This is a genomic window from Pleurocapsa minor HA4230-MV1, assembly GCA_019359095.1.
GTDB lineage: Bacteria > Cyanobacteriota > Cyanobacteriia > Cyanobacteriales > Xenococcaceae > Waterburya > Waterburya minor.
In genome coordinates, this window is record JAHHHZ010000024.1 from 230686 (window position 1) to 288356 (window position 57671).

Below are 57671 nucleotides of genomic sequence, written 5' to 3' on the forward strand. Positions count from 1 at the left end.
CCCTTTGTCTCTAGCGGTATAGTTAGCGAAGGTTCTAGGGGTAGCTGCTTCGGTATAGATGATGTTTTCGGCAGAGAGATCAAAATAGGAATTTAAACGGGCGATCGCCTCATCGGTATATTGTTGTTTAATCTGCTCATAGTTTCCATCTTTCCACCATAGATCTACATCAGTAAAAGAAGAGGCAATCAAAGTTGCTTGTCCGTCGGGCGCGCGTCCATCTCCAGGCTTGCTTACAGAGACAAACAAAGAGTTATTTTCGCCAATTACTTCATCTTGGTTATAAAGAAACTGAAGATGGGGTGAACAGTCTTGAGGGATTGCCTCTCGTTTGACTCCCAAATAAATTACAAATGCCCCTGATGGTTGGGGTAGCTTTTCCACGCGACGCTGGTAGTTATGCAGAATTCGATCGTTAGTCAACCTGACTAAATCCTGTGCCGTAACGTTTGCTACTACTTCATCCGCCGATTCTGTCCAGGTTTCTCCTTTTTGGTTCTGTACCGTAACTCCTGTAACTTTTCCCGACTTAGTATGAATCTGCTTAACGGTATGTCGCATTAAAAGTTTACCACCGTATTTCTCTAAACCAGCTACCAGGCGATCGCTCAATACCTGCATACTGCCTTCGAGATGAAATAGTCCTTGGGGTGCTTGGGAAACGGCTAAGGCTGTGGCGGCATAAAGTAAGGCTGTCTCTTCTGTTCCCACTTGGGAATATAGTTTTAGCTGTAGATCTAGAAAGGTTTTTAAGCGTTTATTGTCAGCCAAACCATAAAGCTTTAAAGCATCAGCTACAGTCATTAAGGCAAAAGGCAGGGTAATTAAGGTATCTGGTCTAACTGCCGAGATTAACTGCCATATATCCCAGACACTGCGAGGGGGAAGCACGGGATCTCGCCCCTGAAAACGCCAGCTTGCCTCAAATAACCGATTTAATAGATGCCAAAAAGGCTCACTTCCAGGAAATTGCCTTTGTCTTTCCTGTTGCCATTGTTCCGCATCACGCCAAACACTAATTGGCTCAGTCTCTCCAGGTAAGAAAACCGCACAGGCAGGATCGCAATAGCTAGCTGTTGGCGGGTCAATTTCTAACTCCTCAAAAATACGGTGATGAATACCTCCAGGCTCTAACCCCGCTACCTGAGTCGCTCCCACATCAAAGGTAAAACCACGACGTTTGAAAGTCGAAGCACATCCCCCTGGCACAATTGCCCGATCGAAAACTGTCACCTGATAACCACGTTTAGCCAATAATGCTCCTGCCGTTAAACCACCTATTCCAGCACCAACAACTATGACACGAGATTTTTGTCGATCTTTTGGAGCGATCGCCAAGGTAGGAAGCAGTTCATTCGTCATAAAATAAATTTCATATTTCCTTTTAATTAATTATTGGCTTTAATCAGTTCATAAAACAAGATCCTCGTGGCTTTAAACAGAATTCTAATTAAGCTATCTTTACCTTTAACGGTTTTTCTCAGTTCTTGATAGCGATCGCTTAATTGTTTACCAATGTCGTTGCCGATTAAATTCCCTTTACGAGATACCAGACAATAAGCCCAAGCGTAAAGGTGAGATCTAACCATCGAGTTACCGTGAAACTTGCGCTCAAAGCTTCCCCCTGACATGGAATAGCTAAAAGATAAGCCTAAACAAGCTTGGAACTTTCTTAAAGAGCGATCGCGCTTTTGGCGTTTACCTTTGCTAGTTTCATATTCAATCCACGATTGACCATCTACTAAAAATTTATCGATTGGATAGAGATTAATCAACAAAATTGCCCTGCAAGAAGTGGCAAACTTAAAGCGATCAAACACTTGGTTATAAACATCAAACTGAGGTAGTGCAATTAAATTGTCAAGTTCTTCTAAATGCTTGCTATATCTAAGTTCTAAGTCAATAATTGTCTGAGAATGATGGCGCGTATAAGTGCTTATTTGTATGCCTAATTCTGGTGCAATAGAAAGCTTGTACTTATTGTCATATCTAAAATTGGAGTGGTTAAAAGCTAACCAATAAATAATTGGCGTATAACCTTTTGTTGTCGATCGCGTCATGGTGTGACGTGCGATTTCAGGGAATTCATAGCTTAATCTCTGACGTAATTGTGAAACTAAGTTGGTTCTTAGTTTTTGGAGCTGTTCTTTTTGATTAAATAACCCTCTAATTCTCATGATAGTTAGATCGTGGTTTAAATTGATAAACCGCTTTTGCCCGTGAATATTGACAAACTGTGGATCGAAATAACAAGCTGTCAGACACAAAGCATCTTCCTCATCACGTTTGTTAGTAAATCCATAATGGGAGCGTTGACCAGACAAGTCTGTATGCCCGATCCAATAAATGAGAATGTCATATTTTTGTGCGACCATTACCCAAAATTGACTGTACCAATAGCCCGTTGGTTCTAAAACTATACCCGTTGGCTTGAGGGATAGTAATTTCTCTACGCCCAATCTAGAACAATCGACTTTGTGGAATTGTTTGGTATTTTTTAGCTGTTTATAGCGCTGCTGAATGTTATCAGGAAATTCAGATATACAGCACAAAACAGCCGATCCGCGACCGACATCAAGCCCGATTATTCGATTCATGTATTATGGAAGTTAGATAAAAAATAAAAATCTCGGATGGCTTGTGAAACTCCCAAAGGTAAATTACCTTTTTCCTTTTATAAGCACTTTGTTCGAGATTTTTTAATGGGAATTTTGGCTTAGGAAATATGAAAGCACTGAGTTTAACTACTGGCTTATTTCTTAACGAAAGCCAATACATCCCATACAGGATAGGTTGGAATTACCCCGCGACTATAGTGATTACTAAAGTTTCGATCGCTGTTCCAAAGCGATACTCATCAGGCGGTTAACTTCATTTTTGACTAAAACAATTGCTTGCTCGATATCATCTTCTGTACCCACAAAAGTATTATCTGAATCGGCTACCTGAATAAAATAGCGATGTGTACCGTTACTTAAAGTGAGTGAACCACAGACTGTAAAAGGACTATCGGCAATGCGAGCGCCGATCTGATATTTTGGTTCATTCATCAACAAAACTATCTTCCGAATTCATCATGTTGTTTATATATTCTATTTTTTGAGATGAGCTTAAAACTACGCCATATTTTTGCTTCATCTGTTGATCTTTATATGCCCAAAATGTTTCAATGCCATAAGTATCAATAAATGAGCGCATTAACCAGTATGCACTACGGGTATTTGTGGCAGTAACAAACGCCATCCAATCAGTAAGGCTTTCTGGTGGTATATTTTGAGATCTCAACTTATGTAAATCGTAAATAATTTCACTCATGGTTTAAAAAGGTGGTTGGTCAGATTCAATACCCAAAGCTTGTTCTACTTTAGATTTTAGTGATGCGATCGCCACTGCTTCATCATCATTCTCATCTAGTTCTACCGATAGCTCAAGGCGTTCTGATTCATAGTTACCCAAGTTTTTTACTCGCTGGTAAGTTATTGTCTTAAATTTCATTTAACTCCATAGCTTTGTCGCTAGCAATCATAAGAGACAATTAAAGGCATCAAGTGTTTCAAAATTCCCGTTCTGAGGACGCTTGGTGTTTTTTGTTGTCTCAATACATGAAGTCTACCTCATCTAGTTTCAAAAAACAAGATGTTGACTTCATGAAGTTTACTTCATATTATGAAAGATAATTCCAAAAAGGAAAAAACACCCGTGAGAGTATTTAGAGAAGAGCTAGGACTAACCCGTGTTGAGCTTGGTAGGCGTATAGGGCTATCTGAAAGAAGTCTTGCTGATATAGAACTAGGTAACTCTACTCCAAAGCTTGAAACGGTTGTTGCGCTTGCTCGTGAATGCAAAAAGTCTCTGAAGGTAATGATCAAAGCATTAGGAATTGATGTATCTGGTATTCCTGACGATGACTAAAAACAGAGGCTCGTAAAATTCAAGCCTACGAGCCTCTGTTAACCAATTCAATGTTGATTAAATAATAACAATGACGTGGAATAAAAAAAACGATCAATTTGCCCTAGCCTGTGGGTTAACAAGACAATCAACGTTGCTAATGCTCCGTTGGATACTAAGAAGAGCCAAGCCTAACGAAGTAGGTGAAATCGAAATTGACTTAAGGATATTTAACGCTTGGGTAGCTAAAAATCGCGGTAGACCATTTGACCCCAAAACAATCCGTGAAGCGATCGCTCAACTAGACGAAAAAAGTCAAGGACTAGTTTTAATCACAAAATCTTACACTCCGTGGATTAAGAAAATTCTCGTCCGACCGCTAGAAAATGTGTTGCAGAATAATGCCCAAGAACAGGGAAAATACCCCAAGCTGAAAACGTCCAAGCCTGTGTATAGCGATGCTTCAAAAGAAAAGCTCAATAGACTACTACAACATAATATATCTAAGCTTGCTGACCTATTGAGTAAGATCGGTCTTATCTATAACCACTGTTCCTTAAAGCGTATTTGGGCAATTGCTGGACAAAAATTTGATGAAATAGAGCGCGGTATTGAGCTAATGCTCTATCAAAACAGCATTAAACCTGGATCGATAACTAATCCTCAAGCATGGTTAATCAGTTGTTTAAAGAATAGATGGTTTGAATCATTCGATTTAAACTACTCGCCAGATTTACCAAAATTTGAAAGCGTAAAAGAAATATCGCGCTTTGTCAGAGAAGTATTTCAAGGTGATAAATTATGTCCCGAATAAGTAGCAAAGTACCTGAACGTTATTTGGCAACAGCTAAAAAGCAAGCTATTAAGAGGATAAATCAAGGTGAGTATGTAAGCGCCTATGCTTACTTTGAATTTGCATTGTTTGAACATGAAGCGTTCAAGCATCATCTTCCACTAACAAAAGCGATGCTGATAGCCAAAGAACTACAATCTGGATTAACCCTAGACAAAAACGTTTTAATCGAACATATCAAAAAAGATTTTTAACTAGTATTGGACTAGCAGACTTGTCTGCTAGTCCCCAATTGGAGCAAGCATATGTCAGAGCAATTGTGTCTCTTTAAGACTGATAGCGACAGCAATCCTGTGTCGCTATCAAATACTGATAGCGACATACAAACCAAGAAACAACAAGCGATCCAAAAATATCTAGACCGCGCGGTAGATAAAGAAACAACGGCTTGTGTGAGTAAATATTCTCCTGGTAAACGAAAAACAGAATACTATCGTTTGTCCTACCGCGTGGGATTAAAAATGAAACACATCCACATCAAAGGAGGTAGTACCATCGCCGAGCTGGCAAATTACCGAGCCAATGTTTTACAGGCAATGATTGACCGTGGTGCAGAATTATCAGAGGTACTAGCAGCGGTCGCGACTTTTAATAGTGGTGGCTAATCGATAGTGAATGATTTTGCGACTACTATTATTTGAGATTGTTAATCTGATTAATTTTTCCTCTAAGTAGCCGAGCTTAACCAAGTGTCGGCAATGAGTATGAATTACATTGACGTGTTGGTCTATCAGCTTAGACAAAGCTACAGCACTAATCCAATCTGGATTTAACGCAAAATAGTCTTTAATTTGCTCGCGGTTAAAGATGCCTATTTCTTGCGCGGTCATTTTATCCATAGCTAAATACTCAGCGTGGCGATCGCTCGCTTGCATTCACGCGGATCGTTATCGAGATAATGTCTCACGGTCTGAATGTTCATGCCCATGGTTTCAGCAATAGTGACAATTTCAATCCCTGACTTTCTCAAGCTATTAATCACCCAACGGCGCGAAGAATGAGTTGAGTAACCAGATAAACCAAGTTCATCAAAAATAGCTCTCCAATACTTATCAACCGCGCGTAAACTGATATGCCCGATCTCACTATCTGAGGGAAATAAATAACCTACCTGTGACGCTGGCGTATAAGCTTCAAGATAAAACTTCAAATCTGGATGAACTGCTACTTGACGGGTAGCAGCCAATCCATGTTTTGTGGCTTTTCTCGTAGTCGCTGCAAAGGTAATAGTATCAAGTACTTGACCATTTTTATCATACACATCACTCGCTTTTAACTGGACAATCGCGCCCATGCGTTCGCCCGTAAACAGCGAGATTTCAAAAATCAACCTTTGAGTCGGAGATTTGAGACGCGATCGCATTTGACGAATAATTTGCGGTGTCCAGATAGCCGCTTGACCTTTGCCGTGATTTTTCATCTTTAAAAAGAGGTACTGGAATTGTATTCAGATATCTACAATTCCAGTACTAGCAACCAATTAAAAGTAAATATAAGTGGCTCAATAGTACCTGTAGCAATGCTTATCGACATCAGTAAAGGTACTTGTTCTATGTAGAAGCAGTACTAATTATTAATAGTTGAAATGGGCATAGTAGGAAAAATTAACTAATTTTCTACTTATGGCAGATTTAACCCTAGCTCAAAGATTTGGTTCAAGCGTTGCTTTAAATGCGACTACTAAAGTTCTCTCAATTGATTTAAATAACCTTACTACCATCACTATCGCTGGCGTTAACTACGGTCTAAATATTTCAGCTTTGACCGATGCCAATAAAAATGATTACGCTTCAAAAATCTTGTGGTCATTACTGCTTCTATCTCAAGCTAATCAACCCGCCGATAACAATGATGAGACGGTCAAGCTTTATATGACGAACCAAGGCAAGCGCAACATTACCCGCAATAGCGTAAACCAATTTGGCTATCAGCTATTGACGACCGCCTATCAAAACGATTCATTAGGCGTAACTTTAGATCCTGATAATATCTCCTAATGGGTAACTGGCACTGTGTATCTTCAAGTTGTGCTGAGGTGGTTTATCAACAGTATGAACCGCCTAGAATTCGCTGGCGCTACCCAGGAGAAGTTTGGAAAGAAATAATCGGTACTGATTATTTGATTAAAAAACAAAATTGGTATGGTGGTCAAAATCCAAATATTCAATATCAACTTAAGTATGGCCAAGCGATTACTAGTAGCTCTGGATTTTTTGGATGGAGTATTTATTACTCAAATCAATCAACATTAATAACTCCGCCTATCTCTAATGTAAGATTAAATATTGCGGGTAACCTAACTGAAGTATTAGAACATTGGGCGTTTAGATCTATAGGCTCTGGAAATCCTCCACCAGATGGCAATAGGAATCGCTCTTATTCTGTAGATGTTGTTGACGCATCAAATGAATGGAAAAGATGGCTTACCATTACTAGCTCTAGCGGATTGAAAGTGTACGGTTTTGAACCTGCCAACGGTTCAATAGAAGAAAATGCTGGTAGTAACAACTGTACTTTTACAGTTTATAAAAACGACACAATAGTCTATCAAGAAACTCGCGAATTCTGTCCTGAAGTTGAAAAAATACCTTGCAAACTTAGTGATGTTAGGCATTCAATCAAGATTGAAAAACTACCTTTTCTAGAAAAAGTTGAGGTAGTTCCTTATCAATACAGCGTTTACCGCGCTCCTGGTATTCCTGCACCAATAGTTCAAGCCGATCAAATTCCTGCTGAATGCCTAAATATCTACAACAACGCTATTTATGTTATTCCACCGTCTGGACAAGGTATATATCCTAACGCTACACCGTTTGATAGCTTTATTGCTCAAATCTGTTCATACCCTGGTTGCCCTGCTCCTGAATACACCGTAATTTGTGATTGTCAGTGTCAATCTTGTCCTGATGGCACTTGTCCGATTGAATGTGACGATCATATCTGTTGCTACAACGACTATGGTGTAAGCGTTGCCCAGATTCCTCAAGCTGATTATTGCGGAGGGAATTCATGAATTGTGATAACCTTTGCACCGCTGCTAAATGCGAAGAACTTGAAAATCGTCTTAATGCTTTAGAAATTGCGCTAGAACTATTACAGGCATCGTTTGAAGCACATACAAATCAAGATATTCCCGAAGCGCATAACTATGAAGAGCCTGAAGTGACGGTTAGTCTAGCTGCTAGCGAAGATCGAGATTTAAAAGTCTTTGTAGCGGTTGGCTCAAAAAATGACAGCGAGACAATTAAACTACCAGAACCTGAAGTGACAGTTAGTTTAGCTGCTAGCGAAGATCGAGATTTAAAAGTCTTTGTAGCGGTTGGCTCAAAAAATGACAGCGAGACAATTAAACTACCAGAACCTGAAGTGACAGTTAGTTTAGCTGCTAGCGAAGATCGAGATTTAAAAGTCTTTGTAGCGGTTGGCTCAAAAAATGACAGCGAAACAATTAAATTGCCTACTCAACCAATAGATTTTGATCCAGTCATTCCTTTTATATTAAATCGTCTCAAGTTAGAAATTAGACCTGAAATTGAAGCAGAAATTAAAGCAGAAATTGAAATAGCAATCGATCAAAAATACCGCCCTTCTAACTTGAGACTTGATGGCAGTTTCCAGTCAGAGATGTTGATTTTAACTGTAGCTGATGGCGAAAGTCAAGATACGGCAACTATTTCAATTCCTTTAGATGAACGTGACGGAATTGACGGACGTGACGGAATTGACGGAATTAACGGAGTTGATGGACGCGACGGAGTTGACGGAATTGATGGAATTAACGGAGTTGATGGACGCGACGGAGTTGACGGAGTTGATGGAATTGACGGAATTGACGGAGTTGATGGACGTGATGGAATTGACGGACGAGATGGAATTGATGGACGCGACGGAATTGATGGTGCTGACGGACGAGATGGACGCGACGGAATTGATGGTGTTGACGGACGAGATGGACGCGACGGAATTGATGGTGGTGGAGGTATTGAGTATGACGGCTGTGGCATCGAACTAAGTTACAAAGACTCAGAGTTAACCGCATTACTTACCGTCGGACAATGTACTAGCAGCTCAAAAACTAAAATCATGGAATTTTCGCCGATTCAAGTAGAACGAATAACCTGTGTTAATGGCGTTGCCGAATCAGAATTTGTTGGCGTGGCAGTCATTAAAGGCACTGAAGCAGCCGAATTTGAGGCTTATACAGCACGTGCAGCAATTGCTCGAGCGCAGTGTGAATTAGAACCTGTAGCTGCTGTACCTGAATGGTGGCAGCTACGGCCTGAAGGGCATCGACCACAATTAATTGTGCATTTTGGCGAAAAAAAACCAGATGACAAAATAGGCAAGGCAATGTATGCCCTAACTATTCCTCATTGGTACGGATCGAAAGATGACGCTAAAAAGATTAAATTTGAGTGGCGTAAAGGTTCAGTCGAAGGAATATTAACCCTCAAAGACAACAGCAAAGTCATTGTTAATGCTGTCTCCAAGTCAGAATGTGAAAGAATTCTAGGCATTGCCAAAAAAAGAATATCAGCGGCAATGTTAGTCGATAGCTTTACCAAAATTGGCGATCGCAAAGGACAACCTTTCAAACAAATTACAGTTAAGCCAAAAGTTGCTCGTTATTTTCCGACGGGAACTAAGTCGATGTTACCTGAATGGGTGGTACAGCTTGATTAGCCATAACATTAAATCCAAATACGATTACGATCTTGATGAATACTTTGTAAAGTATGCAGTACCATTGACTGAAGCAATCGACAAGCTTAATTATTCGCGTTCGACTTTAATTCGCAAAATTAGAATGCATCGCTTACACGGCTTTAAATGTAAGGGTAAATGGTATGTAATAATTTTCCCAACCAAATAGTTAAGAGTGCCATAACGTCAGTGCCTTAAGCCCCAACCGTCGAAAGCGTTTACAGTTGGTTAATACAGCAGTTAGAAAAGTGTGACGACTTAATCAACATATCTAACAATCAATATGACTGTTTTTACCCCTGGCACTGGCACGATCCAAGCCAGTACATATGAAGCTGCTGCTTTAGTAGCTGCTCAAATGCTTCAAGACCTTGAAGGCACTGATGTTAATAACATTGCAGTTAACTACTTTACTGGTGATAACGTGGTGCAAATTCAATGGGCTGCACCAATCGCCACAAGTTTAGTAGCTGGCAAACTGGAAATTGCTTCTGTTGACTATATAACTTATGGCGGGTTCGTATCAGGAAACAGTCTTAGTGCGACTGGATTACCTGCTGCTCTATTAGAGATTTTTCAAAACTTGCAAGAATTAGAAAAAGTTCAACAAGATCCAGAAAATCCTGATGTTTTAAACAGAGTCCAAATTTCTATCGATCTTGACGCTCTTACGGCAACTGTTAACGCTGAATTACCCATTAGTTTTACTGCTAGCAATGGCGCGGTACAAATTTCTGCTGTTGCTTATTTAGCAGATCGAGTAGTACAGGAGGGATAATAACATGGCTATTGTAAAATCTGTCGGCGATCCTTTGGGTAAAGATAATGAACCTGGATCTGACGCTAATGTAGACGTTAAAGAATACGTCAAATATATTGTTGAATCGACTAAGCATTGGTTTTATGCACCAAAAAATAAATACAAGGATATTGCTAAATCTTTGGGATTGAAAGAAGTCGATCCTAATTCCGCAAAAGGCGAAGAATCAACTAAGTTAGCTAACGGATATGGTTACATTCGTCTAAAAGCAAGGTTGAAAAATGGTGCAACCATGTCTTTAATTTGCGATCCTGAAAAAGTTGGCTCAGCTATAACTACTGCTAAAAGCGCAGGTGCAGCATCTAAAAAGATTTATGGTGTTGCTGTCTGGTGTGAGAGGCAATTTTTACAAGATCACTCCTTTTGAAGTGACTACCAATCAAGGTGCGGTGCGGGGTGATTTTGGTGTTCATTTGGATGCTAATGCTCCAGGTTAACTTGGTTGTATTGTCATGGATTGGCACAATTTTAAAGATTTTGAAGCGCAAATTTGGACTCTTAGAGACAAGGAAAAAGTTCAACAAATACCCTTACATGCCTTTTATAGCTAATGTTGAAAAATTATAACGTGCCAGATCTAGCTTGGAAATTTACCAGTTTTGGTTTTATGTTGTTTTTGGCTGGAGCTGGCTGGTCTATTTCCCAAGCTAAAGTTTATGAGCTGCAACTAGCTAATTACAAGCTGGCAGTAGGATTAGCGATCAACGATGTAGCCGCAGCGTCAACAGCGTTAAAAGATGCTGCTAAATCTTTGCCTCCCAAGCAACAAAAAAAGATTCAGGCTCTTACTGATGAGGCTAATGAAAAACTAGAAATTGTGGCTGATGAGTTAGACCCATTATTAATTGAGTAACAAGCATTATCTTGGGGTTTCTTAACACTTAATTATATTTTAAGGACAAAAATGCTCTGTTGCTTTGCAATTTGGCAATTATCTAAGGATCTGCACAAAAAAAACGCCTTCTCAAGCGCCTTAAATCTGATTGAGATAATTTGGTTTTATTGCAAGACACCTGCCAAAATATTTTTAATACCTTCGCCGCCTTGACTTTGAGTAAAAGACAAAATGATGGGAATAAATTTAGTCGCCATGCCAGGATTTAAACCAAGTTGACTAAACCCAGCAGCCAAACCAGCCATGTTAGCTAACTGTCCGCCACCACTGTCACCCCCCATCATGCCAGCCAAGCCACCAATTGCTCCTGCAATACCTGCTCCACCAGCAGGAGCTTCGCCAATTAAATTACCAATGCCAGGAAGAGCATTAGCTACTTGAGCAAAATCACCAGCTCCTAGCTGTTCTTGTGCCATTTTAAAAATGAGTCCAGCACCACCTTTAGCTTGACTCTCATCAACGCCTAGACCTTGGGTTAATTGTTGAATTAATTCCATATTTCATCTAATTTAAACTTTTCTCTCGTAATCATGCCAGAGAGTCCAGAAAATTTAAAGAAAGAAATGCTTAAAAAAACCGTATAAATTAAAACATTTTGATAAATCAAATGAATTGTGTTACAAATTCATAACCACTAGATAAAGTTGTGATTAAGTTTAAATTTGTTAAACTTGCCTTATCAGAAAATTTTCATCTATTTGGTTAGATTGACTCTGTAACCAAGAGCATAATGTATCATTTGCTTCAGTAACTATTTCGATTTAAGTTTTCTTAGGGAGAAAAATATGAAAGTTAAATATTTAGGAACTTTATTTGCTGCTTCTGTTTTGAGTTTGGGTCTCCTCACCTCTTGTGCGACTCCTGAAGGTGGTCAAACTGGTGGAGACGCACCAGCAGATTCTACCGCACCAGCAGATCCTGCTGCACCAGCGGATCCTGCCGCACCAGCAGAAGGTACTGGTCAATAGAAGCTAAATTTAATCAATTGTCAATATCGATTTGAGGAGCTAGAGCAGCATTTTGTTCAACTCCTCATTTTTTTTGCGTGGAGATATAGCAATACTAGACAATGTTAGGTCGTTTTTGTACTACTACCTACTAACCACTACCATCGATCGATAATCTAGAAGGATAGTCACCCCCTGAATGAATCTTGATGGTAATGATGCCATGATCGATCTGACGAGATTCATGAGGTAATTTGCCATCGCCTGAATTGAGAGGATAAGCTGGAAAACAAGCTCCACTGAGACTAAGACGTAAGCGATCGCCTGCTGGAATATACATACAGGTTGGTTGTAGGGGGATTTTGAGTGAGTCGATCTGAGAATTTGGCGCAACTACTCGAATATAGCCCTGAGTAAAGTTAAATACTGCTCCATTTGGATTTACTGTAGATAAGACGGCACAGATGTCAAAGCTAGGATTATTAGTCGTGTAGTAGATTTCTAAGGTTATTGTTCCTGTTAGATGTAAATCTGATTCTAAAGCGGGGGAGGTGTAGGTCAGAATATCGGCACGACAGTCTAAAAGCGATCGCTCAAAAGAGCCACTAGGATAGGTAGCATGTCCCCCTAATGCGGGTACTGGTCGCCCAGGATCGTGAACTAAAATATCTGTATTGTTGTCAAATTCAGTAACTATCTCGCCCAGATCGGTAACGATTAGTTCTTGAGGAGAAGGATTGGCAAACTCTTCGTATTGCCACAACATGCCACTATCTTCTCTGACACCAGCTAAACCATCACTCGCTAGGTAAAAGGTGGTTTGCTCGCTAGGTAAACTATTAAACTCTCGCCAGCTATTGCTGCCCATTTCAAATAGACAGATAGTTGATTCTTCTAGTAATCCTGTATCAATGTCTTTTAACCAGTGATCGAACCAGCGCACTTGAATTTCGTCAATTGGGTTTTGCGCTTCCACACCATAGTTCACCTCACCCAATTTACTACCCCAGGGAAGATGCGCCCAAGGCCCGATTAAGAGATGCTGGGGTTGGCTACATTGAGCAATCATTGCCTGATAAAGATTCATTGTTCCCCGAAGATAGGGATCGAACCATCCCCCAACATGAAGCATTGGCAGATCTACCCGATCTAACCAATATTTTGGCGATCGCTTTTGCCAATATTCAGCAGTAGCATCAGGATTATGCAACCATTGATGATAAAAGGAGTCGGGAGCTAATTCTTGCATTAACTCAGGATTAGCAGCAATAGAGCCATTTAAGGGCAGATTATGGGATGCTGCTTTGAGTTTTAAATAGGCTGCTTCATCTCCTTTAAGGCGCGCCGTTTCGACTGCCAGTTGAATTGCCCAGGCAAGATTAGCCCATAAACAAAAAGCACCGTTTTCATAAGCCCAATCGCTGTGTAGATCGTAGGCTACCATTGCTGGGGCGATCGCTTTTAAACAGGCTGGCTGATGGGCAGCGGTATACAGCTGAGTCATACCCTGATAGGAAAAACCATACATCCCGACTTTGCCAGTGCTGTACGGTAAGCTTGACACCCAGTTAATCGTATCTAAGCCATCGGCAACTTCATGGGTAAAAAGATCGAACTCTCCTTGTGATGTTCCTCTTCCTCGTACGTCTTGAATGACGACAATGTATCCCTGGGCTGCATACCAACGGGGATGAGCATAGACCACCGTTGAGGCGATTTCTCGACCATAGGGTTGACGCATCAAAAGCACTGGCAGCTTTTCTGGCGTATCAGGACGATAAATATCTGCATCCAGCCTCACGTTGTCGCGAGTCAGCATTGATACTGTCTGTTTGCTAATTTTGACCATTGATGATTAATTCAGACTTTTTGACTGGTCGAAATAGATGATTGTGTTCGGGATGATAAAGACGTGAACGAGTCGTTACCGCCTGTTGCAATGCAGGACTAATTAAATATAAAGTTGTCCTGATTAAATTGTTTTCCCTCGTTACCTCAGCCATTTTAGTTAGAGGTACGACCCAGATTTGCTCATCTTGCCAGCCCACACGATAGCAAACTGCCACGGGAGTATCTGCGGGGTAATGTTCTAATAGTTGATCCTGTGCTTTTTCGATGTGGCGGGCAGCTAGATAGAGACATAAACTAGCTTTGTGGGCAGCCAGAGAGGCTAATTCTTCGGTTTCGGGGACAGCAGAGGCTTCACCACTAACTCGGGTAAGAATGATCGTCTGTACTAGCTCGGGAATGGTCAACTCCGTACTAAGTTTGGCAGCAGCAGCCTGAAAAGCACTAATCCCAGGAATCAATTCAAAGGGAATATCTGCTTCAGTAAACGCCTGCATCTGTTCAGCGATCGCACTATATAAAGTTAAATCGCCCGAATGTAGACGCACAACTGATTTACCCTGTCTGACTCGTTCAATTGCCAGGGGAATGATTTGCTCTAGGGTTTTGCTACCCGTTGCCACCAGTTCGGCATCACTGCGAACATCCTCTAGAATCTGCTTAGGTACTAATGAATCAGCATAGAGAATGACATCAGCCTGAATTAGAATTTTATATGCCTTAATAGTCAGTAATTCTGGATCTCCTGGCCCAGCACCAATAATATAGACCGCAGGTTTTAGAGTAATTTGAGTTAAATTCATTCAATCAATATTTGATGAGTTATGGTCTGTAGTTAGCTGATTTTTGAGCATCTGAGTTGGCAACAACATCAGGCAAGGGTCTTCTTAACCAATACAGCCAGGCAAGTATTAAGAGACCAAGAGCGATCGCACTCAAGCTAATCACCTGAGCCATCTTTAAAGGCCCAATCATTAAACTATCGGTACGTAACCATTCAATCCAGACTCGACCCAGACTATAGCCAATTAAATAGACCGCAGCGAGTGTACCAGTTTTGAGCCGATTAGCTCTGGTTAAACCCCAAAAAAAGAGCCACAGTAGTAAGGCAAATATCCCCAGATTCCACAAGGATTCATAGAGAAAAGTTGGATGAAAAAATTCACGGTCAATTAGCTCTAAAGGACGGTATTGAGGAGCAATATATAATTTCCAAGGCAGATCTGTCGGTTTACCAAAAGCCTCAGAGTTAAAGAAATTACCCCACCGTCCAATGGCTTGACCCAAAATGACCGAGGGCGCAACTAAATCTAATAGCTGCCACACAGAAATCTGATTTAGACGGGCAAAAATAATTGTGGCGATCGTCCCACCAATAATTGCACCATGGATCGCAATGCCACCTTCCCACACCGCTAACATATGCCACCAGGGACGTTGGGCATACTGTTGCCATTGAAAAATAACATAATAAAGTCGAGCGCAGGGAATAGCACCAATAACCAACCAAATCGCCAAATCTCCCAAAAGGTCTGGATCTACCCGACGAGCCTTGGCTAAATATTGAGCTAAAGTTATCCCCACTAATACCGCCGTCGCAATCAACAAACCGTACCAACGAAGCACGATTGGGCCTAGCTCAAAAATAATTGGGCCAGGAGATTGAAACTGAACCGAAAAAATCATATCTGTGTAAGTTGGCAAGATAGAGCTGAGGCTAAGTATATTATTCTAAAAGATATTATCTCAGGTTTATTAATTTAAATATATTAGGTCTTTGTTAAAGTTCTTTGTTTATCGCATGGTTTGAGCATCAGGCAGATCGGCAATTTCCAATAGCCGTAAATAACCTTTGAAAAAATAGGGGATGATGCCGCAGGTTAAATCTAGAACATTTTTATCCATCCTGAGCGCCAAATCTCTCAGGGTTTGCTTGCCATTTAATAAGCGAGACATATTGGCAAAAATAAAGTCTGGCAACTGCTGCTGTAAATCTTGACCGCGATGGAGTAGAGGAGCGTGATGGGGCGAACAAGAAGCTAATCCTTTGCTCCCCCAGGTAGACCATGTTGTTTGAGATTCAAACAAAATTTGTTGGAGATTAATCGAGATTAACGACAAACTAAAGCCAGCCTTGAGTAAATAATGAGCCGAAGTAGTCTCAACACTATAATTGAGAGTTCCAGTATATTCTGCTTGTAGCAAATCAAAGAAAATTTCGGCGCTGAGATTACCAATTAAAGCCTGAACCTGTTTTCGTTGAATTATTTTTCGTTGCAGCAATACATTGAGCAAATAGTAATGAGGCGATCGCATTTCGGGCTGATATCTCAGTAGCAGTACTTCCTTATTCACTCCAGGACAATAATGATTAAAGTTTCTCCGCCAAGAACGATTGGCATGATATCCTCCTTCTGTCCACAAATACTCTCCCTGGTGAAAAAACATCTCCCACATCTGTTGCTCGTTTTGAGCTGTGATGGTCAAAATACCAGTAAATTTTTGCCGATGTAGAGAAATTAGTTGTTCCCCTAACTTACTATTTGCACTCATGAAATTTAAACCAAAGTGAGCAAAAAATTGTTTACTGCAAAATTGAACGATTAATTAACCCGTTCTAACATAGCCCATCTCAGAACGGATCAAACCAAGTTTTAAACTCAGGGTCAGACTAGTATGATCGATAGACATCTGTGTATATCTAGAAGACGGTAAGTAACTTAAAAAGGGAATCTCGAAGATATTATTTTACGGGCGATACGTATTCCTTAATTTTCGGGGAAAAAAGCACTGGCTAAAACTCAAGGTAGTATTTACCTTCATCAATTTTGTAAAACACTAGTTCGTCTGAACCATATTCTACAAGTGTTTCTTGGGTTATAGGTTCGTATTTTTTGAGAGCATCACAACGTTCCAACTTGCCTTTAAGCCACATACCAAATATTTGTAGGCTATCTTTAGAGCGAATATTTTTATAGTTAGTGCCTTGTGTTCTCATTGGTATGACATAGCCATCGTCGGTATAAGCTATAAAATCACCTTTGGGATATTCTACTTGTGAAATCAAATCTCTATTCGCTATCAACTCAATTTCATACCAAGGACGCGGTGTGACTATACCTGTCTCAGTGTTTAATCTACCTTTGCCGAAATAAGTATTCAAATTTGACTTAGGTATATCGGCTACTCTGGACAAAGGAAAAATAAATTTTGGCAGATTATTGTTCGATATAGTTTCAGGTTCGTATCTTTTTAATTTCTGCCACTTGTTTTCAATTGTTGATAAAACTTTTTTCTTGCTGCTTGAAACAATATTCCCAGCTCGATCTATTTTTATGGCGTATTCTTGTGAATATAACTCTTCCAGAAATCTAATAATCTCTTCTCGTTGCTGAGGAATTGTGACAGGTAAAGTACACTCAATATTAGTTTTTGTGCCACTAGTAGAAAAGTTAGAAGATCCGACATAAATACTTGATTCAGATTTTTGCTCAAAATAGTAAACCTTGCCGTGATAGCGTCTACCATTTGTAACATATACCCCAGAATCGTTACCGTAGCCTTTAAGTTTAGAGTTAAGCTTAATCAGAGCATCATACTTTTTCTGACTCAAACCCTCATAGAAAGCCATTCCTAGCAGCAAGCGAGAGATTCCACCAGAATTAGCAATTTTAATAAATTCTGACTTATAAGCGTTAATGATATCAAGAGATGCATAACCAGAAGCTATGGTGACGTTTGTAGCTTCTTTAAACTCTGAATCAAGCACCTTAAGAAAATTACCGCCAAAAGCAGCTAAATTGGTAAACATAATTCTGCTTTTACTTTTTCTAAATAAGGTTTGATCGCTTGGGCAAAGGGTAATATGCCAACAGGAGGGACTGAATTGCCTATTTGCCTTCTCACTTCAGTGATTGTACCTTCAAAAATAAAATCATCAGGGTAGCCAAAAAGCCTTGCTCTTTCTCGATTAGTTAGTGGTCTCGGTTCAGAATAATGATAACCCCAAGTACCGCCTCCTCCCGCAGCAATAATTGTTGTGGAAGGTTTATCAGGATCTAAACGTCGGTATACGTGGGAGATCATACCTTTGACATAATGAGGAGAATTTTGGGGAATATCTGTAAAGTTTCCCCCAGGAGGAATAAGCTTGAGCTTCTCAACAGTGCTACTTTTAATGTTTTGATGTTCATTGTTATGTTTTACTCTCTCAACACCATCAAGTGCTTTACCCGACGAAACATAATTTTCGCATTGGTGAGTTGGTTTGGGCAGATCGAAAGTACGATTTATATCTTTCCGAATACCAATAATTAATACTCGTTTCCTAAGCTGAGGCGTTCCATAATCAGCAAAATTAACTAGATAAGGTTTAGTTACGTATCCATATCGTCCCGTTAAAGAAAAATCTTCAATAATTTGTTTAATGGCTTTACCTTTGTTAGCAGTCATCAAACCTTTAACATTTTCGGCAATAAACATTAAAGGTTCTTTGAGTGAGACAAGATTGACAAAGTTTCGATATAGATTACCCCGCTCAGTTGTAATTCCCCCACGCTTCCAAATCATTGAAAAGTCTTGACAGGGAAAACCACCCAGAATCAAATCTGCGTCAGGGATTGTCGAGTAATCAATTTCTTGTATATCTCCACAAACAACGTGCTTGCCTAAATTTTTCGCGTATGTTTCACAGGCTTTTTGATCGATATCGTTTGCCCAGAGAATACGAAATCCAGCTTGACTAAAACCCAAATCCATTCCTCCACATCCTGAAAATAAAGAAACAACATTGATTTTTTCTTCAGGCTTTGGTGTTGATAGTGGTTCATCAAATATAGTTAACTGAGTCATAAATTGAGATAGTTCGGGAAAATCTTGCCTAATCGCTTTGATAGTAGTTTCAGTATTATGCAAGATCTATGACTATATAATCTACAAAATGATTCTTCCTAATATATTTTGCGATCGCGAAGCTAGTCCTTTAAGGAAGCCTAATCGTTCTACCTCAAGAAACACTGCTAATCCTAGTATGATCAGTAAACACTAGCAGATTTAAGACGGTAAGTAATTTAAAATTGGGCAAATTATATTTAGTCGGCACGCCAATCGGGAATCTCGAAGATATTACTTTACGGGCGATACGTATTCTCCAATCAGTAGATCTAATTGCTGCTGAGGACACTCGACGTACGGGTAAATTATTACAGCACCTAGCAATCTCAACGCCTCAAATTAGTTATAACGAACATAATCATCACAGCCGTATTCAAGAATTAATTAACCGTTTACAACAGGGAGCAAGTCTAGCTTTAGTTACTGATGCGGGAATGCCTAGTATCTCCGATCCTGGAGTCGAATTAGTCCAAGCAGCGATCGCCCATCAGATTACCGTAATTCCCATTCCTGGGCCAACAGCCGTAATTAGTGCCTTAGCTGCATCGGGTTTACCCACGGACAGGTTTATTTTTGAAGGATTTTTGCCCCTCAAACAAAGCGATCGCCAAGCTAGATTAGAATTATTCCGTAGCGAAACTAAAACCATTGTGCTGTATGAAGCTCCCCATCGTATCTTGAAGACTTTACAAGATTTGCTTGCCGTAGTGGGCGATCGTAGAGAGATCGTTTTAGCCAGGGAATTGACTAAAATACACGAAGAATTTTGGCGGGGAAACATCGCCGAGGCGATCGACCTTTATACAAATGAGCGTCAACCAAAAGGAGAATATACCCTGGTGATCGAAGGAGCAGCCGAAACTAGTCTAATTAACTCCCAAGCCGAATTAAAACAGGAACTACAGCAGTTATTAGCTCAAGGCATGACGCGATCGCAGGCTAGTCGCCAGTTAGCCAAACTCACTTCTTTATCTAGACGAGAAATATATCAATTAGAAATAGACGATGTTTAATTTGGCGACTAGTTAGATTCACGTACATCGAAGTACACAGATGCATTACAAACAAAAAAATCGATGTTAATTTGAATAAATCCAAATTTATTTAAATCAATATTCGTGGACAATAATAGCTTAAATCCTATTGTGATTAATGGTTTTCTGGGGTTTTGTCTAGGTCTAATGAGTTGTATACCTCAGCCTGTCATAGCAGAATCAGTGAAAGAAAATCGGACTCCAGAAAATCTAGCTCAAAGTTTGTTAACTTCGCCATCTATTGAGCCAATCAAGTCGATAATTGCCCAAAGACAATTAGACCTATCTCAATTTTGCCAAAATTATCCCTACAACTCAAAATGTTCTTCAGTAAATCCTACTAAAGAGCCAAAAAATTTAGAAAATGCCCCTGAAACAGCTCCTGTTCCACAAGCTAAAATTACCAGTGAGCAGAACAAAAGTGGTTGGGCAATTGTTCCCGAAATAAGCACTTTGGGACTTGGAGGACATGTAGTCAAAAGAATCACGCCTAATTTAAATGCGAAATTGGGCGTCAATAACTTTGGCAGGGATATTAATGTCAATGAAACAGAATATGACTATAAAGGCAACTTGAATTTGTTTAATGTTTCGACTCTGGTTGATTATCAACCGTTTAAAAACGTTGGCTTAAGACTTAGTAGTGGCTTGGTCTTTGGTAATAACAATATTCAAGGAACGGCAGACGTTTCTGAACGAGTTGCTAATGAACTAGGGACAGTGGAAATTGGCGGTCAAGACATTGATATTCGAGACCTAAATATTGAAAACTTGGCTTCTATTGATACTGATATTGAGATTAATGAAGGTGTTTCTCCCTATTTAGGTATTGGAGGTGGTAATGCCGTCAAGCCTGGTAAAGGATTCGGATTTTGGTGGGATTTGGGAGTAGTATTTAGTGGTTCTCCTAATGCCGAAGTGACGAGTAATTTTTCGACAGATATCCCTGCGGAACTTCGAGAGGAAGTGGTGGCAGCAGCCGATGAAGCGCTTAAGGATGAAGAAAAAGACCTTAATGAAGCATTAGACATTATGGGTATTTATCCAGTGTTGTCTTTCGGACTTTCCTATCAGTTTTAATCTTTATTTTCGCATATAGCTCTTAGTTCTTAGCTTTTAGCTCTTAGCTTCTTGCTCAATAACCTTATCCGAAGGTGTACCCTTTAGGGCAACGGGGGGAACACTAAAGTATTTGCCCTAAAGGATTCACTAAAGTATTTGCGAAGCTTATCCTTTAGGACTAGCTACGCGTCGCCCTACGGTCACGAAGCTTATCCTTTAGGACTAGCTTCCCTAAAGGACTAACTCCTTACGTCGCGTCGCGCGTCGCCCCCGCAACGGTTTCTTGAAGCAGTTGCTAATGGGGGAGACCCCCAAGACCGCACTGCTTCGCTTTTCGCGCTTTTAGCTATCAGCTTTTTTATTTGATTTACCAGCGCCAAAAAAACAATTAATGGTAATTTAAATAAGACTAAACTTAGCGTAATTATTTTGTGAAGACTAATAAGGTACACAGTTCCGTAATCCCAAGTTCCCTAGGATTCTGTCTAGGTTTGATTAGCTTTGTAGCCCAACCTGCAACAGCAGAATCAAAAAATACGCATCAGACTAAAGCCAATCAAGTTAAGCCAATCACTTCAATTCAACCATTAGTTTCGACTCAAGCCCAAGATTTATTATCACCATCATTTGGGAGTCAGTTTACTAGGACAACTCAAGCAAGGGAAGGATTAGCCCAAAGAGAATTAGATTTAGATCAATTTTGTCAGAATTATCCTTACAATTCTAGATGCTCAGGGGTGACTCCTTCTGCTGAACCTGGAGTAGAGAATAATCCTGTTGAGATTCCTGTACCACAAGTTGACAGCAGCACTACCGATTCCAAAAGCGGTTGGGCAATTGTTCCCGAAGTCAGTACCCTAGGACTTGGCGGGAGTATAATTCGCAAAATTACTCCTAATTTTAATGCCAGGGTAGGACTCAATGCTTTTACAACGGGTATCGATGTTAATGAAACAGAATTTGACTACGAAGGAGACTTGAATTTATTTAATGTTTCTACTCTGATTGATATTCAGCCATTTAAAAGTTCTGGCTTTAGACTCAGCGCGGGGTTAATTTTAGGCAATAATAATATCGAAGGTACGGCAGATGTTTCTGACCGAGTTGCCGATGAACTAGGGGAAGTGGAACTTAATGGAGAGAATATTGATATTCGAGACTTAAATATTGATAATTTGGCCACTATTGATGCCGATATTGATATTAACGACGCTGCTGCTCCCTATGTGGGAATCGGTGGAGGTAATCCCGTAGGAGCTGACAAAGGATTAGGATTTTGGTGGAATTTGGGAGTAGTATTTGGTGGTTCTCCTGAAGCTGAAGTGACTAGTAATTTTTCTGCTGAAATACCCGCAGAACTGCGGGAAGAGGTGGAAGCTGCTGCCGATAGAACATTAGAAAATGAAGAAGAAGATCTTAATGACGAACTAGATCTGCTAGGTGTTTATCCAGTGGTGTCTTTAGGATTTTCTTATCAATTTTAAAACCTAATTGTCTTGTTTGGAGATCTTTGATCATCATTGGCAAGTTCCATTACGAAACTTTGCAACAGTTGTACTACCAATAGCTATTGTTTTAATGTGACAGTTATTGCCTAATGAATATTTTCTTCCTCTATGACTGTTTTTCCTCACCAAAAAGCAAAAGCATTAAAACCTGGTAGTCGCCGTCCTGCGAAGGAACTCTGTAGCGAGTGTGGGCTTTGTGATACCTACTATGTGCATTATGTTAAAGATGCCTGTGCTTTTCTCAATCAACAGATTGCTGAATTGGAAATATTGGCACATGGGCGTAGTCGAGACTTAGATAATCAAGATGATCTGTATTTTGGGGTTAGCCAAGAAATGATGGCAGCTCGCAAACAACAGCCAATTGAGGGAGCGCAATGGACGGGAATCGTTAGTGCGATCGCCTGTCAGATGTTAGAACAGGGTCTAGTAGAAGGGGTCGTCTGTGTGCAAAACACCGCTGAAGATCGTTTTCAACCTTTCCCTGTCATTGCCAGAACTCCCGCTGAGGTTTTGGCTGCTAAGGTCAATAAGCCAACTCTTTCCCCTAATCTCAATGTCTTAGAGCAGATTGAGCAGTCAGGTCTAAAGCGTCTGCTGGTAATTGGGGTTGGTTGTCAAATTCAAGCTTTGCGAGCAGTGGAGCAAGAATTAGGTTTAGAAAAGCTTTATATTTTGGGTACACCCTGTGTAGATAATGTTAGTCGCCAGGGTCTCCAAAAATTTCTCGATACTACCAGCAGATCCCCTGAAACAGTTGTGCATTATGAGTTTATGCAGGATTTTCGCATTCACTTTAAGCATGAAGATGGTTCAATCGAGAAAGTACCGTTTTTTGGTTTAAAAACCAATCAGCTTAAGGATGTCTTTGCTCCTTCTTGTATGAGTTGCTTTGATTATGTTAATTCCCTAGCTGACTTAGTGGTGGGTTATATGGGTGCGCCCTTTAAGTGGCAATGGATTGTGGTGCGTAACGAAACGGGTAAAGAAATGTTAGATCTAGTTAGAGATCAGCTAGACACTCAACCAGTCATGTCCAAAGGCGATCGCCATCAGGCCGTACAGCAAAGTATTCCTGCCTACGATAAGGGTGTAACTCTGCCCATGTGGGCTGCTAAGCTAATGGGGGTGGTAATTGAGCAAATTGGGCCTAAAGGACTAGAATATGCGCGTTTTTCCATTGATTCTCACTTTACTCGTAACTATCTTAATTTAAAACGTAATTATCCCCAGAAATTAGAGCAGCACGTCCCCGAATATGCTAAAAAAATCGTCGCCCAATATAAGTTGCCAGAGTAACCAGTAGAGGTAAACATTGATTCTCGAAGATGAGCCGACAACATGAATTGAGTAAAGATAGCTAAATATTCTTGTCATGAGACAGATTAAGGAATACACTCCATACGAGATAGCTATAACAGTTAATACATGGTGAAATCTTTTTTAAATAAGCAACAAAATAGTAATTTGCTCTGGTATCGAGAGCTACTAATGGTATTGATTAGGCGCAGTCTCAAACGAAGATATCGTGGTTCTTTTTTGGGGATCTACTGGTCTTTACTCAATCCCTTGGCAATGACAGGGCTATATACGGCAATTTTTGGCGCTGTTTTTGCTAAATACTATGGTGGCTCTAATCTAAATTATGTATTAGCTGCATTTACTGGTTTGGTGGTAGTCAATTTTTTTTCCGCCTCAACGGCTATGGCTCTAAGTAGCGTCGTCGAAAATGGCGCGATGGTAAATAAAATTCGGCTACCTTTAGCGATATTTCCCTTAGCAGCTATTGGCGCAAACGTATTTCAGCTATTATTAGGTACTTTACCTTTATTAATTATTGTTACTTTAGTTATTTCTCATAGTCTGGTGAACACGATCGCTTTATTCCTACCCCTGACGGGCTTAATTTTGGTCTGTACTGGAGTTGGTTTGTTGATGAGTGGACTTTATGTTTTCTTTCGCGATCTGCCTTATTTTTATGAGCTACTGATCTTTGTTCTCTTCATGAGTTCGCCAATTTTCTATCCTCCTGACATTGTTCCAGTTACGGTCAGGCAATTTTTAATTTTTAATCCGATCTTGCCAATTATTGAAAGTATTCGTCAGATTGCTCTTTCAGGCAACCTGCCCGATCTAACCTTAATTACCCATAGTCTAGCTAGTGGTTTAATTTTAATCACTATTGGGCTAGTGGCATTTTCTCGTTGGCGTTCTCAGTTTATGGATTTGTTGTAGAGATTATGATGCAAGAATCAATTAGATTAGATGGTGTTTCCCTCTGGCGCAGAACTCAGGAAGAGTTTTCTTACGACCTGAAAAAAACAATTTTTTCCTTATTTAACGGTCAATATCGTCAGCCTGCGAAAAAAATGGTGATTGACAATATTGATTTAACCATTAATTGCGGTGATAAGGTCGGTATTATTGGCGCGAATGGCTCGGGTAAATCCACCATGCTAAAGCTAATTTCGGGTATTTTGCAGCCTACCTCGGGAACAGTACGGGTCAAAGGTGCGATTGCTCCTCTAATTGAATTAGGAGCAGGATTTGACACTGAATTGACGGTAATGGACAATATTATCCTTTATGGGGTCATGTTGGGCTATTCTCAGCTGGAGATGAAGTCAAGAGCCAAGGAAATTTTAGAATTTGCCGAATTGGAAACATACGCTTCAATTCCTGTTAAAGGTCTGTCTTCGGGTATGACAGCTCGTTTAGGATTTGCGATCGCCACTGATGTTACCCCCAATATTCTGATTCTCGATGAAGTATTGTCCGTCGGGGATATTAGCTTTAAAAATAAATGCCGTCAAAGAATGAACGAGTTTTGGCGAGATGATGTCACAATTTTACTGGTTTCTCATTCGATGGACATGATTTGTGAGAATTGCCATAAAGTTATTTGGCTCGAACGGGGACAAGTCAAGATGATTGGTCAGACTCAAGATGTGATCGATCAATATCTTGAATGTGTTGCCCCTACAGGCACAGCTTCATCTTTGCCAACTCAAGTTAATCAATAAATAACTGTAAACCCGATCGAGCTTATTAAGCTTGTTAGACAAGACAATTGGTTATTAATCGCTCAAAATTAAATTGAAAAAACCGAAAATCTCGTTTGGGCAATGGAAAATAGTAAATTCTGGCATTTAAGGTGTCAGTGGTTTAAACTCAAGCATAAATTAAATCTTATCGATGGCAATGCTATACAGCAAACAAGAGCAAAACAATCAATTCAATCAATTATCCCTAAAACACCGCTGATTAATCTTAATCGCCACACATTATTAGCATATGTTCAAAAATCGAAGCGCTATTTTCCCTATAAGTCTCAATTAAAAAAGGCAATTAGAAAAACTAGCTCGAAATTATCTTATTATGCTGCCCTCATTACTAACGAACCGAATATAAGTAATGACATCCAATATCAACGATGGCTCAGAAAACATTATCCTCGTCCCCAAGATTTTGACAATATTAAGACCCAGACTTTAGCATTAGCTTATCAACCTTTGATTAGTATTATTGTACCAGTTTATAATCCCGAGCAAAAATTCTTGGAGCAGGCGATCGCTTCTGTAGTAGATCAGATTTACCCTAATTGGGAACTATGTTTGGTAGATGATTGCTCAACTAAACCCTATGTCAAAACTGTTTTAGAAGCTTATTGCCAGCAAGATCGACGAATTAAAATAGTCTACCATCAACAAAATCAACATATTTGTCGAGCCTCCAATTCTGCTCTAGAAATTGCTACAGGAGAATATGTTGCACTGCTAGATCATGACGATCGATTAGCGCCTCATGCTTTGAGTGAAATAGTTAAGCTATTAAACCAAAATCCTGAAGCAGATTTTATTTATTCTGATGAAGATAAAATCGATCGGGAAAACATTCACCAAACTCCCTTTTTCAAACCAGATTGGTGTCCTGATTCCATGTTATCGCGCATGTATACTTGTCATCTGGGAGTTTATCGACGCTCTTTAGTACAGTCAGTAGGCGGCTTTCGAGTTGGTTTTGAAGGCAGTCAGGATTATGACTTAGTACTACGACTAACTGAGAAAACTGACCACATATTTCATCTTCCACAAGTACTGTATCATTGGCGCATTCATCCTCAGTCTACGGCTGCAAATTCAGATGCCAAGCCCTATGCTGCTCTTGCTGCCCAAAAAGCTATTCAGGAGGCGATCGCTCGTCGTCAAGAACCAGGAAAGGTGGTGATGCACCCTGATTTTGCGGGGGTATATACCGTTCGCTATGATATTTCCGACTTCAAACTAGTAAGCATTATCATTCCGACTAAAGATCTTGCCGATACTTTGGATACCTGCCTCAAATCTATCTTTGCCCAAACGATCTATCCCAACTATGAGGTAATCGTCATTGATAACGCCAGTGTGGAAATGAAAACCTCTCAATGCTTGAAATATTGGCAGCAGAAAGAGCCTCAACGTTTTCGCTCCTACTATTACGATATACCGTTTAATTATTCCCAGATCAATAATTATGCTGTGGAGCAAGCTCAAGGAGATTATTTATTATTTTTGAATAATGACACAGAAATACTTACCCCAGACTGGATTGAAGCGATGGTGGAACAAAGTCAAAGAAAATCCATTGGCGCAGTGGGGAGTCTGTTGCTATATCCCGATCTTACCGTTCAACATGCGGGGGTAATTTTAGGTATTGGTGGTGTGGCAGGACATAGTCATAAAAATTTTCCTGCTGCCGTACCAGGCTATATATCTCAATTGGTTTCAACCAATAATTACTCCGCAGTTACTGCTGCTTGTCTCATGTGTCGTAGAGAAGTATTTGAGTTAGTAGGGGGTTTTGAAACTGAATTGGCGATCGCTTTTAATGATATTGATTTTTGTCTCAAACTGATTAGTCATGGCTATCATAATGTTTACCTTCCTCACGTAGTTTTATATCACTATGAATCTAAAAGCCGAGGTTCTGAAGATACGCCAGTCAAAAAAGCCCGTTTTGCCCAGGAAATTAATTATATGAGACAAAAATGGTCGCCAATCTGCGATCGCGATCCTTGCTATAATCCCAATTTAACTAAAAAGTATGAAGACTATCGGCTCAAGATCTGATTTTGTTTAGTGATATATTTTACTGTAAATAAATTGGAGAAATATGGATGCGATCGGCAATAAAAACTATCCAGATCTAGAACAGTCTTTGTTAGATGAAAATAGTAGTTTAACCAAAATGTTGCGCTTAATTGGTAATCATAAACAGGTCGTAGATTTTGGTTGTGCGACTGGTTATTTTGCGCAGTTACTAACTCAACAACAGTGTATTGTCACAGGTGTGGAAATTAATTCAGAGGCAGCTAAAGTTGCGGAGCAGTATTGTCAAAAAGTGATAGTTGCTGACTTGGACTTTGTTTCTGTTCGGGAAATATTACCCCATCGCCAATTTGATGTTGCTATTTTTGGTGATGTTTTAGAGCATTTACGCAATCCTTGGCAAATTTTGCGAGATACCAAAGAAATTTTAACAGAAGATGGCTATGTGGTAGCTTCGATCCCGAATATTGCCCATGGAGCAATTAGGCTGGCTCTGTTACAAGGAGAATTTGAATACACAGAATTTGGCATTTTAGATAATACTCATCTCAGATTTTTTACCAGAAAAACTGTTGAAGCTTTACTAGAAAATTCTGGATATTTATTAAAAAATATTGAAAGTACTAAGTTGCCATTTTTGGCTAATAATAATTTGGTTCCTCAGATTAACATTAATGATTTTGATAGCGAGATGATCGACAGAATGCAACAAGATGAAAATATTGATACTCTACAATTTGTCGTTCGAGCTGTTCCTTGCACTGTAGAAGAAAGACTGGCGGACAGGCAAAATCGTTATGATCGGCTGCAAAAAGAGTTCCAGGCTGCACAATCCCAACTCCAGCAAAGTCAAAATACCATTGATCAATTACAATCCCAGCTTCAGCAGAGTCAGCAGATATCAGAACAAGTACAATCCCAGCTCCAGCAGAGTCAAAATACCATTGAACAATTACAATCCCAGCTCCAGCAGAGTCAGATATCAGAACAAGTACAATCTGAGCTAAAACATGAGCTTGAGCAGGCAAACGCTAACATTCAATGGATGGAAACGAGTAAATTCTGGAAGCTTAGAAGTAAGTGGTTGAAGCTCAAACTTTTTGTTAACCTGAATCGTCAAAGTAATAAGTAGATTATGGGACTTAATAAACAATCAATCAATACAGTTCATCTGTTCGTGACATCTTTAGGCAATCACTTCATGATTGAGATTGCCGAGATCTTTCATGAAGGCTTTAAAAATAATGGCGTTCAATCGCAGATTAAGGTCGATCAGCTGCCTTCTACCCACCCAAAGCCAGGACTAATTCAAGTGGTAATTGCACCGCATGAGTTTTTCAACCTATTCCTTGAACCTAAACTTCAGCCTGGCGAAAAAGTTAAAGACTTTTTAAAAGCTGTGTATGTACTTAGTGCCGAGCAACCACTTACCCACTGGTTTGAGATGGCTTGCAAGCGTGCCGCCTCTGCTAAGGGTGTATTAGATATCACAGAACATACCGCCTTAGAATATCGCCAACGGGGAATCTTTACTGTTCATGCGCCTTTAGGCTATGCCTCCTGTTTTGAAGCAGGTATCGATCCTCATAATCCACCCGATCGCCTTTTCGATCTCCTCTTCTTAGGTAGTATTTCCCGCAAGCGAGAATTATTTTTATCTCATAATGCAGCCCTATTTAACCAATATAAGAGTAATATTGTGATTACTCGTCTAGAAAAGCCCAAGTTCTCCCATACAAAAGGTTTCTTTGCCGACCACGATCGCAATCGTCTATTACGCTCATGTAAGATCCTGGTCAATGTTCACGCCAACAACAACACTTATTTTGAATGGTTACGGGTGATCATGGCGATCGCTAACGGTTGTTTGGTGATCTCCGAAACTAGCGACTATATCGAGCCACTCGTCAACGGCAAACACTTAATTATTACCGAATTAGATGACATTGCTGCCCAATGCGAATATTATCTCGAACATGAATCAGAGCGACTTAAAATTGTCAATGAAGCCTATGAATTTGTTACCCAAGAATTCAATACTAGTATTCTTTGCACATCTATCTTACAAAAACTAGAACAGCAAACTGAAAACATCGTTGAACTTCAAAGGGTATAAATATAAATAGTATGGAAAGCATCAATTCCGCTAAACGGCAGATCATGGGTACTAGGTTAGAAATGTCCAAGCTGTGTTCTTTCTTGGGAAAAGAACCTTGGGTTTTGTCAGCCAATGCAGCATACAATGAGTGTTCGGCTCCCAGTGTTACAGTAATCGTCACGCTCTATAATTACTCAGAATATATTCAAGAATGTTTGGATAGCGTCTGTGCCACAGTAAAAGATCGTTTACCTGGTGGCTTTGATGTTTTAGTTATTGATGACTGTTCTACCGACAAGTCTGCAAGCTTGGTAGAAGAATATATTCACCAGGTCGATACTCCAATTTGCCTAGTCAAAAAAGTCTACAATACTGGTCTTGCTGATGCCCGTAATTGTGGCTTAAACATAGCTCGCGCTCCTTTTGTGTTTATTTTGGATGCAGATAACTGGATTTATCCCAATTGCTTAGAAGTTTTGTATCAGGGAATTAATGAATCGGGTTGTGCTGCTGTCTATGGTATTATCAACTGCTTTAGCAACAAAACAGGGGAAGGTGTTGGGTTAAACTCTTTTTATGAGTGGGATGTCTGCGAATTACTCAATGGCCCTTACATCGATGCCATGGCAATGTTTAAGAAAGATATTTTGCTTAGGCTAGGTGGTTACTCTACCGAACTGATGCTGATCGCTTGGTCAGGCTGGGAAGATTACGATCTATGGCTCAACCTGGCTCAATCTGGCTATGATGCTAAGTTGATTCCCCAAATTTTGAGTTCTTATCGCGTCCATCCAACTTCTATGATTAATACTACCAATATCTATACGGATATCTTGGCGCAGTATTTTAGGCAAAAATTTGTGAAACTCATCGAGCAACACGAGGATGTAGACACCGTTTTTGGTATGCCACGACACCTGGAAATCAACACTGAAGATTGTGCTATGGTGCAGCTAAGAGAGGCTAGGGCAATGATTGAGGCCATGGAAACTAGTAAGTTTTGGAAGCTTCGTAGTCGCTGGTTTCAAATCAAAAACTGGGTGGGAATTACTAAGACATAATCTACGAGTCATATCAGGTTCGGATGAACAGTTAAATGTTTTAATTTAGGGACTTGCCCTAAAGGACTAGCTTCGCGTCGGGGACTTGGGGACTTGGGGAATCACTCTATTTAAAGTCATTATCCATACTTGATATCAGAAGTCAAAAGTCAAAAGTCAAAAGTCAAAAGTCAAAAGTCATAAAAACCTTGTCCACATAATATTCAGGGGATTTACCAAAAATCTTGATAGATTCTATGATTCACATGGTTTCTAGGTAGAATGACTATAAAACGATGATCCAGTTTGGACGAGAAGTATCTAGTAACCGCGAAATTGCCGAGTCGCGAGAATGGTTAATTACTAACGGTATTGGTGGTTATGGATCGGGAACGATCGCGGGAATCTTAACGAGAAACTATCATGGTTTGTTAGTTGCTGCCCTAGAACCACCTGTCGCGAGAACTTTACTGCTGACCAAGTTAGAGGAAACGGTTAACTATAACGCCCAAGCTTACGCACTAGCTGCTAATCGTTGGGTTGATGATATCATTGCGCCTGAAGGTTATCTTCAGATTGAAAGTTTTCATCTAGAAGGAACAACTCCAGTCTGGAATTTTGCTTTTGCTGATGGATTGTTATCAAAGCGGATCTGGATGCAGCAAGGGGAAAACACCACCTATATTCGCTATCACTATCAAAGAGGTAGTCAACCTCTAAGCTTATCCCTTAAAGCCTTGGTGAACTATCGTAACCATCATGGTGGGACAAATAGCGATGCCCAAGCGCAGATTAAGCCGAGGCAACAGGGTTTAGAAATCAAACTTGGTTCTGATGCTCGTAGTCTATATTTATCAGCCTTTTTAAATAATCCAGATAACCTTGATTGGTCAATTAACAACACCTGGTATCACAATTTTGCTCTAGCAGTTGAACAGTATCGGGGATTAAATCCCCTTGACGCTCATCTTCAGGCAGCAACGGTTGAGACTATACTTGAGCCAGGAGATACCATCACTATAATTGCCAGTACCGAAGCAAATCGGCAGACGGTCACAGAAGCAGACAAGAGAAAATGCGATCGCCAATTAATCGAGCTTTTTACTACTCAAAATAAACTCAACTCTGTACCTCAATGGATTAAGCAACTTGTATTAGCTGCCGATCAGTTTGTGGTGGATCGTCCTGTCGCCGATAATCCCCACGGTAAAACTATAATTGCTGGTTATCCTTGGTTTACTGACTGGGGTAGGGATACCATGATTAGTCTACCAGGAATAGCGATCGCCACAGGACGTTATCATCTGGCTCAAACGATTCTCCGCACCTTTGCTCAGTATGTAGATCGTGGCATGTTGCCCAATGTCTTTCCCGATGCGGGGACAACTCCTGAATACAATACCGTAGATGCGACACTTTGGTACTTTGAGGCGCTCCGTAATTATTATGCAGCAACCCAAGATCGTGAATTGATTGCCGAACTATTTCCTCTGTTGGCAGAGATTATTGACTGGCATATTCAGGGAACTCGCTATAACATCCATCTGGACGATGATGGTCTAATTTATGCGGGAGAGACAGGAGTACAGCTTACTTGGATGGATGCAAAGGTAGAAAATTGGGTCGTTACCCCCAGAATTGGCAAGCCGATTGAAATCAACGCTTTGTGGTATAACGCTTTAAGCTGTATGGTGTATTTTGCTCAAGTGTTAGAGCAACCTGATGGCGAGTATCAAAAACTGGCTGACAAGACGCGATCGCACTTCGCTAAATTTTGGTACGCAGAGGGTGGCTATTGCTATGACGTAATTGATTCTCCTGATGGTAACGATGCCAGTTTTCGCCCCAATCAAATTTTTGCGGTGTCATTACCCAATCGGGGCGGTTCGCGAACCGCCCCTACACAAACGCCCCTACAACCAAAGCAACAGCAAATGGTAGTAGATCGAGTCGGACAAAAATTACTAACTTCCTTTGGCTTGCGATCGCTAGATCCTGGGGACAAAAATTACCTTGGCATCTATGGAGGCGATCGATTACAACGAGACGCTAGCTATCATCGGGGTACTACTTGGGGCTGGCTGATTGGTCATTATGTTCAAGCTCATTTACAGGTATATCAAGATCCCCAACTAGCTCGCAGTTTTATTGAGCCGATGGCCGATCATCTTAATACTGGCTGTGTTGGCAACATTAGCGAAATTTTTGATGGTGATGTACCTTTTACTCCTAGAGGTTGCTTTGCTCAAGCCTGGAGTGTAGCCGAGGTTTTACGGACATGGCTTTTGACAGTGAATCAGAATAATTCAGTAAGCTGAAGTGGTTAACGATTTGTATCGAAGATTAAAACTTGCAAGCGAAATTTTGCCTTTGTGACTAGTCTGAAATTGCATACCAGAATAACGATTTAAATTAAAATCATGGCTAATATTTTTGGAACTCCTGCAAACGACTTTTTTGAAGGAACGGAAGGCGAAGATACGATTCGTGGTGCTGCAAATGATGATTTTCTGTTTGCTTCGGATGGAGATGATAGTATTCAGGGCAACGCGGGGTCAGATGCTTTGTTTGGTAACGATGATATGGACACTATAATTGGAGGTACCGAAAATGATCTCTTAGATGGTGGTGAAGATAATGATACCCTCAGAGGAGGATCGGGTAACGATCAACTGATCGGGGGTGATGATAAAGATCGACTACTCGGCGAGTCAGCTAATGATACTTTATTCGGCGGTAATGGCAATGACACTTTAACAGGATCGGCAGGTGATGATGTTCTTCAAGGTGGCGCTAGTGCAGATCGAATTGAGGGAGGTACTGGTAACAATATAGTATTTGGTGGTGCAAATGATGACACATTTGTCTTAATCAATGGTGGTTCAAGTAACATCCAGGATTTTGTAGATGGTGCAGACAAAATTACTTTAGGGAGTGGTTTAACCTTTGCTGACTTAACTATTCAGGATAACGCTGGAGATACGGAAATTCTGAATACAAATAATGATGTGATTGGTTTGCTCGTAAATATTGCCGACACAAACATAACCGCAGCAGATTTCGGCTAGAAAATCTGCTTAAAAAGGTGGATGCGATCGCGATCATTTTTCGGTCAGACAATATAATATAATCGCATCGCGATCACACTCTAGATAGTCATGACTTTAGAGGACTTCTTATTTCCTATTTCCGTCTTACGAAATTTCCTTATCCGAAGGTGTCCTAAAGGATACACCTACGGATATACCCTTTAGGGCAACGCGGGAAACCCGCGCGACGCGAAGGACGCGAGCTTGCGAGCTAATCCTTTAGGGCTAGTCCTTTAGGGCAACGGAATTTCGCGCTATTTCCTACTTCCTACCGACTTCAAGAGCGATCGCTGCAATCAAATCAACTAGATTGCAAGGTTTAGAGAGATAAGCCTGAAAACCTGCTTTGAGCATCCGTTCTCGATCTTCCTGTTGAGCAAAAGCCGTTAGGGCGATCGCTTTGATGGGTTTATTTTGCTGGCTAGGCAATGCTCTGACTTGTCGTAAAAGTTCGTAGCCGTCCATGTTTGGCATTCCAATATCGCTGATTAAAATATCGGGAGGGTTTTCGGCGATAATCGTTAGTGCTTCTGTTGCGCAATTAACGGTTGTGACGATCGCTCCTTCTTGTTTTAAAACAAAATCTAATAGATCGAGATTGTCTGGCTCATCATCAACAACTAACACTCGAATTCCCCTTAAAGATTCTGAAGTAGCAGAGGATAATTCAGTTTGTAGCTGTTGTGAGTTACTTGTGGCTGGATTAGACGATACTGATTTTAACAGTGGCAGGTTGACCTTAAATGTTGCACCCCTTCCTTCACCGAGACTTTCGGCTGACACCGTACCACCGTGCAATTCAACTAAATGTTTGACGAGTGCCAATCCCAAACCTAAACCGCCGTACCGACGAGTAGAACTACCATCCGCTTGTCGAAAACGGTCGAAAACGTAGGGCAGAAATTCAGCAGCAATGCCAATACCTGTATCTGTAATACGAATTTGGGCATTGTTTTGAACTTGTTCTAACCACACGTCTACACGTCCATTATCGGGGGTAAACTTAATGGCGTTGGAGAGCAGATTCCAAAAAACTTGTTGTAGTCGAAGTTCATCCCCCATGACTTGGCTGATTGAATCAGCAGGGTAGTGCAACTCTAGAGTAATCGACTTGGCGATCGCTGCAAAGCGAACACTATCACTGGCAGCATTAAGAATCGGCGCTAAGTCAACGGGTTGAGATGTTAATTTAAATTGTCCTTGCACGACGCGAGAAACATCGAGTAAATCTTCCACCAAAGCAATTTGTTGTATGACATTACGTTCAATCGTCGATAGTGCTTCCTGGGTTTTAGGAAGTGTTAGCTTCTGAGTTTGCAGTAGTTTTGTCCAACCCATAATTGGATTGAGGGGAGTTCGCAATTCGTGAGATAACGCTGCCAGGAATTCATCTTTGAGACGATTAGCCCGTGTTAATTCTTCAGTCTGTTGTTGCAAGGAAGATAATATTTCTGTTCGCTCTAGCGCGATCGCCAGGCGATCGCAAATTGCTTGAAATAATTTTTTTTCTGCTGGAGTAAAATCCGTGCGCGTGCGACTACCAAAACTTAATGTGCCGAAGAATTTTCCACCAGATATTAAAGGTTGACAGGAATAGGTGGTTAAACCGAGCGATCGCACTAATTCTGTTTTGGGATCGGTCGATTGCTGTAGATTTGGTTGCACGATTTGACATCGTTGTTGGGCAACTGTGCCACAAACGGCTTGACCTATCTCTAACCATTCGATTGATTGAACCATCTCATCGGAAATACCACCATGAAAGATCAGGTGTAACTTTTGCTGTTCTTCATCAAGAATATAGTTAATGTAAATATCTAGCCCAATTAAAGGTTTTAGTTTGGTAAATAAAGCATCTATTAAAGTAAGGGGTTGGTAGGTTGAGAGTAAATCACGACTGGTTTCATATAAGATTTGAATGTGGTCGTTGCGTTCTTTTAAATCTGCTTCGGCTTGTTTACGCGCAGTGATGTTGGCGAACAAGACTGCAAACTTGTCGCTTTGCGTCTCATCAAAGCGGAAGGCATTAACAGTAAACCACCGATTCATAGCTTTAGATTGATTCTCAAGTCGAATGGGTTCACCTGTCAGCACGACTGTGCCATAAGTCTGAATCCAAAAGTCTTCGAGATTTGGCACGAGTTCCCGCGCTGTTTTACCCGTCGCTTGCTTAAGTCCAGTCATTTGTTCAAATACTGAGTTGACTTCAAGGAAACGATAATCACTAGGTTTACCATTCTCGTCAAACAACATTTGGCAAACGCAGAAACCTTGATCGATGGTTTCAAATAATGTGCGGTACTGATACTCGCTTTCGCGCAATGCTTGTACTGCTCGCATTTGCTCGATGATCGACCAGAGACGAGCCACAGTTTCTTGCAGTAGTTTTACTTCATCTTCTCGCCAATTACGCGCTGTTGTGCAATTAATTGAAAGATTAGCAACCCACTGCCCCAATTGAATACAAGGAGTAGCAACAAATGCAGCTACAGCTAAAGGCCGGTAGCTTTGAGCATAGGGCGCGGTATCGGGATGAGTCGTAACATCAGAAACAACGATCGGCTGTCCCGCAGCGAGACGATCGAACTGTTCAGCAGTAAAAAAGTTTTCCAGAGGGTACATTCCCGCTAAATCGCAAACATCTTCTCCCCGCCTCCAGTTGCGTTCGATTATTGCTACATGATTTTCCCAGTCTATTTCGTGCCAAAAACAGCGATCGACGTTTAAATATTCACCCAGGCTGCTTACTGCTTCCCACACCATTGCTTCAGCATGATCGAGTTGACGTAAACGCAGATCTAGTTCTTTGAGGAATTGCTCATTGAATTGGGCTTGTTTGCGATCGCTAATATCTGACCAAGTGACCAGAACGCGATCGTAGGGTTCGCTAGGCGGAGGGAAGGTGATACTAAACAACACATATAACTTTTCCCCTTGTATAGTTCTCACCAATGTCTCAGACTGAAAGAAAGTTTTGCCCTCAGCGATCGCCAAAAGTTCGTCAATAAATACTGGGATAGTTTCGGGTAGAAAAATTTCCTGTAGCGATGTCAATAATTGCGCTTTGTCTGTTGCGCCAGTCAATTGTAAGGCGATGTTGTTCACGTCGAGAATACGGATAGCACCAATCGCCCACTGCACAAATTCGGGATGCTCGGCAAAATAAGCCCGAAAATCCCTAACGTCTGATGCTTTGAGTCGGTCGATCGCTGCTTTAACTTCAGAAAAATCTTCTAACCAAATAGAAACACCAACCGATTCAAAAATGTTGCGATACCGTTCTTCGCTCGATCGCAACCGATCGGACGATCGGTTGCGATCGTAATCTAGCTGATTAAGCCGCTGAGCATTTTTCCAGATTAGCAAAACTAGGGTGAAAATGAGTAAAACCACCAACAGACCCAGGCTAAAGGCAGGATCGTAAAGGTTAGCCCGCAGTCCTTGTAAAATTAACCAACCCAAAATAAACGGAATTGCGAGCGCTATTAAAATTAACCGCCCAGCTACAATCCCCCCTGCCATATTACTCGTCAGCGGCCGCATAAAACCACGATTAGCTTGTGTCGATAAAATACCTATACACAAAACTAGAAAAGTTAGGCAAGTATGCAAAGCCATTGAAGAGGAGTAGAAGATAAATCGATAAAAGATTTGCACGTTGTAAACATGACCGATAAGAGCCAAAAGTGCGACCACAGTAGCGCAGATTGTGGCAGTTTGGGCAAGGCGATCGCTACGGCGTGTTCTTTGTCTCAGCAAATAAAGTGCTAGTCCTACTAGGGCAAAATTGAGTGCTGTATTTTCTCCCATGCGACCTGGGTAATCGATTGTCGGATCACCTGGCAACTCTTGAAAGAGTAGCTGGTCAATTCCTAAATTCCAGCCCAAGAGATATTGACTCAGGGTAAGTATAGCGATCGCACTAACCGCGATCGCCAAGCCTTTTGCCACTCGATAACTTCGCCTTTGCTGCGTTTGCCATCCTAAAGACACCCCCGCCAAAATAAAACACAAGGCAGCATTAGCTTTCATACTAGCTGTATCTCCAGGAATGCTTTTGAACACAGTGATATTCATGCCCCAACCACCAATCAAAACCAGACATCCCACCAGAGTGACGATGATACCTGCGATTCGAGCCGTTAATAATAACTTTTTTGGTATTTTCAACATTAGGGTTTAGGGATTAAGAAGTAGACAGGGTGAGCAATGCCGACTCTATCTCAACTGCGTTCCGCGATCGATCGAAGTAAATAGGTAATGGGTAATGGGTAATGGGTAATGGGTAATGGGTAATGGGTTATTGCGTTTAAATTACATAATATCTAAATTAGCCTGTACTCAAGTCTTCTGATCCTTAATCAAACTAACAATTGTGCGCATTAAAACCTCTGGCTCGATCGGCTTAGAAAAGTATTTCTCAAATCCAATTCTCAGGGCATAATCGCGATCGCTTGAACTGGCATAAGCAGTAAGTGCGATCGCAGGAATCTGGCGCTCAGGATAACGGGTTCTGATTTTTTGTAGTAATTGATAACCATTGATATCTGGCATGGCAATATCACTAACTATTAGACTAGGATTGAACTGAGATAAGATCTCTAGGGCAGTTGAGCCACTGGGCGCAGTCTGAACTTCTGCTCCAGCCTCTTCTAGAATAAACTTAAGCAGTTCCAGTGAATCTGGTTCATCATCGACAGCAAGTATGGAAATTCCCGCTAAAGATACTGATTCGGGAGCGATCGCGACTTCTTCGATGTTAGCGGCTGCTGATTCTAGTAATGGTAAATAGACAGTAAATGTCGCCCCCTGTCCGATCCCAGGACTATCTGCGGTAATTGTTCCGTCGTGCATTTCAACCAGATTTTTAACAATCGCCAGTCCCAAACCCAATCCGTCTTTAGAGCCTGAATTTTTCTGTCCCTGCTGAAACCGCTCGAATATACTCGGCAAAATTTCGGGACTGATTCCTTTTCCCGTATCTCTTACTTGAATTTGTGCCTGCTGTGCGACTTGCTTTAAGGTAATGGTAACTCGTCCCTCTTCTGGCGTGAATTTGAGCGCATTGGTAAGCAAGTTGACCACAATTTGCTGTAAGCGGTTGAGATCGCCAGAAACTTGAGCGAGCGCGGTTAATCGGCTATCTAGATGAATTTGTTTCGCCTCTGCCATCGGACGCATGAGACTGATTGCCCCGCCCACGATCATTGCCAAATTAACAGGTGCAAGGGTTAAGTGCAGTTTACCACTTGCCATGCGGGAAATGTCGAGCAAGTCTTCGATCAGTTGCACTTGAGTCTGAGTTCCGCGCTCGATCGCCTCTAAGGCACGATCGACATTGGCTGGATCGAATTTACGCATCCGTAACAGTTGCGCCCAACCTGCCACAGAATTAATCGGCGATCGCAATTCATGAGCAACCACAGCCACGAATTCATCTTTACTGCGATTAGCTGCTTCGGCTAGCGTCCGAGCGGTTTGTGCTTCTGTCAACAGTCGCTCGCGTTCTTGTTCGGCTTGCTTGCGTTCAGTAATCTCCAGCACAGTAATATTGATACCAAGTACCTGTTCATCTGCTGTCTTTAACGGGTAATAGCTGGCCAACCAATGACGTTCGACTTGTGGTTGAGCAGGGGTTGTTCCCCGAACTTCCACATCTAAAATCGGCAGCCCTGTTTGAAAAACTTGCTCGAAGATTGATTCTTGAATATCTGCTAGTTCGGGTACAATCTCCCGTATGGTTTTTCCCAAATGCTCAGATACAGGTAAGCCATTGATTTCCGCCAATCGCTCGTTTAACTGTATAAATCGCCGCTCTCGATCTAAAAAACACAGTCCAATCGGTGCAGTGGCATAAATTGCTTCAATTTGGGCGAGTTGCTGCTGAGATGATGCTTCCATCTGTTTGCGATCGCTAATATCTCGTGAAACTGACAACAATTGTTCAACTTGTCCGTTGTCATCAAACCTTGGCGTGAGGACCACTTCCCACCATTTTGGCGTTCCGTTTTTAAGTGGACAATATCCCTCAAATTTACTAATTTCACCTGAGAGGGCAAGATCGATCGCCTGTTCTAACTGAGTGCGATCGCCTTTTTGCCAAAGCTCGACCAACCTGACATTAAGGTAATTTGTATCATGCAAACCGAGCAGATCCTGACCGAAAGAATTTAGGTAAAGTATCTTACCTTCAAGATCTAAAACCTTGATGCAGTCTGGGATAGTTTCGAGAATCTGTCGATTAAAGGCTTCACTTTGACGCAGAGCGGATTCAGCTAAGGCGCGATCGCTAATATCTCGTCCTACCGCCTGAAATTCAATTAACTGACCATTTTGAGCAAAAATGGCGCGATTCATCCACTGCTGAATGCCTATTTCGCCATTTGGCTTAAGAACTGGATGTTCGTGACTAAGCACCGCATTCTCTGGCGTTGCCCTACCTAGGTTAGTAATCTGCTGTTGTACCGAAGAGCGATCGCTTTCGGGAATTAAGTTAAGAAAATTTTGACCAATTAGTTGCTCGGGTGTAGAGTCAAAATAGCGACTATATGCTTGATTCACAAACGTCAGCGTCAAGTCGGGGGAAAATCGGCAAATTAGCTCGGTTTGCTGGTCAATGATTTCTCGATAGCGTTCTTCGCTTTGTTGTAGTAAGATTTCACGCTGTTTTTCCTCAGTAATGTCGCGCCACGATGCGACAAAACCATCATTAAGCTTACGTACCTGCACGCTGTAAGCTCTAGTCAGATCTTGTTCGCCGAAGCGATCCGCATAGATGAGACAGTCTTTAACCAGTGGTTTTCCAGTCTCAACCACATGGCAATATTCGGCAAATAATCCACATTCGCGATGGGCAGGTAACAATTCGCACAATGGCTTCCCGATATCGTCAACCGTCATGCGGTTACTTTCCAGTGCAGGTGCATTAAGATATTCGATCTTAAAGTCGATAATTGCACCAGTATCGCGATCGCGAATTGCAGTATAGATACCAAAACAATCGAGCATATTTTCGATTGAAGTACGAAAGCGTTCCTCACTCTGACGCAACTTCTGACGTAGCCGAAAATTCTCGATCGCAGCTCTAGTTATACATCTGAGACTTTCTGAGGTAATCTCTTGCTTAATCAGATAATCTTCAACACCCGCTTTGAATGCCTGAATGGCGATCGCTTCATAACCGCGATCGTTGACCATAATTACAGGCGGACAGTTTTCACCAATACTAGTTTTCAATTCAACCAGAAACTCTAATCCATCTCGATCGCGCAGCAAATAATCTAGGACAATGCCATCGGGTAGTTGGCTGTCGCATAGCTGCCATGCTTCCTCTGTTGACTCTGCCTCCCAGACAGTGTAGGCAAAATTTGTTTCCTGTTGTAAATAACACCGCAAAGTTGTTCGTTCCAGCAAGGAGTCGTTAACAATCAAAATGTTGTAATCACTTTGCAACGTCTTCATAAGATTTGCTCAATTGCCAGAAATTTAATACTTAACGCTTAATGTAAATTACCTTCGTTCCAATTTACTAGCTCTTAGCTCTTAGCTTTTAGCTTTTAGCTTTTAGCTTTGGAAAACTCCTCACATAAGTAAGTTTAGTCAGCGTATTTATTCGCTCACAAGTCGAAAAAATAGGGTTTTTCCAGCACGAGCTATCCTAAAAGCAAGTTTTAATAATTTACATTAGACGTACTTAATTTTTATTAAAAGGCTGATTTCAATAATTTTAACAATATGGCTCAAGCAAAAAAGAGCTCTAATTTAATTTACAGCATATTTCGTCACTTTTCAGCATGAAGTAGCCCTGGCTATAAGCTATTTACTTAAGTAATCTTCTGAAGCTCAAAGCTAAAAGCTAACAGCTAACAGCTTTTTTAGGTAAGTTAGCGATCGCACTCTAAATAACCATGACTTTATATAATTCCATTGGCGAAGATTATAATGCTACCCGCCAAGCAGACGAGAGAATCGTCGCTAAATTAATCAGTTTGCTTGATTTACCGACAGGTAGCACGATCGCAGATATTGGTGCGGGGACAGGAAACTATAGTAATGCGCTCGCTCAACAAGGATATCAGGTAATCGCGATCGAGCCTTCAGAACTGATGCAGCGTCAACAAAACCCCCATCCTAATGTTAGTTGGATAACTGCCAGTGCCGAGCAAATTCCTTTAGCCGATCATACTGTAGATGGTGCGGTGGTAATGCTAGCACTACATCACTTTAACGATTTAGATGCAGGGTTGAGAGAAATTAGTCGTATTACTAAATCGCGAAAGATCGTCATTTTTGCCTTTGAACAAGCGAAAATTGCCGATTTTTGGTTAACAGATTATTTTCCTTATTTTATTCGAGACACTCTAGCTACTTTTCCCAGCATTCAAAAGATAGCTCACTTAATTTACCAAATTACTCATAGAGAAACAGCTATAGTTCCGTTCTTATTACCTAATAATTTAAGTGATTTGTTTGCGGCATCTGGCTGGTGTAAACCTGAAATTTATTTAGATGAGCAAGTTCGTCGGGGCATTTCTAGTTTTGCTAAAATGCCTTCAAACGAATTGGAAATGGGTTTAAAACAATTAAAAGCAGATCTCAACAGTGGCTTTTGGCTAGAGAAATATGGAGATTTACTCAACCAGCAAGAATATGATGCAGGTTATCGAATTATAGTGACTGATTAATTAATTTGTGGAGTAGATTTGTTGACTCAAATTTATTACACTTTAATCATTATGTAGCAACATGTCATGTGCCTTGATGAAAGGTAAATTAATTCAGGATAAATATCGCATCTTAAAAACTTTGGCTCGCAATGCCTTTAGTGAAACCTTTTTAGCTACAGACAATAGCAGGTTTTATCATCGCCGTCGCTATATTATCAAAAAGTTTCGTCCGATTTTGGGCAATCCTGAAGCAGAAAATATTAGACGTTTGTTTTATCAAGAAGCCAAAACGTTAAAGCTTCTTAGTGGTAAAAATCGTCAAATACCTCGGTTGTATGAATATTTCATGGATGGAGAGGACTTTTACTTAGTTCGCGAGTGGATTGCTGGTTTAACTCTCAAACAACGAGTTGAGCAACAAGGAACATTGTCAACAGAAGAAGTAGAAGCGATCTTGCACAGTGTTTTATCCTTTCTACAATATATTCATAGCTATGGTATTATTTATCGGCATTTAAAGCCTAGTACAATTATCTTGCGTCGAGATCATTGGTTCTCTAGATCTCCCAACAGCTTTTTGCCAGTGCCAATTTATTTTGGTGGGGTAAAAGATTTAGAAGCAAAAATTGAAGAGAAGCAACGATCGCTTTTGCCAAGCAGTTTACATTCCCGTCTGAATCACTATCCGCAATTTAGTCCAGTTGTGGCTTATCGACGAGACTATATTCCTCCAGAACAACAACAGGGAAAATCAGTTTTTGCCAGCGATCTTTATAGTTTGGGTTTAACAGCTATTTATCTCTTAACGGGTAAAAATCCAGCAGAATTTGCTACAGATCCACAAACCAAAAAACTACTATGGCATCGAGAAATTCCCAACCTGAAGATTCATCTAGTTAGGGTAATCGAGCGAGCTATTTGCCCTCAAATGAGCGATCGCTATTTTTCTGCTGAAGAGATGCTTAAAGCCTTAAACTCTCCGCCGATCAATTTGGCTATGCCTGTAATTAAGCCACCACCCCCAAAATTAAAGCTCACTCCAGAAACTAAACTTTTTTCCCTCTTATCTGTTGCGACTTTGGCAACTCTAGCTTTTACTTTAATTCTTGTAAATACAGATTTTACTCAGGTTGCGAAAAAAGATACCGAGCAGTATCTTAACGATCGAGACGATTTAGTGACGGATACGCTAGATTCCAGTTTAATATCCCCGACTCCCCAGCCCAAAACTACGGTGAAAATTCCCGCTTCTCCTCTGGGAATGACTCAGCAAAGTATTGTCCAGTTACTAGGAAAGCCAAGCAAAAATAGTAGCGGATATTGGCCCAACAGCAGAGCTTTACTGTATGAGAATACCATCTCCAAGAAAATTACTTTAGGCTATTTAACCGATGCTAAAACTGGTAGAGTTCGTCAGGCGGAGATTGGCTTTGATAATTCAGTCGAGCTAAAGACAATTAAACAACATGTGCAGCAATTAATGCAGGATAAGTATTCGCCAGAAATTGACCGTTATCTCAATCAAATATATTTTAAAATTAGCGATCGCCATGACTTCAAAATCAATAATAATATCGAAGGGGTGATACAGCAAAATCCCGAAGAACGTATCTATGTCGGCATTTGGGATCGTGAGTTTCATTAATAAAGCTGTAAGCTCTAAGCTCTAAGCTCTACCCCTGTTAAGGTGAGCGTTGGGTCTTGCACACTTTTGGTGAAACTCAAGACGGGCGATCGCCGATTACTAAACAGGACACAAAAATCTTCTCTTGAGTAGTTCGTGACTGGCACGACCATACATTTGACGTTTGAGCATCTTGAGTCGATTAACTTGGCCTTCAACTTGCCCATTACTCCACTGATAAGTCACTCCGTTCCTGACTGCATCTAAATCGTCTTTCAGTTTGGGGGCAAAACCAGTAATGGCTCTGATTTTACTCGATTCGGCTTTTTCCAACCATTCAGCTAATTTATTTGGTTGTGTTCGTCTTGCCCAAGGTGCAGCTATTTCGGGCAATCTAATTGTAAAAATTCGACGCTCACAATTTGAGTTCGAGCAGAATAATTTCTGAGTTGAAAGTTTTAAGCAGACTTGATAGTTCCCCCAAGATACATCCAGTAGCGATGCAGCGCGGTCTTGGGGGTTTCCCCCATGAGCGACTGCATCAAGACGCGATCGCTGATAATTGCTATGAACTTTAGAGCTTGTTGAGCTACAAATCGGACAAACTGCTTGTATATTCTGAGTTTTGACCTGTATTGTTAGCTGATTTTCTCTTTCACTAATTGACCAAGAAATTAGTGAAAGAGAAAAAAATCGGGCAGTAAATGTTGTAGTAGCAAGGAAGAATTATCACAGGGTTGGATTTCGGACATAAATAAGGACTTTTTTTGTTTCTCTACTATTTACTCATAAAATGCTTGTCGCAAAAACATCATTGATGTTGAAGATAGTTTTAGCGATCGCTCGTCTTGAGTTTCACCAAAAGTGTGCAAGACCCAATAAATGATTGAAGTTTCCAAAGTTCGTTGAAATATCTGGTGTCATAGCCGTAAATGGTTTAGTTTATCTGGAGATATCAGAGAAGGTAATAGTTCTTACGAAGATATTCACAAAGGGATAAATAAATCATCAAGTGATTAAACAGGGCTATTTCATTTTCATATATCCAGAGAATAAATTCTCTGTCTAAGTACATTAAGTCCGTTTAAACGGACTTTAATTTTCAGCCAAGAATATTTATTTCTTGGTTCACTACAGTTAGAACGAAATAGCCCTGGTGATTATGAGGATAAGGTTATGACAATTCAATTAAAACCAGAACAGGAAAAGTTTATCGAGGCGCAGGTAGCCAATGGTAAATATAATTCTCCTGAAGAAGTGATGAATAAAATGTTTTTGGTTTTTGAACGATTACAGTCTGAATATGACGAATGGCTGACAGAAACTAGAGCAAAGATAGAAGAAGGTATTGAATCCTTAGATAGAGGTTAAGGCGTTGATGGGGAAACTGTAGTTGCCAGATTGAGAAATAAACTACGTCAGGCTAGAGGAAGTTAGTTATAAAACGCCATAAAAATATTAGAATCAATGGCGCAAACTATCTACCAAGAGTGGTTTGTTAAATTCCGTTTTCCAGGTTGCGATCGCGTGAAAATGGTTGAGTCTGATTTGGGTTTAATTCCTAACGTTTGGGAAGTAAAGAAACTAGAAGATGTATGTATTACTACTCTTTTTAGACATGTCTATGGAAATAATTGTCACCAATGGTTGTAAAAATATTGCCATATTTGGCGATCGCTATAATTTTGTACGGCTATAATTGAACATCATTCAACTAACCAACAACTGGTAACTGATTTATGAACTGGTGGCAGAAACTCAAGCATAATACTTTGGCACAGATTGGTGCATCGATCCTGATTACTTTTTATCTTGTGGTTATTTTTGCCGATTTTATTGCCCCATACTCTCCCTATACTTCTCAAGATGATGGATCTTTATTGCCACCAACGGCAATTCATTGGCGCGATGAGACAGGTAAGTTAACCACACCATTTGTTTATCCAACAACTCAGGGAAAGACAGATATAAATACAGGCGATCGCTTATTAATTATCGATCGCGATCGCCCTAACCCTATTAATCTTTTCGTTAAAGGTACGCCCTATAATTTATTTAAAATATCTTTACCCATACCCCCTAGCTTTGAGTCGGTCACTATTTTTCCTGGTATTCCCTTAAATAGGCATTTATTTGGCACAGTAGGTAAAGCTCAAATTAATATCCTGGGTACGGACGAACAAGGTAGAGATTTATTCAGTCGCCTGTTGTTTGGTGGCAGAATTAGCCTATTTATTGGACTTGCAGGAATAGCTGTTTCCTATCCTCTAGGTATGTTGGCAGGAGGAATTTCTGGCTACTTTGGCGGTACAATCGATGCTGTAATCATGCGCCTGGTGGAAGTTTTGATGACTATACCAGGAATCTATTTACTAATTGCCTTAGCTTCAGTGATTCCCGATGGCTTAAGTAGCGCTCAAACTTTCCTGATCATTGTTCTAATCACTTCTTTAATTAGTTGGGCAGGATTAGCGCGAGTAGTGAGGGGGCAAGTTTTATCAATTAAGGAGCAAGAATTTGTTCAGGCTGCTAATGCCATGGGTGCAAATCCGCTTTATATTATCGTGCGTCATATTTTACCTCAGACAGCTACTTATATCATTATTTCCGCTACTTTAGCTGTCCCAGGCTTTATTATTGCTGAATCAGTTTTGAGCTTGATTGGCTTAGGTATTCAAGCCAAAGATCCTAGCTGGGGTAATCTATTATCATCTGCCACTAATGCCTCGATCTTGGTATTGCAACCTTGGTTAATTATTCCCCCTGCATTACTAATCATTTTGACCGTCTTAGCCTTTAATCTTTTAGGAGATGGTTTAAGAGATGCCCTAGATCCCCGCAGTCAGCAATGAACAGTGAACAGTGAACAATGAGCAGTAATTAGTCCTAAAGGATAAGCTTCGCAAATAATCAGTAATTAGTAATTAGTAATTAATCAATGGATAATCCTCTAGAACGAGTTCGCATTTCTAGGACAGCCGAAGATCAGCTGGTCAAACTTAAGCGCAATACCAGAATTAAGCAGTGGAATATTCTTTGTCGCTGGGCTTTTTGTCGTTCCCTAGCAGAACCTAGCATCCCTTCTCCCGTACCAATTAAAACTGATAGTAAAGTAGAAATAGCTTGGAATGTTTTTGGCGGAGAGATCGCCGATATACTATTAATTGCTTTGAAGCAAAGATGTACTCAAGATGGACTGGGAACAGAACAAGATACTTTAAAAGAGCAGTTTACTCTCCATTTACATCGTGGGATTGGCTATTTGGCAGGAGATAATAATATTAAGCAGGTCGAAGATTTGGTTGCTTTGAATATGGTTAAATAGCTGTAAATCTTGACAGAATTAGCAAACCAATAAATATAGCTTCTAATATGAATTTAAAAAACTTAAAATCTTTTAGATAATGATTTTATTATCTAATTTTTCTGTATAGTTGAAAAACTTAAGTTCCATACTTTTATTTAAAGCTAAGAGCTAAGAGCTATATGCGAAGCGGTATCTCCAACTATGCGAGACAAGTCCTTTAGGAAAAACTAGTAAACTAGAACAAAGTGTCTTGGTGAGCATTACATGCGGCTAAAACCTTTGTTTGCACCAAACTAGGCGGTGTAACGTGATCTCACCGCTAATTCACATCAGGCGTAAATAATTAACTTTGTAAAATTAATGAAAGCATTTTATTTTTAGAACATAGTTGAGCTTCCAGATGAGGAAGTTGTCTGATCATAGCAATTTCCGCTGTACAAGTCTCTCTAATGGTTTGGAGATTACGTTGGGTTAAGCTAACGGTTGAACTCTCTTCTGGTTTGGGCTGAATTTTTTTTACTAAGTTAATTGCTGTATTTATTTTCAGCAAAGCCTGTTCATATTCGTGAGACAGCTTATCTTTAATTTGTAGTTCTTCTAGCTCTTTAATTTTTTGCTCTAGGATTTTAGTTTTTTGCTGCTCATCGTGATATTGTTTCATGAGCTTTGCCTGCTTTAATAAACGAGAAGTAATTGCATTTAACAACTCATCTCTAGTAAATGGCTTAGTCAAATAATCATCTGCACCTAGCTCCATGCCATGCCTAATATCATCTTTGTCTGCCATGGCTGTCAAAAAAACAAAGGGAATTAGCTCTGTTTCAGGTATATCTCGCATTTCGGCCAAAATTTCATGCCCACTTATTTCTGGCATCATGACATCAGAAATAACTAAGTCAGGAATATTTTCTTGCGCCCACAAAATTGCCAAAATCCCATTTTCAGTGCTAAACACTTCAAAATCTTCTGCTTCTAGACAATCGACAATATTTTCGCGGATAAACAATTCATCTTCAATAACTAAAACTTTGGTCATGGTATTTATTTAATAAAAAAATTACAAATAGTTAAAAAATCGCTTAATTTTATCAGTAACAATCAAAACTAATCATTGTGCTTTTGATCTAGTTATCAATTTACTTTTATTTAGTCAAAAAAACCTCAGAAATATAACGGATAAATAGATTGAGTACTATATATTTTTAATTAGAAATATTGAGTTTTAAAGCTCGAATTAAATAAAAATATATCTAAAGATAGATGTTTAATTGCTTCTTTTATTCAATCTTTAAAGTAAGGAAGAATAACCATAAAAGTAGTACCTTCTCCAAGCTGGCTATCAACTGAGATGCTGCCTTGATGCAAATCTACTGAGCGTTTAACGATTGATAAACCCAGTCCAGTACCAGGAATTGACCCTGTGTTAGTAGCTCGATGAAAAGAGTCGAACAACTGTGCGCGATCTTCTAAAGGAATACCAATACCATAGTCACGAACCCGAAAAACTGCCTGTTCTGATTGACACACAAGATTAAAATCAACGCGATCGCCTTGAGGAGAATATTTAACGGCATTAGAGAGTAGATTAGTCAAAATATGTCTGAGAATTTTTTCATCTAAACATACTAGATAACCTTCATTTTCGGCAGGCTCACTCTGCGGTTCACATCTATTGTGCGCTTGAAAAACGATCTGGTGAGTTGTCGTAGTGAGATCGATTTCTTCCACTAACTGTTGGCAATATTGAAACAAATTAAATTTAGTCGGGTTTAGCTGGAGTTTTCCTGCCTCTGCTTTACCTAATAAAAGAACATCATTAAGTAATTCAGTCATATGCTTGACTGAAGTTTGAATCCGATAGAGGTGGCTGAGTTTTTTCTCTTCACTCCACTTATGACTATAATGCTCCAACAATTCAGCAGAAGACAAAATTGAGGCTAAGGGAGTGCGGAATTCATGGGATGCCATCGTGACAAAGCGACTTTTCAATTCAGCCAGCTTTTTTTCCTGTTCTAGAGTGCGACGAACATCTTCTTCTGCTCGTTTGCGCTCAGTAATATCGCGGATGATTGCCATTACCTCATCAACATCGCTATTAGCAAGACGCACTTCGTAGCTATAAATTTCTTCATCAGTAGAGACTTGGCATTCTAAAATTTGCAGTTCCCCAGTCGCAAGAGCCTTTTCGATTCCCCGCTCAATCGGCCCAGAGATGTCTTCAGGAAATACCTCTTTGAGATGCTTGCCTAAAAAAGTCCGATCGCGAGTGAGTAAGTTTTTTTCTTTAGCAGCTTTAAAATTAACAAAATTCCCCTGGCGATTGATGCGCAAGATTAAGTCTGGGATGGCATTAAACATAGCCTTGTTAGTTGCCATGCTCGAATGCAGAGCATCCTCGGCTCTTTTTCGCTCTATGATTAAGCCTAATTGAGCAGCGACGGATTTAACTAATTCAACTATTTGGCTGTTTTCTGGACTAGCGGAAAAATCAAAAAAAACAAACACGGCAATAACTTTTTCTCCAGCAATTATGGGTACTCCCAGAGAAGTTTTTAAGCCTGCTACTTGAGCAAATTTATTTCTCAGAAATATTTTGCTTACTTGCACAGAAACATTTTCAGTCCATTCAGGTTTTTTAGTTGCCCAAACTCTGCCAGGTTTACCGATGTTGCGCGGAAAATTAATTTGTTGGCTGGCTTTTCTAAACTCCGCTAATTTTTGATTATTGCCATACCAAGAGGGACTCAGTTTAAGCATGTTTTTCCCCTCATCAGGAATCCAAGCTTCTGCAAAACTCCAGTTAACTGTTTGGCATACTTTACGCAGAGTAATGGCGATCGCTTCATCAAAGCTCGATGCTGCGGTGATCGCTTGAGTAATAGTTTGCAAAAGACGGATTTCTTGTTCAGCCTGTTTACGTTCGGCAATTTCTGCTTTTAATATTTCGTTGCTGTGAGCTAGTTCTATTGTTCGCTGTTTGACTCTCTGTTCTAATTCATGATGAGCTTGTTTGAGCAAATTTTCTGCCTCTTTACGTGTAGTAATTTCAGAGACATAGCATCTAACTAATCGATTGACAGAAATTAAGTGAACTGACTGTTCAAATACTTGTTCTCCTATAGTTATTTCTCGAATAGTGTATTCTTTCGACTCAGCTTGAATCAGCGCAATTACCCCTGCCAAAATTGGATGATCTAATTTATCTTTTCTTAAAGTCGGAAACCATTTGAGAGCAGCAGGATTGAGATAAGTAATTTTGCCTTGGAGATCGATTTCGATAATCGGATTGGAAAATAGCTCAGGAAATGAGGCTAATCTCTCTAAAGACTGTTGAATTGATGCCTGACGTTCTTCTAAAGATATATTTGAAGTCTGATGAGATTTGTGTGAATTACTAGATTGGCTAGAATCACCAAGAAAACAGGTAGCTAAAGAATCGTCGATTTCGTCAGCAAAAAAACTAGATTGCTCAAGTCGGTCTGGTTTTTTTGCTGTTACAGTTTTAATCACCTCGGCAGTAACTTGATAGGTAGCGGTAATGCTATCACCAAAGTAGATTACATCTCCATTTTGTAGATCGTGAGAAAAACTTTTCTTGGTATTTACTTCTAAACCATTTCTGCTGCGCCTTCCTTTTAAATCCCCGTCAATAATGCGAAATTGATAATTATCAGTACCTGAAATAGCTATTCGCAATAAAGTTGCATGGTAACGAGATATTTTTGTCGAACTAAGTACAATTGAATTTTGTGGATCGCGACCAATAGAATATGTCTCCGATTGGAGTTCAATGGTAGAGCGTTTGTGAATGTTGTCAATGATTAAAGTATGTTTTTCAGCTTGAAAGTGGGTCATAAAGATCTAAAACTAGCAAGAATCAAGTTTTCGGACTGATGTTGACTATGATCTTATGATGCCCAAAATCTAGCTCAGAATTATAAGAGGCGGTATATGGCATGTAGCATGAATTAAGTTGCTAACATTAATCAGCGATTAACTTGATCTCATTTAAAGCGACTCCACTATTAAACTAAAAGCTTAAAGATGTAATTCAACATCTTCAACTAACCAACAATATGTTTGTAGTTATGGTTATTGGTTACTGAGCCAAAGAATAATTAAGTGTGTATGTTGCTAACGGCGATCGCCTTGATTGAAAAACTATAGAAAGGCGATTTAGCTGTGGAGAAACTTTTTGGTTAACTCCCAACCAGATATAGGTAATAGAACAGGCCAAAATATTAAAGTTAGGACTAATGTTAGCCAAGATGTCCCATCATTTTTGTTGGTACTAGTATCGAGAAAAAATTTAACGAAGTAAAAGCCAAAAACTGTGAGAGAAATCAGTGAGTAGTGATGAATCATGGTCTTTGAGCATAAATTATTTGAGATGATTTTGATATATGTTTGGGTGGCGGCAAAGATGCAAAATCAATCCTAGATTAATTTTCTACCAGGTTAGATTTAAAGACGTAGAACACCTATTTATTCAAATGTAGTTCAACAGTAAGCAATGAGTCCTAAAGGATTAGTCCTAAAGGATTAGCTCGCAAGCTCGCGTCCTTCGCGTCACAATGAGCAATGAGCAATGTTCATTGAAAAAAGGTCTTAAACCTGATTAATCCTAAATGATATCCTAAAGGACTAGCTGAGTCCTTCGGACTTGCTTCGCAACCGCGTCGCACTTCGTTATCAATTGTTCAATGTTCACTGATCATTGATAAAAGGGATACGTTTTCGGGGGCCAAGAAACTATACAATAAAACGCTAGCAGTATAAGTTAGGCAAGAGACAGAGTAATATGCCCCGTCGTGAAGATCTCCAGAAAATTCTACTTCTTGGTTCAGGGCCAATTGTGATTGGACAAGCCTGTGAGTTTGACTATTCAGGAACCCAAGCCTGTAAAGCATTACGAGAAGAAGGGTATGAGGTAGTTTTGGTTAATTCTAACCCTGCTTCGATTATGACCGACCCAGAAATGGCAAACCGTACTTATATCGAACCTTTAACTCCAGAAATAGTGGAAAAGGTAATTGCCAAAGAAAAGCCAGATGCTTTGTTACCGACGATGGGGGGGCAAACTGCGTTAAATATTGCAGTGTCCTTGGCAAAAAGTGGTGTGCTAGAAAAGTATGAGGTGGAGCTAATTGGGGCAAAATTACCTGCGATTGAAAAGGCGGAAGACCGTCTTTTATTTAAACAAGCGATGGAGAAAATCGGCGTACCAATGTGTCCATCGGGTATCGCTAATAACTTAGAGGAAGCTAAAGCGATCGCCAAGGAAATCGGTAGCTATCCTTTGATTATCCGTCCTGCCTTTACCTTGGGTGGTACAGGAGGTGGTATTGCTTACAACCAGGAAGAATACGAGAAAATTTCGGCATCAGGAATCGACGCTTCACCTGTTAATCAGATTTTAGTAGATAAGTCTTTACTGGGTTGGAAAGAATACGAACTAGAAGTCATGCGGGATCTGGCAGATAACGTAGTAATTATCTGTTCGATTGAAAACATCGATCCGATGGGGATACATACAGGGGATTCTATTACTGTTGCTCCCGCGCAAACCCTTACGGACAAGGAATATCAGCGATTAAGAGACTATTCTTTAGCAATTATTCGCGAGATCGGCGTGGAAACTGGTGGCTCTAATATTCAGTTTGCGATTAATCCCCTTAATGGTGAGGTGATTGTGATTGAAATGAATCCTCGCGTATCTCGTTCTTCGGCATTAGCTTCTAAAGCGACAGGTTTTCCCATTGCCAAATTTGCTGCTAAGTTAGCGGTGGGTTATCGCCTCAACGAAATTTATAATGACATTACGCAAAAAACCCCTGCTTCTTTTGAACCAACTATTGACTATGTAGTTACCAAGATTCCGCGCTTTGCTTTTGAAAAATTCCCTGGGACTGAGCCAATTTTAACTACCCAAATGAAGTCGGTGGGGGAAGCGATGGCAATTGGTAGAACCTTTAATGAATCGTTCCAGAAAGCTCTAAGATCTCTAGAAACTGGTCGTGCTGGCTTTGGTTGCGATCGCCAAGAAATTTTACCTTCAATTCCCCAGGTGCGCTCTAGTTTAAGGATTCCCAACCCAGAGCGGATTTTTAGTATTTACCAGGGTTTAAAGCTCGGAATGACCCCCGAAGAAATCCATCAGCTCACGGCGATCGATATGTGGTTTCTCGATAAAATGCAGGAATTACTGTTAACGGAGAAGTTTCTCAAGGGACATGCGCTGAACAAAATCTCTGCCGAACAAATGCGCTTTGTGAAACAACAGGGATATAGCGATCGCCAGATTGCTTTTGCGACTAAAACCAATGAGGACGAAGTGCGAGCATATCGTAAAGAATTGGGGATCATACCTGTATACAAGCTAGTAGATACCTGTGCTGCCGAATTTGAAGCCTTTACTCCCTATTACTACTCTACCTATGAAGAGGGAGAATCGGAGATTACACCGACTGATAAATCTAAGGTGATGATTTTAGGCGGTGGCCCTAACCGTATCGGACAGGGGATTGAGTTTGACTACTGCTGCTGTCATGCAGCTTTTTCTCTCTCGGCTGCGGGATATGAAACCATTATGGTTAACTCCAATCCTGAAACCGTTTCTACCGATTACGATACCAGCGATCGCCTTTATTTTGAACCCTTAACTAAAGAAGACGTATTAAATATTATTGAAGCCGAAAACCCCGCAGGAATTATCGTCCAGTTTGGGGGACAAACTCCCTTGAAGTTAGCGATTCCTCTCCAAGAGTATCTAGACCAAACCCAAGGTACAGAAACTAAAATCTGGGGAACATCACCAGATTCCATTGATGCAGCCGAAGATCGCGAAAGATTTGAGCAAATATTACGTGAATTAGAGATTAAACAGCCTCCTAATGGTTTAGCTCGTAGTTACGAAGAATCCCTTAAGATTGCTAACCGTATTTCTTATCCCGTAGTTGTGCGTCCGTCCTATGTTTTGGGTGGTCGAGCGATGCAAATTGTCTATTCCGATGCCGACCTCAAACACTATATGACCTATGCCGTGCAGGTAGAACCCGACCATCCCATTTTAATTGATCAATTCTTAGAAAATGCGATCGAAGTTGATGTTGATGCCTTGTGCGACCATAGTGGCAGAGTAGTAATTGGTGGCATTATGGAACATATCGAACAGGCTGGTATTCATTCAGGAGACTCCGCTTGTTCTATTCCTTACAATTCTTTACCTGAATCGGCGATCGCAATTATCCGTGACTGGACTGAAAAACTAGCCAAAGCACTCAAAGTAGTCGGCTTAATGAATATTCAATATGCGGTACAAGGAGAGCAGGTATTTATTATTGAAGCCAATCCTCGTGCCTCTCGTACTGTTCCTTTTGTTTCCAAAGCAACGGGTGTTCCCCTAGCTAAAATTGCCTCTTTAGTCATGTCTGGAAAAAGCCTAGAATCTTTGGGGGTAACTACAGAAATTATCCCCAAGCATATTGCCGTTAAAGAAGCAGTATTACCCTTTAATAAATTTCCCAGTACTGATACCCTTTTAGGGCCTGAAATGCGTTCCACAGGCGAGGTAATGGGGATTGATAGCGATTTTGGTAAAGCCTTCGCTAAAGCCGAAATTGGTGCAGGAGTAGATTTAGCTTTAACTGGGACAGTCTTTGTCTCGATGAATGAACGAGATAAAAGTGCGATCGTTCCTGTAGTACAAGATTTTATTGATTTAGGCTTTAAGATCATTGCCACATCGGGAACTCAAAAATCCCTCCAGCAAAACGGCATCAAAGATGTAGAATTAATTCTCAAACTACACGAAGGTCGCCCTCACGTTGTAGATTCGATTAAAAATGGCCAAATTCAGCTAATTATTAACACTCCTACAGGAGAAGAATCGCAAACCGATGCTCAACTAATTAGAAGGATGGCATTAGACTATCGACTACCGATTATTACTACTATCTCAGGTGCTAAAGCCACTGTAGCGGCGATTCGTTCTTTACAGTCTGAACCTTTAGAAGTAAAAGCTTTACAGGAGTATATAGCCGTACAAAATTAGTTTAGGACAATTAGGGTGATCGGCTCGTAAATAGGAAATAGGAAATAGGAAATAGGAGGTAGTATTTCAAAGATGTCCTAATGTTTTTACGTAGGGCTATATTATATATTTAACATTGCTATAGGTAAGTAGCCAGGGCTATTTCGTTCTAACTGTAGTGAACCAAGAAATAAATTTCTTGGCTTAAAATTAAAGTCCGTTTAAACGGACTTAATGTACTTAGACAGAGAATTTATTCTCTGGATATATGAGAATAAAATAGCCCTGATTATTAATTAAAGGAGTTGAAGTTAGTAAAAATTTAAAAATCTACGTTATGGTTGATATCCGAAACTGCTAAGAAAGTTTTCCATTTTAGTGATTCTTTCTTCTAAAGTTAATGCTGGCTGTTCTGGGGAGCTTAATTTTTGGGCAACAGTTAGAAAATCTGACCAACTACGACCATATTGTTGTTCACCATGAATTTTTTGATATGCTACCTTGGCATTTTTCAAGCTGCCATATTTATCAATAAAATATTGCTTGTCTAAAGATGGATTTAAATTCAATAAATGCTGATTACTTTTCAGTTGTTTTAATTGTTTTTCTTCTTTCACTAATTCATCCGCTGCCATTAATGCCGTATTTTTAAATGCAGTATCGTAGGTATCAGCGCTATTTTTCAATTCGTCTCTAATTTGCTTTAATTTATTTAATACCATAATAAATTACTAATTAATTATCCAATAAATTGCGGTTAATAGAAGCCCGATCGGTAAACATTTGCGGTTGTGATTTGGGATCGAATTCAAGCTTTGGATTTATTATCTCTTCGTTAAAAAAAAGCCTTTCTGCTTCCTTAATCAAATATATTTTATCTGCATAAGCTATCTGACTAGCTCGATCGCAAATTTTTTTATACTGTTCGATCTTATTAATTACTTCGTCTAACTGTAGCAATGCTTCATCCCGTTGCTGTTTGGCTTCCTTAGCTGTTTCAATAGTTTCCCATAAACTCTGTTGTTTAAGTTTAAGTTGTTGAAGTTCTTGAACTGCTTCATCTCTTTGTTTACAAACAACTAAGTTAGTCTGTTTTAATTCTTTTTGTTGATTACGATATTTTTTTTGTCCATCCTTTATAAGCACGAACTCTATTTTTAAGAGTTTTTAGCTCTTTTTTAAGATTGAGTGTAACAATTTCTACTTGGGAAATTCTTTGAACTATCTCTTGATATTTTGGCATCATCTTCGATTATCTTCTTTATCTTTACATAATACGTATTTAAAAACGAATAATATATGTTTAAGATCACAATTATTAGGTCAAAAAATAAGTAACTAGATAAAACTGATTAATCGCTAAAATACTTTAAAATATGTTCGACTCAATTTTGGTTGTTTTAGTTAGACAATTATACTTTTCAAAGATTACTAAAAATCTTGATTGGGTTTCAACTTAATAAGTAATTTAAGTAATTAAAATTTAGCAATAATAGTAATTAAGTTAACTGCAAATATTTAACTTTTTAAAGATATTGTTGTAAAACTGCTTGAGTTTCTGCGCCTGTTTTTGCCCAGCTAAACTTTTGTGCTTGTTGCAGACTTAGTTGACTCAATTGCGATCGCATTTTTTGATCCCTCGTGAGATCTACCATTGCCGAGGTGATTTCAGCAGTATTGTAAGGATTAATCAAAATTGCAGCATCTCCCGTTATTTCAGGTAAAGAAGCCAAATTAGAAGTAATTACAGGAGTTCCACAAGCCATAGCTTCTAATACAGGTAGTCCAAAACCTTCCCAAAAAGTCGGAAACACCAAGGCAACTGCATTACTAATTACCAGGGGTAATTCCTGATAACTTAAATAGTTGAGCCATTTAACACGGTGAGCAATGCCTAATTCTTGCGCCTGTTGCTGGAGTTGAGGGGTAAAACGGGGATCGGTTGAACCAGCGATCGCTAAATGGTAATCTTGATTAGGTATCTGGGCAAAAGCGGTAATTAAACCAGATAGGTTTTTATAAGGATCACAACGACCAAGATAAAGAAAATAGGGTGCTTCAAGGTTATTAGTTTGTTCTCTGGGATAAAAATTAAGGCGATCGTATCCTAGTAAAATGGTTGTAATCTGGTTTGCATCGATACCGTAATAATCAACTAAATCCGTGGCGGTAGCTTGAGAGTTACACACAATATGTTCCGCCTGTTGCAATACCTGGGGGACAACATAGCGAAAATAATTGGTTAAAGGAGAGGTGCGACGGGGAAAACGTAA

The 57671-nt window shown here is 40.1% G+C and carries 52 protein-coding genes (2 of these 52 only partly in view); 30 read left to right on the forward strand and 22 right to left on the reverse strand.

The window, feature by feature from the left end:
* The 5 genes from crtD to KME09_16345 all read right to left on the reverse strand — a co-directional run.
* Positions 1–1362, reverse strand: partial view of a C-3',4' desaturase CrtD gene (gene crtD, locus KME09_16325; GenBank protein ID MBW4535503.1) — the 5' portion only. The gene continues 183 nt to the left of window position 1, outside the view; the window shows 1362 of its 1545 coding nt (coding positions 1–1362); it begins with the start codon at positions 1360–1362; its stop codon lies off the left edge, out of view.
* A gap of 26 nt (positions 1363–1388) precedes the next feature.
* Entirely contained in the window at positions 1389–2597 is a 1209-nt protein-coding gene (locus tag KME09_16330; GenBank protein ID MBW4535504.1) for a hypothetical protein, read from the reverse strand.
* 225 nt (positions 2598–2822) lie between these two features.
* The gene (locus KME09_16335; protein MBW4535505.1) at positions 2823–3050 is read right to left on the reverse strand and encodes a hypothetical protein; all 228 of its coding nucleotides are present in this window, start codon (positions 3048–3050) and stop codon (positions 2823–2825) included.
* Positions 3043–3315, reverse strand: coding sequence for a hypothetical protein (locus tag KME09_16340; protein ID MBW4535506.1), 273 nt, complete (start codon positions 3313–3315; stop codon positions 3043–3045). Before KME09_16340 ends, KME09_16335 begins: the two co-directional genes overlap by 8 nt.
* A gap of 3 nt (positions 3316–3318) precedes the next feature.
* A complete protein-coding gene (locus KME09_16345; protein ID MBW4535507.1) occupies positions 3319–3495 on the reverse strand; it encodes a hypothetical protein in 177 nt (58 codons plus the stop codon).
* Between the two features lie 171 nt (positions 3496–3666).
* Here KME09_16345 and KME09_16350 point away from each other — a divergent pair, with 171 nt between their 5' ends.
* The 4 genes from KME09_16350 to KME09_16365 all read left to right on the forward strand — a co-directional run bounded on the left by KME09_16350 (position 3667) and on the right by KME09_16365 (position 5349).
* Positions 3667–3912: a helix-turn-helix transcriptional regulator gene (locus KME09_16350; GenBank protein ID MBW4535508.1), complete on the forward strand. Its 246-nt coding sequence runs from the start codon at positions 3667–3669 to the stop codon at positions 3910–3912.
* Between the two features lie 70 nt (positions 3913–3982).
* Positions 3983–4705 carry a hypothetical protein gene (locus KME09_16355; protein ID MBW4535509.1) on the forward strand — a complete coding sequence of 241 codons (723 nt, stop codon included), beginning with the start codon at positions 3983–3985 and terminating at the stop codon, positions 4703–4705.
* Positions 4693–4938 (forward strand): hypothetical protein, encoded by a 246-nt coding sequence (locus KME09_16360; protein ID MBW4535510.1) that lies wholly within the window; start codon positions 4693–4695, stop codon positions 4936–4938. The genes KME09_16355 and KME09_16360 overlap by 13 nt, the downstream gene beginning before the upstream one ends.
* A 51-nt stretch (positions 4939–4989) precedes the next feature.
* Entirely contained in the window at positions 4990–5349 is a 360-nt protein-coding gene (locus tag KME09_16365) for a hypothetical protein (protein MBW4535511.1), read from the forward strand.
* A 236-nt stretch (positions 5350–5585) separates the two neighbouring features.
* On the opposite strand, the gene KME09_16370 is transcribed toward KME09_16365, so the two are convergent.
* Positions 5586–6164 (reverse strand): tyrosine-type recombinase/integrase, encoded by a 579-nt coding sequence (locus tag KME09_16370; GenBank protein ID MBW4535512.1) that lies wholly within the window; start codon positions 6162–6164, stop codon positions 5586–5588.
* Positions 6165–6366: 202 nt separating this feature from the next.
* Between KME09_16370 and KME09_16375 the strand changes: the two genes are divergently transcribed.
* The 6 genes from KME09_16375 to KME09_16400 all read left to right on the forward strand — a co-directional run bounded on the left by KME09_16375 (position 6367) and on the right by KME09_16400 (position 11121).
* Complete coding sequence (locus KME09_16375) at positions 6367–6741, forward strand: hypothetical protein (GenBank protein MBW4535513.1); 375 nt, start codon at positions 6367–6369, stop codon at positions 6739–6741.
* Positions 6741–7757: a hypothetical protein gene (locus KME09_16380; GenBank protein ID MBW4535514.1), complete on the forward strand. Its 1017-nt coding sequence runs from the start codon at positions 6741–6743 to the stop codon at positions 7755–7757. The genes KME09_16375 and KME09_16380 overlap by 1 nt, the downstream gene beginning before the upstream one ends.
* Positions 7754–9427 (forward strand): calcium-binding protein, encoded by a 1674-nt coding sequence (locus KME09_16385; GenBank protein ID MBW4535515.1) that lies wholly within the window; start codon positions 7754–7756, stop codon positions 9425–9427. The genes KME09_16380 and KME09_16385 overlap by 4 nt, the downstream gene beginning before the upstream one ends.
* Before the next feature lie 304 nt (positions 9428–9731).
* A complete protein-coding gene (locus tag KME09_16390; protein MBW4535516.1) occupies positions 9732–10226 on the forward strand; it encodes a hypothetical protein in 495 nt (164 codons plus the stop codon).
* A 4-nt stretch (positions 10227–10230) separates the two neighbouring features.
* The gene (locus KME09_16395; protein ID MBW4535517.1) at positions 10231–10635 is read left to right on the forward strand and encodes a hypothetical protein; all 405 of its coding nucleotides are present in this window, start codon (positions 10231–10233) and stop codon (positions 10633–10635) included.
* Positions 10636–10818: 183 nt separating this feature from the next.
* Positions 10819–11121 (forward strand): hypothetical protein, encoded by a 303-nt coding sequence (locus KME09_16400; protein MBW4535518.1) that lies wholly within the window; start codon positions 10819–10821, stop codon positions 11119–11121.
* Positions 11122–11267: 146 nt separating this feature from the next.
* On the opposite strand, the gene KME09_16405 is transcribed toward KME09_16400, so the two are convergent.
* Positions 11268–11660, reverse strand: coding sequence for a DUF2780 domain-containing protein (locus KME09_16405; GenBank protein ID MBW4535519.1), 393 nt, complete (start codon positions 11658–11660; stop codon positions 11268–11270).
* A 288-nt stretch (positions 11661–11948) separates the two neighbouring features.
* Between KME09_16405 and KME09_16410 the strand changes: the two genes are divergently transcribed.
* Entirely contained in the window at positions 11949–12131 is a 183-nt protein-coding gene (locus KME09_16410) for a hypothetical protein (GenBank protein MBW4535520.1), read from the forward strand.
* Positions 12132–12261: 130 nt separating this feature from the next.
* Here the strand turns inward: KME09_16410 and KME09_16415 are convergent, their stop codons facing one another.
* The 6 genes from KME09_16415 to KME09_16440 all read right to left on the reverse strand — a co-directional run bounded on the left by KME09_16415 (position 12262) and on the right by KME09_16440 (position 18872).
* Positions 12262–13959, reverse strand: a complete 1698-nt coding sequence (locus tag KME09_16415) for a CocE/NonD family hydrolase (protein ID MBW4535521.1) — start codon at positions 13957–13959, stop codon at positions 12262–12264.
* The gene (cobM, locus tag KME09_16420; protein ID MBW4535522.1) at positions 13946–14761 is read right to left on the reverse strand and encodes a precorrin-4 C(11)-methyltransferase; all 816 of its coding nucleotides are present in this window, start codon (positions 14759–14761) and stop codon (positions 13946–13948) included. Before cobM ends, KME09_16415 begins: the two co-directional genes overlap by 14 nt.
* A 19-nt stretch (positions 14762–14780) precedes the next feature.
* Complete coding sequence (gene lgt / locus KME09_16425) at positions 14781–15644, reverse strand: prolipoprotein diacylglyceryl transferase (protein MBW4535523.1); 864 nt, start codon at positions 15642–15644, stop codon at positions 14781–14783.
* A gap of 108 nt (positions 15645–15752) precedes the next feature.
* Positions 15753–16511: a hypothetical protein gene (locus KME09_16430; GenBank protein ID MBW4535524.1), complete on the reverse strand. Its 759-nt coding sequence runs from the start codon at positions 16509–16511 to the stop codon at positions 15753–15755.
* A 241-nt stretch (positions 16512–16752) separates the two neighbouring features.
* The gene (locus KME09_16435) at positions 16753–17769 is read right to left on the reverse strand and encodes an NgoFVII family restriction endonuclease (GenBank protein ID MBW4535525.1); all 1017 of its coding nucleotides are present in this window, start codon (positions 17767–17769) and stop codon (positions 16753–16755) included.
* Positions 17754–18872 carry a DNA cytosine methyltransferase gene (locus KME09_16440; protein ID MBW4535526.1) on the reverse strand — a complete coding sequence of 373 codons (1119 nt, stop codon included), beginning with the start codon at positions 18870–18872 and terminating at the stop codon, positions 17754–17756. The genes KME09_16435 and KME09_16440 overlap by 16 nt, the downstream gene beginning before the upstream one ends.
* A gap of 161 nt (positions 18873–19033) precedes the next feature.
* Here KME09_16440 and rsmI point away from each other — a divergent pair, with 161 nt between their 5' ends.
* From rsmI to KME09_16500, 12 genes are all read left to right on the forward strand, one after another.
* A complete protein-coding gene (gene rsmI / locus KME09_16445; GenBank protein ID MBW4535527.1) occupies positions 19034–19864 on the forward strand; it encodes a 16S rRNA (cytidine(1402)-2'-O)-methyltransferase in 831 nt (276 codons plus the stop codon).
* A gap of 105 nt (positions 19865–19969) precedes the next feature.
* The gene (locus KME09_16450) at positions 19970–20965 is read left to right on the forward strand and encodes a hypothetical protein (protein ID MBW4535528.1); all 996 of its coding nucleotides are present in this window, start codon (positions 19970–19972) and stop codon (positions 20963–20965) included.
* Between the two features lie 413 nt (positions 20966–21378).
* Positions 21379–22431, forward strand: a complete 1053-nt coding sequence (locus KME09_16455; GenBank protein ID MBW4535529.1) for a hypothetical protein — start codon at positions 21379–21381, stop codon at positions 22429–22431.
* Between the two features lie 132 nt (positions 22432–22563).
* Positions 22564–23754: a Coenzyme F420 hydrogenase/dehydrogenase, beta subunit C-terminal domain gene (locus tag KME09_16460; protein MBW4535530.1), complete on the forward strand. Its 1191-nt coding sequence runs from the start codon at positions 22564–22566 to the stop codon at positions 23752–23754.
* A 129-nt stretch (positions 23755–23883) separates the two neighbouring features.
* Positions 23884–24690 carry an ABC transporter permease gene (locus tag KME09_16465; protein MBW4535531.1) on the forward strand — a complete coding sequence of 269 codons (807 nt, stop codon included), beginning with the start codon at positions 23884–23886 and terminating at the stop codon, positions 24688–24690.
* An 8-nt stretch (positions 24691–24698) separates the two neighbouring features.
* Positions 24699–25478 carry an ABC transporter ATP-binding protein gene (locus KME09_16470; GenBank protein MBW4535532.1) on the forward strand — a complete coding sequence of 260 codons (780 nt, stop codon included), beginning with the start codon at positions 24699–24701 and terminating at the stop codon, positions 25476–25478.
* 102 nt (positions 25479–25580) lie between these two features.
* Entirely contained in the window at positions 25581–27563 is a 1983-nt protein-coding gene (locus tag KME09_16475; protein ID MBW4535533.1) for a glycosyltransferase family 2 protein, read from the forward strand.
* A 43-nt stretch (positions 27564–27606) separates the two neighbouring features.
* Positions 27607–28674 carry a class I SAM-dependent methyltransferase gene (locus tag KME09_16480; GenBank protein MBW4535534.1) on the forward strand — a complete coding sequence of 356 codons (1068 nt, stop codon included), beginning with the start codon at positions 27607–27609 and terminating at the stop codon, positions 28672–28674.
* A 3-nt stretch (positions 28675–28677) separates the two neighbouring features.
* Positions 28678–29658, forward strand: a complete 981-nt coding sequence (locus KME09_16485; GenBank protein ID MBW4535535.1) for a glycosyltransferase — start codon at positions 28678–28680, stop codon at positions 29656–29658.
* Between the two features lie 11 nt (positions 29659–29669).
* Entirely contained in the window at positions 29670–30701 is a 1032-nt protein-coding gene (locus KME09_16490) for a glycosyltransferase (GenBank protein MBW4535536.1), read from the forward strand.
* Between the two features lie 275 nt (positions 30702–30976).
* Positions 30977–32998, forward strand: coding sequence for an amylo-alpha-1,6-glucosidase (locus KME09_16495; protein ID MBW4535537.1), 2022 nt, complete (start codon positions 30977–30979; stop codon positions 32996–32998).
* Between the two features lie 102 nt (positions 32999–33100).
* Positions 33101–33748: a hypothetical protein gene (locus KME09_16500; protein ID MBW4535538.1), complete on the forward strand. Its 648-nt coding sequence runs from the start codon at positions 33101–33103 to the stop codon at positions 33746–33748.
* A gap of 282 nt (positions 33749–34030) precedes the next feature.
* Here KME09_16500 and KME09_16505 read toward each other — a convergent pair whose 3' ends face one another.
* Together KME09_16505 and KME09_16510 are read right to left on the reverse strand one after the other, a co-directional pair.
* A complete protein-coding gene (locus KME09_16505; protein ID MBW4535539.1) occupies positions 34031–37942 on the reverse strand; it encodes a response regulator in 3912 nt (1303 codons plus the stop codon).
* Between the two features lie 168 nt (positions 37943–38110).
* The gene (locus KME09_16510) at positions 38111–41230 is read right to left on the reverse strand and encodes a PAS domain-containing protein (GenBank protein MBW4535540.1); all 3120 of its coding nucleotides are present in this window, start codon (positions 41228–41230) and stop codon (positions 38111–38113) included.
* Between the two features lie 446 nt (positions 41231–41676).
* On the opposite strand from KME09_16510, the gene KME09_16515 reads away from it, so the two are divergent.
* Together KME09_16515 and KME09_16520 are read left to right on the forward strand one after the other, a co-directional pair.
* Positions 41677–42453 (forward strand): class I SAM-dependent methyltransferase, encoded by a 777-nt coding sequence (locus KME09_16515; protein MBW4535541.1) that lies wholly within the window; start codon positions 41677–41679, stop codon positions 42451–42453.
* A gap of 76 nt (positions 42454–42529) precedes the next feature.
* Complete coding sequence (locus KME09_16520; GenBank protein MBW4535542.1) at positions 42530–44080, forward strand: serine/threonine protein kinase; 1551 nt, start codon at positions 42530–42532, stop codon at positions 44078–44080.
* A gap of 99 nt (positions 44081–44179) precedes the next feature.
* Here the strand turns inward: KME09_16520 and KME09_16525 are convergent, their stop codons facing one another.
* Positions 44180–44452, reverse strand: coding sequence for a transposase (locus KME09_16525; protein MBW4535543.1), 273 nt, complete (start codon positions 44450–44452; stop codon positions 44180–44182).
* A gap of 783 nt (positions 44453–45235) precedes the next feature.
* Here KME09_16525 and KME09_16530 point away from each other — a divergent pair.
* The 4 genes from KME09_16530 (at position 45236) to dndE (ending at position 47384) form a co-directional block, all read left to right on the forward strand.
* Positions 45236–45430 (forward strand): hypothetical protein, encoded by a 195-nt coding sequence (locus KME09_16530; GenBank protein ID MBW4535544.1) that lies wholly within the window; start codon positions 45236–45238, stop codon positions 45428–45430.
* A gap of 96 nt (positions 45431–45526) precedes the next feature.
* On the forward strand, positions 45527–45712 hold the full coding sequence (locus tag KME09_16535) for a hypothetical protein (GenBank protein ID MBW4535545.1): 186 nt from the start codon (positions 45527–45529) through the stop codon (positions 45710–45712).
* Positions 45713–45798: 86 nt separating this feature from the next.
* Positions 45799–46911 (forward strand): ABC transporter permease, encoded by a 1113-nt coding sequence (locus tag KME09_16540; protein MBW4535546.1) that lies wholly within the window; start codon positions 45799–45801, stop codon positions 46909–46911.
* A gap of 86 nt (positions 46912–46997) precedes the next feature.
* The gene (gene dndE, locus KME09_16545) at positions 46998–47384 is read left to right on the forward strand and encodes a DNA sulfur modification protein DndE (protein ID MBW4535547.1); all 387 of its coding nucleotides are present in this window, start codon (positions 46998–47000) and stop codon (positions 47382–47384) included.
* Positions 47385–47709: 325 nt separating this feature from the next.
* Here the strand turns inward: dndE and KME09_16550 are convergent, their stop codons facing one another.
* The 3 genes from KME09_16550 to KME09_16560 form a co-directional block, all read right to left on the reverse strand.
* The gene (locus KME09_16550) at positions 47710–48402 is read right to left on the reverse strand and encodes a response regulator (protein MBW4535548.1); all 693 of its coding nucleotides are present in this window, start codon (positions 48400–48402) and stop codon (positions 47710–47712) included.
* A 245-nt stretch (positions 48403–48647) separates the two neighbouring features.
* Positions 48648–51221, reverse strand: a complete 2574-nt coding sequence (locus KME09_16555) for a PAS domain-containing protein (protein ID MBW4535549.1) — start codon at positions 51219–51221, stop codon at positions 48648–48650.
* Positions 51222–51465: 244 nt separating this feature from the next.
* The gene (locus KME09_16560) at positions 51466–51633 is read right to left on the reverse strand and encodes a hypothetical protein (GenBank protein ID MBW4535550.1); all 168 of its coding nucleotides are present in this window, start codon (positions 51631–51633) and stop codon (positions 51466–51468) included.
* Between the two features lie 534 nt (positions 51634–52167).
* Between KME09_16560 and carB the strand changes: the two genes are divergently transcribed.
* On the forward strand, positions 52168–55419 hold the full coding sequence (gene carB / locus KME09_16565) for a carbamoyl-phosphate synthase large subunit (protein ID MBW4535551.1): 3252 nt from the start codon (positions 52168–52170) through the stop codon (positions 55417–55419).
* A gap of 314 nt (positions 55420–55733) precedes the next feature.
* On the opposite strand, the gene KME09_16570 is transcribed toward carB, so the two are convergent.
* The 3 genes from KME09_16570 to KME09_16580 form a co-directional block, all read right to left on the reverse strand.
* Complete coding sequence (locus tag KME09_16570) at positions 55734–56120, reverse strand: hypothetical protein (protein MBW4535552.1); 387 nt, start codon at positions 56118–56120, stop codon at positions 55734–55736.
* 13 nt (positions 56121–56133) lie between these two features.
* Entirely contained in the window at positions 56134–56544 is a 411-nt protein-coding gene (locus KME09_16575) for a hypothetical protein (protein ID MBW4535553.1), read from the reverse strand.
* Between the two features lie 380 nt (positions 56545–56924).
* Positions 56925–57671, reverse strand: partial view of a glycosyltransferase family 4 protein gene (locus KME09_16580; GenBank protein ID MBW4535554.1) — the 3' portion only. The gene runs 330 nt beyond the window's last position; the window shows 747 of its 1077 coding nt (coding positions 331–1077); its start codon lies beyond the right edge, outside the window; the stop codon is at positions 56925–56927.

What these genes read in the sequence shown, in the direction of transcription:
- KME09_16435 (MBW4535525.1), bottom strand. Translation starts at nt 17,769, where the DNA reads ATGTTTACCAATTTAGCTGCTTTTGGCGGTAATTTTCTTAAGGTGCTT.
- KME09_16330 (MBW4535504.1), bottom strand. Translation starts at nt 2,597, where the DNA reads ATGAATCGAATAATCGGGCTTGATGTCGGTCGCGGATCGGCTGTTTTG.
- dndE (MBW4535547.1), top strand. Translation starts at nt 46,998, where the DNA reads ATGGATAATCCTCTAGAACGAGTTCGCATTTCTAGGACAGCCGAAGAT.
- KME09_16360 (MBW4535510.1), top strand. Translation starts at nt 4,693, where the DNA reads ATGTCCCGAATAAGTAGCAAAGTACCTGAACGTTATTTGGCAACAGCT.
- KME09_16530 (MBW4535544.1), top strand. Translation starts at nt 45,236, where the DNA reads ATGACAATTCAATTAAAACCAGAACAGGAAAAGTTTATCGAGGCGCAG.
- KME09_16540 (MBW4535546.1), top strand. Translation starts at nt 45,799, where the DNA reads ATGAACTGGTGGCAGAAACTCAAGCATAATACTTTGGCACAGATTGGT.
- KME09_16430 (MBW4535524.1), bottom strand. Translation starts at nt 16,511, where the DNA reads ATGAGTGCAAATAGTAAGTTAGGGGAACAACTAATTTCTCTACATCGG.
- KME09_16365 (MBW4535511.1), top strand. Translation starts at nt 4,990, where the DNA reads ATGTCAGAGCAATTGTGTCTCTTTAAGACTGATAGCGACAGCAATCCT.
- KME09_16400 (MBW4535518.1), top strand. Translation starts at nt 10,819, where the DNA reads ATGTTGAAAAATTATAACGTGCCAGATCTAGCTTGGAAATTTACCAGT.
- carB (MBW4535551.1), top strand. Translation starts at nt 52,168, where the DNA reads ATGCCCCGTCGTGAAGATCTCCAGAAAATTCTACTTCTTGGTTCAGGG.
- KME09_16535 (MBW4535545.1), top strand. Translation starts at nt 45,527, where the DNA reads ATGGCGCAAACTATCTACCAAGAGTGGTTTGTTAAATTCCGTTTTCCA.
- lgt (MBW4535523.1), bottom strand. Translation starts at nt 15,644, where the DNA reads ATGATTTTTTCGGTTCAGTTTCAATCTCCTGGCCCAATTATTTTTGAG.
- KME09_16495 (MBW4535537.1), top strand. Translation starts at nt 30,977, where the DNA reads ATGATCCAGTTTGGACGAGAAGTATCTAGTAACCGCGAAATTGCCGAG.
- KME09_16520 (MBW4535542.1), top strand. Translation starts at nt 42,530, where the DNA reads ATGAAAGGTAAATTAATTCAGGATAAATATCGCATCTTAAAAACTTTG.
- KME09_16415 (MBW4535521.1), bottom strand. Translation starts at nt 13,959, where the DNA reads ATGGTCAAAATTAGCAAACAGACAGTATCAATGCTGACTCGCGACAAC.
- KME09_16510 (MBW4535540.1), bottom strand. Translation starts at nt 41,230, where the DNA reads ATGAAGACGTTGCAAAGTGATTACAACATTTTGATTGTTAACGACTCC.
- KME09_16355 (MBW4535509.1), top strand. Translation starts at nt 3,983, where the DNA reads ATGACGTGGAATAAAAAAAACGATCAATTTGCCCTAGCCTGTGGGTTA.
- KME09_16515 (MBW4535541.1), top strand. Translation starts at nt 41,677, where the DNA reads ATGACTTTATATAATTCCATTGGCGAAGATTATAATGCTACCCGCCAA.
- KME09_16555 (MBW4535549.1), bottom strand. Translation starts at nt 51,221, where the DNA reads ATGACCCACTTTCAAGCTGAAAAACATACTTTAATCATTGACAACATT.
- KME09_16380 (MBW4535514.1), top strand. Translation starts at nt 6,741, where the DNA reads ATGGGTAACTGGCACTGTGTATCTTCAAGTTGTGCTGAGGTGGTTTAT.
- KME09_16570 (MBW4535552.1), bottom strand. Translation starts at nt 56,120, where the DNA reads ATGGTATTAAATAAATTAAAGCAAATTAGAGACGAATTGAAAAATAGC.
- KME09_16390 (MBW4535516.1), top strand. Translation starts at nt 9,732, where the DNA reads ATGACTGTTTTTACCCCTGGCACTGGCACGATCCAAGCCAGTACATAT.
- KME09_16350 (MBW4535508.1), top strand. Translation starts at nt 3,667, where the DNA reads ATGAAAGATAATTCCAAAAAGGAAAAAACACCCGTGAGAGTATTTAGA.
- KME09_16500 (MBW4535538.1), top strand. Translation starts at nt 33,101, where the DNA reads ATGGCTAATATTTTTGGAACTCCTGCAAACGACTTTTTTGAAGGAACG.
- KME09_16370 (MBW4535512.1), bottom strand. Translation starts at nt 6,164, where the DNA reads ATGAAAAATCACGGCAAAGGTCAAGCGGCTATCTGGACACCGCAAATT.
- KME09_16345 (MBW4535507.1), bottom strand. Translation starts at nt 3,495, where the DNA reads ATGAAATTTAAGACAATAACTTACCAGCGAGTAAAAAACTTGGGTAAC.
- KME09_16490 (MBW4535536.1), top strand. Translation starts at nt 29,670, where the DNA reads ATGGAAAGCATCAATTCCGCTAAACGGCAGATCATGGGTACTAGGTTA.
- KME09_16385 (MBW4535515.1), top strand. Translation starts at nt 7,754, where the DNA reads ATGAATTGTGATAACCTTTGCACCGCTGCTAAATGCGAAGAACTTGAA.
- KME09_16505 (MBW4535539.1), bottom strand. Translation starts at nt 37,942, where the DNA reads ATGTTGAAAATACCAAAAAAGTTATTATTAACGGCTCGAATCGCAGGT.
- KME09_16475 (MBW4535533.1), top strand. Translation starts at nt 25,581, where the DNA reads ATGGAAAATAGTAAATTCTGGCATTTAAGGTGTCAGTGGTTTAAACTC.
- KME09_16410 (MBW4535520.1), top strand. Translation starts at nt 11,949, where the DNA reads ATGAAAGTTAAATATTTAGGAACTTTATTTGCTGCTTCTGTTTTGAGT.
- KME09_16405 (MBW4535519.1), bottom strand. Translation starts at nt 11,660, where the DNA reads ATGGAATTAATTCAACAATTAACCCAAGGTCTAGGCGTTGATGAGAGT.
- KME09_16465 (MBW4535531.1), top strand. Translation starts at nt 23,884, where the DNA reads ATGGTGAAATCTTTTTTAAATAAGCAACAAAATAGTAATTTGCTCTGG.
- KME09_16550 (MBW4535548.1), bottom strand. Translation starts at nt 48,402, where the DNA reads ATGACCAAAGTTTTAGTTATTGAAGATGAATTGTTTATCCGCGAAAAT.
- KME09_16485 (MBW4535535.1), top strand. Translation starts at nt 28,678, where the DNA reads ATGGGACTTAATAAACAATCAATCAATACAGTTCATCTGTTCGTGACA.
- KME09_16375 (MBW4535513.1), top strand. Translation starts at nt 6,367, where the DNA reads ATGGCAGATTTAACCCTAGCTCAAAGATTTGGTTCAAGCGTTGCTTTA.
- KME09_16460 (MBW4535530.1), top strand. Translation starts at nt 22,564, where the DNA reads ATGACTGTTTTTCCTCACCAAAAAGCAAAAGCATTAAAACCTGGTAGT.
- KME09_16480 (MBW4535534.1), top strand. Translation starts at nt 27,607, where the DNA reads ATGGATGCGATCGGCAATAAAAACTATCCAGATCTAGAACAGTCTTTG.
- KME09_16395 (MBW4535517.1), top strand. Translation starts at nt 10,231, where the DNA reads ATGGCTATTGTAAAATCTGTCGGCGATCCTTTGGGTAAAGATAATGAA.
- KME09_16335 (MBW4535505.1), bottom strand. Translation starts at nt 3,050, where the DNA reads ATGAATGAACCAAAATATCAGATCGGCGCTCGCATTGCCGATAGTCCT.
- KME09_16340 (MBW4535506.1), bottom strand. Translation starts at nt 3,315, where the DNA reads ATGAGTGAAATTATTTACGATTTACATAAGTTGAGATCTCAAAATATA.
- KME09_16470 (MBW4535532.1), top strand. Translation starts at nt 24,699, where the DNA reads ATGCAAGAATCAATTAGATTAGATGGTGTTTCCCTCTGGCGCAGAACT.
- cobM (MBW4535522.1), bottom strand. Translation starts at nt 14,761, where the DNA reads ATGAATTTAACTCAAATTACTCTAAAACCTGCGGTCTATATTATTGGT.